This is a genomic window from Pelosinus propionicus DSM 13327 (assembly GCF_900114615.1).
GTDB lineage: Bacteria > Bacillota > Negativicutes > DSM-13327 > DSM-13327 > Pelosinus > Pelosinus propionicus.
The window spans coordinates 1-51,786 of sequence record NZ_FOTS01000038.1 but is presented as its reverse complement, the minus strand read 5'-3'; the positions used below and the strand labels follow the sequence as shown (position 1 = coordinate 51,786).

The following is a 51,786-nucleotide window of genomic DNA, read 5'->3' as shown; positions in this document are numbered from 1 at the left end:
CGGCGTAAGCATCCCTTAGGCTTTTCATATCCTATAAGTTCAAGATTAAATCCATTTTCGATAAAAATTTGATTAGGTGTTTTTCCGGTTAAATACTCTCGAACAGCTTTAACTTTAAAATCAGTATGATAGGATATGGAACGGTCAGATACTTTAATCACATTCGAATTTTTCAGTAATAGGCTTTGCTCTAAATTGTTGTACAAGATCTTGCTCATTATTATCCTCCGAAAGATTTAATACTATTGATTATAAACTCAAAAATACCCCTTGTATTGGACTTTTTCTAAAATGTCCAATACAAGGGGCTCAGTTCACGTTCGGAATGTAGAGCTTTTCTTTATAAATACATCTTACGTATATTCAGGAAGCGCTTTTAAATGAACAACTATTTTATTTATTAACTTAGCACAGCTAATGTGGACCAAAATTCTTTAGTTTGCGTAATATCTACATTTTTATTTTTCTTAACATTTGTTTTTTCTACTCTTGTTTTATCTTTTTCCATAAGATTCATTCCTCCTATAAATTTTTTTTGATATGCCTGTTGATTAATCATAGAAGCATCTCCTCACTCTCTAAATAAGATGTCTTTCTCTCTCTTGTTTCTCTGTCTTCATTTTAAATCTAATCTTCTTATAAGTAAAATATATAATTGTAATCTTTACTATTACCGAAATAGATAGTAAAATATATTTAGAGGTGTTACCTATGGATATACGACATTTAGAATATTTTGTTGAAGTTGCTCGTCAAAAAAGTTTTAGTAAAGCCGCCAATATAACTCACGTATCTCAGTCAGCAATCAGTAAAATGATAAAAGATTTAGAAGCCGAACTGGGAACGTCCTTGTTTAATCGAACTTCGAAATACGTACAGTTGACCGATGCAGGTACGATCTTCTTAGATCAGGCACAACAAGTAGTAGTTATGTTTCATAATCTTACTACAGAATTCGAAAATAAAATCAAAATGGAAAAAGGCAAAATTTTTATCGGTCTGCCTCCAATTACTGGTTCTACCATATTTGCTGAGTTGCTGGGAGAATTTAAAAAGAAGTATCCACAAATCGAAATCAACCTATCAGAATATGGATCAAAAAAAGTGGCACTGGCGATCCAAGACGGCACCTTAGATATTGGTGTAATCTGCATTGTACCCGATAGTGAGCACTTTGACTCCCGTTCTTTTACCAATGACCCCCTTTTCGTCATCGTCTCCTCTCAGAACCCTATAGGTCAATTATCTTCAATTGAACTAGCAGCATTATCAAATGAATCTTTTGTATTATACAGTGAAGATTTCAGTCTGCATGATGAAATTATAAATCAGTGCAAAAAAGCAGGTTTTTCTCCTAACGTTATTTTTGAAACTTCTCAGCGTGAGCTTATGACGCAAATCGTAGCTGCAAATCTGGGCATTGCATTCTTGCCTAGTGAAGTATGTAAAGAGTTAGACGCCGATCGCATCATTTCCGTACCATTAGTACGACCTCAGATTATACACAGCATGTCCATCATATGGAAAAAAGGGCGTTTTATGTCTCACGCCGCACGTTTATGGTTACAGTTTGCTGAGGATTATTTTGCATCAAATGAATAGACTTACTAAAACCTCCTCCGTATTCTAATACTGGAGAAGGTTTTTTTATGTGAATAGCAAATAATATAGTCAATGACTTACTATTTGCTATATTATCATTTTTCACCGGAACTAAGCCTTAAATAATAGAAAGAAGGATTCAGTATGAATAACAAACAATTTGCGCTACAAAATTTATTACTCTATCGTAATATTCTCTCTGACAACATTATAAAAAAATTGCAACTGCTCTGGGAAAGAAATTGCCCTCATTATATATACTATGAATTATATAGTGAACTTTTAATCAAGGCAGAACAATTGCATTTAGAAGGAGATCTAATAAAAAATTATATAATTTATTTAATTTCTAAAGATGAAAATCTTTTTAGCAAAACAGTTGAAAAAAGCAATGGAACACTTGCTACAAATTCCAGTTTATATCAGGCTGCACTGCATGATTGCAAAATTTTTAGAGATTTTCTGTTTCGAGATTTACCTGCCATAACAGGAACAGATTACATTGATTTGATTCAAGATTTTGTGCCAACCGTCTGCTGCAAAGAAGGAAATCTATCAACCCTCTATAATCATTTTGCTGCAGTAATAGAAACCCCAATTGATGTTCTGGTTCAAGAACTAGCGAATCACTATTCTCACTATTCCTGCGGCATTATGTCTGATTATACTGCTTTGCGATGGAACAGCAGTATAGGCCTTGTAGGGATAAAGAATTATGATACCATTCAAATGCAGGATATCACAGGATACGAGCATCAGAAGGAAACTTTGTTACAAAATACTCTTGCCTTTATTAAGGATAAACCCGCAAATAATATTTTACTGATTGGCTCTCCAGGAACAGGAAAGTCTTCTTCTGTTAAAGCACTTTTAAATGAACCTATTTTCAAAAACCTTCGTCTTATAGAAGTTTCTAAATTAGAACTAAAATCTTTAAATCAATTACTGAGAATTCTCAGGGACTATTCTCAGAAGTTCATTATTTTTCTTGATGATTTGTCTTTTGAAGAATTTGAAATTGAATATAAATATTTAAAATCTATCATTGATGGCGGCGTGGAAACAACACCACCTAACGTCCTCATTTATGCCACTTCTAACAGAATGCATTTAATCAAGGAAACTTGGGACGATCGAAAAGGAACTTCAGACGATGTGCATCGTTTTGACACAGTGAATGAAAAATTGTCCTTGTCAGATCGCTTCGGCATCACTCTCACCTACTTGTCTCCAAGTCAGGTAGAATATCTTATGATTGTAGAGCAACTAGCATTTAAAAATAAAATCAATCTGCCAGTAGAAGAATTGCATGCTGCAGCGTTAAGATGGGAACGGCAACATAACGGACGCTCAGGACGAACAGGGCAGCAATTTATTAATCATCTTTTAAGTCAGCAATAAACAAAAAGACCTTAACTTTGAAGTTAAGGTCTTTTTTTATATATTTTTTATAAAAACCTGCAAATCATTATAGATTATCAATTTGCCAATGGATTGGACTTGTTCCACTTGATTCTAAAAGTGCATTCGCTTTCGAAAAAGGCTTACTCTTAAAAAATCCTCTGCATGCAGATAATGGACTGGGATGAACTGATTTAATAATATGGTGGTTCTTATTAGTAATTAAGCTTGTCTTCGATTGAGCATTACTTCCCCATAGAATAAATACAATAGGTTCTTCTCTTTGGTTTAATAAGCTGATAATCTTATCTGTTACCTGTTCCCATCCCATATTCCTATGAGAATTCGCTTGTCCAGCTAGGACAGTGAGAGCAGTATTAAGAAGTAGTACGCCCTGGTCTGCCCACTTTTTAAGATAGCCATTATTCGGTATATAACAGCCCATATCATCTTTAAGTTCTTTATATATATTCATTAGAGATGGAGGAGGCTGAATCCCCGGCTTCACTGAAAAGCTTAATCCATGAGCCTGATTCGGACCATGATATGGATCCTGCCCCAATATAACCACTTTTACATCTTGATAAGCTGTATAATGGAGAGCATTAAAAATATCATATTTATCAGGATAAACAGTCTTAGTTCGATATTCTTGTATTAGAAATTGTCTTAGATTTAAGTAATAGTCTTTTTTAAATTCATCTTCAAGCAACTCTTGCCAATCATTTTTAAATATTATCATATTTCATCACCGTTTTTCATTATAACATACATAAAAAGTTAATCAAATACCTTTAGCCTATCACAGACATATAGCCGACTGATTATTGATGAAAAAAGTCTTTAGAAAAAATTCTAAAGACTTTTCAAGAGCAATTTAGCAAAATCTTCCTACAAACTCTTATTATTTTTTTAGATATTCTTCACTTTCAAAGCCATCAAAAGAAATATCAGGTGCTCCACAAGTGAAAGGAGTATTACAGAACGGACAGTTTGTTGGCAATTCTCCCTTTTCAGTTGAAATGATAAAGGGATAATGGCAATTATCACATAGATATTTCTTACTTTTTATAACATTTTTATACATTTAAATTCCCTCCTATTATCATTATAATATTGTCGGATAATTCTTACTTCTTTCCTTGTTATTATTTTAACATACTTACTTTGTTAAAACAATAACTTTCTTTTTATGAATACAATATACACTTTTAATTATTATAATAACAATTAACCTTATATCCTCAGAAAATTCTCTAATTGTATTAAAAAAAGTTGAAATAAATTAAAAAGGCTTATAAGCAAGAGCTTATAAGCCATTAGTTAAGAATTGGTGCGGTAGAATGGATTTGAACCATCACGAGGTTGCCCCCGCCAGCCCCTCAAGCTGGTGCGTCTGCCGTTCCGCCACTACCGCAAATAAAATATGCAAGCACATTTGTTTGGTAAAATAAACATAATAATGTTGGTGCGGTCGAGAGGACTTGAACCTCCACGAAGTTTCCCTCACTAGAACCTGAATCTAGCGCGTCTGCCGTTCCGCCACGACCGCATTATAAGCTACTTCAGCACAACTTTATAGTGATTTGTTTTGCCGACATATACTATTATACCTTTTCATAACAAAATGTCAACAAGATTTTCAATTATCTTTGCCAATTGGTATTCTCTTACTATTACTTTGACGTAAAACCCCATTGCCAAGCATTCCACAAATTACCCGAAGGCGTTGGATTAGCCTGATAATTTATAACCGTCTTTTTTACCACATCGATATTGTGTCTGAAATAAAGAGGTATGATTGGACATTCTTGTATAATCAACTCTTGAATACGAAAGGATATTTGTTTCCGATTTTCAATGTCCACAGTATGGATGCCTTGATCTGTCAAAGCATCAATTTCTGCATTTCTCCAACCAGAATAATTCTGGCCAGCATATTGATTGTTTCTATTTGGTATCTTTTTAGAATTCCACAAATTAAAATTATTCGGGTCAACTCCAGCAACCCAAGCATACATAGCAGTTTCAAACTGACGATTTTTTAAAAGATCATCAAAGAATTTTTTTCCGTCTACTATCTTAACTTCTGCCTGGATTCCAACTTCTTTTAATTGATAAGATATCGCCTGTGCAGCAAGCTCTCGTGCTTTGTTCCCCATCGGCACACTAAGAGAGAAAGATAACTTTCGTCCATCTTTTGCAAAAATCCCATCGGTTCCTTGCTGCCAGCCAGCTTGAGACAAAAGTTCGCGAGCTGCTGCTACATTATGTGCAGCTGGCATTATTGCAGAGTTAAATCCCCAAGATAAAGGGGATTGATCACTTACAGCTGTACTTGCTGAATTTTTTAACACATTTGCAATAAGAGCTTGCCTGTCAATACCTAAAGCAATCGCTTGCCGCACCTTAACATCCTGAAACAAAGTATTATCTAAATTAAAGTCAACATGCTCCCATATCATATTAGGGGTATTGAGCACCTGAACACCTTCAACACCCTTAATTTGATCGATTAGAGATAAAGGTATATTGGTTACAATATCCAATGCCCCAACTTTTAGCTGACTGAGCATAACATTTGTATCAGGTATGACTTTATAAAGAATAGAATCAAGGGTAGGTTTGCCGCGATAATACGCTGTATTGGCTTCTAATAAAAGAGATTCAGACATATGCCATTCCTTAAGCTTAAAAGGGCCTGTACCAATGGGAGCTCGATTGAAAGAAGATTTATTGATGTCTTCTTTTTCTAATATATGCTTTGGCAAAACACTTTTAAATAAAGTTAAATACGATGGATAAAATTCTCTATATTGTATAACCACCGTATAGCTGTCAGGTGTATCGATAGTCCGAATTTTGTCATAACCTTCTCTGGACATTACATTAACGCCTGAATTCATAATCATCTGCCAAGTAAATTTAACATCTTCGGAAGTGAAAGCTTTACCATCATGCCAAGTCACGCCAGGACGAAGTTTATATTTTACAGTTAAACCATCAGGACTTACTCCGCCATTTTGCAAAGTAGGAACTTCAAGGGCAAGATCCGGCAGCCATTCTCCCTTTGCATCATTTATTACCAAGCTGCTAAAGATCAAACTGCTAACCTCTGCAGTTGCTAAAAGATCAGATAAGAATGGGTTTAATGTGTTTGGCTCTTGCAAACTGCCATAAACGAGCTGGCCTCCTGGTTTAATTTCATTCTTCGGGGAGACTGGCAGGCTTTTAGAATTGCAGCCACTCGTTAATGCAAGAAGTATTAGCAAACACAGTATTCTACTGCATTTGCGTCCAATCACCATTACAATTCTTCTCAAAAGCACCAGATTATTCATCTTATATCTTTCATATTGCAAAGCTACCGCTCTCCTATCTACCATATAACTCCTGATAGCGTTTTTTACTTTCTAAAACACGATCTACATATTTTTTAGTTTCTCCAAAAGGGATTTTTTTAGAATCTCGAAATGACATATCCCATGAATATTGTCCCATCCACTGCTTTACATTGCCCCTGCCGCCATTATAAGCAGCTAACATTAGCACTTCATTACCCTTAAATTCTTTTTTTAAAGATGCTAAATACCATGTTCCCATACTAATATTTATTTCAGGATTTTCTAGCTGCATAGTAGCAAAATCATGCTTTTCCATCTGCTCAGCTACCCACTTTGCCGTTTCAGGCATCATCTGCATCAAACCTAGAGCCCCCTTAGGAGATAGAGCTTTTGCATCGAATTTACTTTCTGTTCGTATCACACCTGCAACAAGAAAGGGATCCAACTCTCTTTCCAAGGCATACTGATACACAATATCCTGGTAAGGAAAAGGATAAATATATTTTTTTTGAAACCAATCTGTATTATATATTCCATACGCAATAATAGCCAATATTATGATATTCCTCACCAGGATTTTCATCCGGGTTAAAATCCGCAAAAAAATCACTCCGTCACTATGTTAGTAGGTACTCATCCTACAAAATTCTACTCAAAATACGAGGAAAGTAGAACAACGAGTCCTTCATACTTTAATTTTATTCATTTTTTCACATATACTCTGCCATGCTGTTATAACTTGATGTTTTGTATTTTCAATATCTAACGTATTATCAATTATCAAGTGAGACTGCTTAGCTTTTTCAGTTATATTCAGTTGAGAATTAATTCGATCCATTGCCTCTTTGTTTGTTAACTGATTCCGCGAGATCAACCGTGAAAGTTGTACTGAAGGGTCGACATAAACTACCCAAATCTCATCAACTTTACTTTGCCACCCTGCTTCAAACAGTAATGGTACATCGATAACAACAGCTTTATGCCCCAGCTGCTCCGCTTTTTTAATGCAAGTATTAACTTCTGCTTCAATATAGGGATGAATCATCTTCTCTAAGCAGGAACGTTCCTGGGGATTTTGAAATATGATATTTCCTAACATTTTCCGATCCACATTTCCATCTGGCAGCATAATTGCATTACCAAAGTGAGCTACAATCGAAAGTAAAGCAGGCTGCTTAGGCATTACCACTTCACGAGCTATTTTATCTGTGTCAATAATGTAAGCTCCCAATTTTGCCAACATGGAACTTACCGTACTTTTACCACTTGCAATCCCACCAGTTAGACCAATCACATACATGTAAGCGTTCCTCCCACAATTCGGTGCTTATTTTTGACACTTCGGACAAAAATGAGTTCCACGTCCCGCTACCTCTATTCGATGGATCAGTGTACCGCAAGAAAGGCACGGCTCATCTTTGCGTCCATATACATTAAGGTGATGCTGATGGCTACCGCTTTTCCCATCACCATCACGGTAATCACGGAAGGTCGTTCCACCATGCTCTATACCATCTGCAATTACCTTATTAATCGCATGATACAATTTTTCATTTTCACTTTCACTTAAACTACTAGCGATACGCTCTGGATGAATACCAGCGATGGCCATGCACTCATCCACATAGATATTCCCCAATCCTCCTATATATTTTTGATTCAATAGGATCGCTTTAATCTTCCCATGGTGTTTTTTTAACATTTCCGTTAAGTAAACTAACGAAAATTCAGGAGTTAAAGGCTCTGGTCCCATCGTAAAAAGACCAGCAATTCTCCATAATTCATCAAAGGGCATTAAGTACAAGGTTCCTAATGTACGAGTATCCGCATATACCAATACATCACCATTATCTAATTTAAATATAATACGAGTAAACTTATCTTTTTCTCCATCTCGTGAGATATATTGCAACCGTCCTGTCATGCGAAGGTGTATAACTAAGACTTGTTTATCGTCTAAATGAAATAGTAAATATTTACCTTTTCTAGCTACAGTCTCCACTTTTCTGTTAGTTAATACAGCTTGAAACTCTGCTGCTGACGGCCATTTCACCAATCGCGACAATAAAAATTCAACTGCTACAATCGTACGCCCTGAAACTTTATCGATTAGGCTGCGTCGAATGATTTCTACCTCTGGCATTTCTGGCATACTTGACCTCCTGTCAAATCATTGATATTATTTCGCATCTGCCCAATTTTTTCCGATTTTCACATCCACAACTAGTGGGACTTTTAAAATCAGACTTTTTTCCATTGCTTCTTTAACTATTCTAGAGACTTGCTCTACTTCATCACTCGGTACTTCTAGTACCAATTCATCATGTACTTGCAATAGGATACGACTTTGTAATTTTTCTTTCTTCAATGCTCGATATACATCAACCATCGCTTTTTTTATAATATCAGCAGCCGTTCCCTGAATAGGAGTGTTCATCGCAGTACGCTCAGCAAAGGAGCGTTGATTAAAATTTTTGCTATTTATATCAGGCAAATAGCGGCGACGTCCCAGCAAAGTAGTAACATACCCTTGCTGATGCGCTTCACTAACAGCTCTATCCATAAACGTTTTTACACCATTATATTTAGTAAAATAATTCTCAATATATTGGCTCGCCTCTTTACGGCTGACACCTGTATCACGTGATAAACCATAATCACTGATACCATAAACAATACCAAAATTTACAGCCTTAGCTCTTGAGCGCAATTCTGAGGTAACTTCTTCCATCGGAACTTCAAAAACTTCTGCCGCAGTACGGGTATGCACATCTTGCTCCTTGGCAAAAGATTCAATGAGATTTGCATCACCTGACATATCAGCTAAAACTCTCAGCTCAATTTGAGAATAATCTGCAGACATTAGATAATCATACCCTGCACCAGGTATAAATATCTCTCGAATTTTCTTACCCATTTCAGTACGTATCGGGATATTCTGCAAATTTGGTTCCGAACTGCTGAGTCTGCCTGTAGCCGTCACCATTTGATTAAAAGTGGTATGTATACGGTCTGTTGCACGAGAAACCAGATCCGCCATTCCATCCAAATAGGTTGATTTTAGTTTGGCTAACATTCTATATTCTAGAATCGTATCCACGATAGCATGTTGACCTGCTAATTTTTCCAATACCTCTGCGTCAGTAGAGTATCCAGTTTTTGTTTTTTTCATAGCAGGTAGATGCAGCTTTTCAAACAGAATGACTCCTAACTGCTTTGGAGAGTTCACATTGAAGGTTTCACCCGCATATTGATAGATCTTAGTTAATAGTAACTCAATCTTTGCACCAATTTCCACTGACATAATTTGCAAATATTCACGATCAACTTTAATTCCGTGATTTTCAACTACGGATAATACCTCAATTAAGGGAAGTTCTATTTCGTTAAACAAATGAATCAGTTCATTGTCGATTAGACCTTGTTTTAGTATAGGGTATATTTCATGTATGACTTCAATCGCCCATACAGTAAAAATAGGTTCATGATGTATTTTCTGCCATTGGATCGTACTGAATTTCCCAAGATATTTTTCTCTCAGTATTGCAAGAGAATAGTCATTTGCTGTAGGTTCCAGAAGATATGCTGCCAATATCGTATCAAATACAAGCCCTCCCAATATAGTGCCCATACTTGCGCATGCATGATACATTTTCTTAGCATCATGAGTGACTTTCATAATCGACGCATCTGGAAATAAAGTGAGCAATTCCTGCCATCCTGTTGTTTCACTAGAAATGTATTTGATTTCCCCTTCCAAGATGATTGCTATACCACTCATATGAAGATTAGGTAAATCTCCTATAATGAGTGGATAGAATTCTAATATTCCGATTTTCCGTATCTGTGTAATTAGACCAGCTATCTCAACGGCGTCGGTTATCTCATCAAGTTGAGGCAGCGCTTCTGCCTCAACTTCTTGCTCTTGCTCATATCCAGGAAATATACTATGTACTCGCGCTAGAAGGCTTTTAAATTCAAATTTTGCAAAAAGTTCTTTCATTGTTTCAAGATTAGGATGGATTCTAAAGTCATACTTTGCGAAATCGATGTTCATATCACATTTAATCGTCGCCAATTGTTTTGACAGCAATGCAAGCTCTTTATTATTACGTAAGTTTTCCTGTAATTTCTTTCCTGAAATATTTTCAATATTCTCCAAAACATTTTCAATAGAGCCATATTCGGCGATTAGCTTTATTGCCGTTTTTTCTCCGACCCCTGGAACGCCAGGAATATTATCCGAAGTATCTCCCATTAAACCTTTGAGATCAATTTGTTGCTGTGGAGTCACATTATATTTCGCTAAAAAAGCATCTGTATCGAAAGTATCCATATCAGAAATACCTTTTTTTGTTAGCATTACTTTGGTATGAGAACTAATTAATTGCAAGGCATCTCTATCGCCAGTGACAATGATTACTTCATGCCCTGCTTTTCCTGCTTTAGCCGCTAACGTTCCAATAATATCATCGCCCTCATACCCGGCTTCTTCCAGCTGCGTAATTCCTAATGCTGCCAGCACCTCTTTCGTCAATGGAAATTGTTCCGATAACTCTCTTGGCGTTGGCTTACGCTGTGCCTTATAATCAGCATATACGTCATTACGAAAAGTAATTTTACCTTTATCAAAAGCAACAACCATATAATCTGGTTTTAACTCACCAAGTAATTTTACCAGCATAGTTGTAAAACCATATACTGCATTTGTATATTGTCCATTACCTGTAGTCAATGGGGGTAAAGCGTAAAACGCCCTATGTACCAAGCTACTTCCATCGATGATTATAAATGTTTCAGGCATATGCTTACCACCTTAATTAATAAATTTCAACTTAATATACTTAGCTAAACAGCTGCAAAATACCTTTTTCTTTGCTATTTTTTTATTCAAAAAGGATGCTGGAATAGAAGGAAATCTATCCCGGCATCCTTTTTCTATTTTATGCTAAATAAGCTGCTTTTATCAGTACTCTAATAAATAACATTTATATTGATACTAATATCGCTACACAATGCTGCCTTTAATCACTATTGAGCTCTAATTCATCATTTTCTTGAAAATCAGTCCGCAAATTAAATAGCTTTTCAATATTTTCTATTTTACTATAAATAATATCATTTTTTATCAGACCTTGATATGCAATATTATCTTTCCAAATTAACTCTTTCTTAGCATCCCATATAAAACCACTTTTACAAGCTGCAGCAACAGCCCAAACTGGCAGATAAGCGGAATTGCCAACCAAAATTCCTTTCTGTTCCAATCGAGTATGATTTATTATTATGTTCTGATCCCTGGCAAATTCTACTTGTTTGCCGCTCTCTTCTCTTAGAATCGCCGACAAAAATTCTTCATTCACAAATCCCTCATATCCATATTCAGCTAATTTTGCGTTTACATCAGCTAAAGTAATTGTTTTATAGCCATAAACATCCGGATAGATGCCAATCGATGCTCTCCCACTCTTTTCAAGATCAATTCTAATCCGCTCGTAGAGTATTGTTACAGGCGTACCATTCATAACAATTTCAAACAGTTCTTCTGCTTCCTCTTCTCGCATTCGCACGCAGCCATTCGACACTGCCATGCCAATTGTCCAAGGGGCGTTGGTTCCATGTATTCCATATAAAGGCAAGAACTCCATCCAACGATATCCTAATGGATTATCAGGTCCTGGCATTACAACATAATTACGTCCTGGGGGAATCCAAACGGGATTACGTTCCTTACTGACAATATAAAAACTACCCATAGGGGTTGGTGTAGAGGGCTTACCAATTGCTACATAATATTCTTTGCTCATGATATTACCATGATACAATTGCAAAGTGCGACTAGGCAAATTGATAATAATTTGAGGTACATCATTTTGCTGAGCCGCCACACCAATAGGCAAGAGGATAAAAGACAATAAGAAAAATATGCTACGTATAATCCTTGAAAAACCAAACACAGACATCCCTTCTTTGTCAAAAATTAAAGAACACTAAACATATATGAAGGATGTTCTGTGCATATGACTGGATCTATAATTTCTTGCTCTTAAATATTAAGGATTACGTTATTGTAAATTTAAGATTTGTTGATGCACTACTGCTAAGCGATTGGTACAGTCATCAACAATTGGCAAATAAACATGTACTTTCGTACCACCTTTCTCGCCTACACTAATATTAACAAAACCACCATGTTCTGTAATAATACGATTGGCAATAGGCAACCCCAATCCGACTCGATCCAATTTAGTTGTGTAAAAAGGTTCAAATATGCGTGACAATATTTCTGGTGTTATTCCTGTCCCAGTATCATTGATTGCAAGCACCAGCATACTAAGCTCTGCATTCATCCAAGATTTTATACTCAATATCCCTTCCCCATCCATGGATTCTATTGCATTTTGCATAATATTCATAACCGCTTGCTTTATAAGATTTTTGTCCGCAGTAATAACAGGAAGATTCTTAGCCAATTCTTTATTAATATTAATCTTTTCGCCACCTAAATCTTTAAAACTCAGCAATAGTGCTTCTTCCATCAAACGATTCAAATCAACACCCGGCTCTTTTTGCACAGGAGGTTTTGCAAAAAGAATTAATTCTTTTACTACATCATTGATATAGGAAACTTCACCCAATAAAGTTTCCAATACATCACGACGCACAGTATACTTGTCATCATCAATACGCCCTAACATAACTTGCAGATACCCGCTAATGGTGGTTAAAGGAGTTCGTACATGATGTGCTACACCAGCTGCTAATTCTCCCAATGATACTAGCATTTGTGTAGTCTGTATTTGCTTTATAGCGGCTCTTACAGCAGACACATCCTGTAATATAACAATCATCCCATTGAATTCACCCAGCGAATCAACCAGCCTCAATGCATCGATGTGTAGATAAATGATTTGATCATTACTTTTCAAACTAATATTAGCAGTCTTAATGTCCTCATATTCTGAAATATCAAAGATTTTCAAGAATTGTTCACCGTATTTTCGAAAAACAAATTCCGCCCGTTTTCCGATTACAGCAGAATGAGCCACTCCTCCAATTCGTTCCGCTTCCCGATTCAAACTTTTTATACGCATTTCTCGGTCAAGATGTATGATTCCATTTGTCGTCGACTCAAAATATTCTTTATACTCATCTTCTTTAACTAAATGTACTAATCTATTTTGCGAAGCTGCCGCTAAGTACATATTTTGCCCTCTCCTTACCTTCCTATTTATTAAAGTGATACTTTATATTCTTGTAAATAATTGTAAGTCCTGCTAAATTAGACTAAGTTCTTTTCGTAAAATTGCGACATAATTCTAAGTAAACCAGCCTGTTTTGTCGAATATTCTTATGCAAAGTCTCAATACCCTAGTTTTAACAAGCGTATCCCCACTCACTTTTCTACTTCATTTCGACACAATAAGTTTTATTTGCTATGACATTTTTACGCTCAATTGTATTATTTACCATATTATTACATTTTTAATGTATTTTACCATATTGTTACATATAATCAAGGACAATGCTTTAAGAAAAATAGAGACAGCAAAGATGCTATCTCTATAGATATGAAATTGATTAAAAAGATTACTATTTATTCCCCAAGGTATTTTTGATGAAAATATCCAGGATCAACTGTTTTAGGCACTACCGCATGAAACCGCAGCCATTCATTCCCTTGTTCTTGCTTCGCTAAAAGATAACTTTTCACAGGAAAATCGTTATCGTCAACACTTAATAGAAGACTTTGCTCAGCAGCAGAATTTAAATCACCTTGAGGATTACGGTCTGTATAAAAATACTGATCGACAAATTGCAAATTACCTTCATTATCATACCCTACATCAAAATAAATCGAATCACAATCGATAATAAATTCATATTCACCTTCATCACTAACAGTTTTGCTATTCAATAAAACTTTTTTTACAGGTAAACGCCCCATTTTCGTTGCCATAATGTCATCCTCCTCATCTCCATATATGATAGAATTATTTCCAAAAAATAAATAATTATACAAATCACAGATATTATTCTTGACAAGATAATTCTTACCATGGTATTATATCAATTGTCTGGTGAGCAAAAGCCTAACACCAAACAACTTAGCACGTGCCGAAGTGGCGGAATTGGCAGACGCACCTGACTCAAAATCAGACGTGTACTCCACGTGCCGGTTCGAGTCCGGCCTTCGGCACCAGTATTTTGTAAGACTTTGCATTTATGCTAAGTCTTTTTTTTTATGAAAAACAAAAAATTTTGACCACAAGGACGAATACTAAGCTAAATTTGACTTTCACAGTTCATTATAACTTTTTTATCCAACTTTCCATGACCGCAACTTGACAATAACGATCTATTATGTTATTATAATATTCGTTGAGCTAAGCACTCAATATAAATTATGCCGAAGTGGCGGAATTGGCAGACGCACCTGACTCAAAATCAGACGTGTACTCCACGTGCCGGTTCGAGTCCGGCCTTCGGCACCAGTATTTCACAGCCTCTAATTGATAATTAGAGGCTTTTTTCTTTTCTGCAGGATTTCTGCACTACACTGTCTAATGAGGACTATTATGCATACATTTAAAATTGACAATTATCAATTAACATATACTATCATATATCAAAAAAATCGAAAGTCGGTCCAGTTAAAATTAAATTCATCTAGTCATTTGACTATTACTGCCCCTACCCGCTTTTCCAAAGAAGGCATTGAAGAAATAATACTTGAAAAAAGAAAGTGGATTGTAAAACAAATAACAAAACTGACAGCTGCAGCATCTAACCCCATTAATAAATCAGTTTGCGATAAAGCTGTAATACTTTTTTTAGGACAGCCCCATATCCTTAAATTTATGAGTAAAGATATTCACAAACCTATAGTTCATGTAGAAGAGAATCAAATTATGCTGCATATGTTCCCTTTAACTGAGAAAAATACAAATGAAACAGCAGAAAAGATCCTTAAGCAGTGGTACATTCATCATGCTACTAATACCTTAGTAGCAAGAACAGCATTTTGGGCGTCGATCATAAAAGTAAATCCAAGACGAATTACCATCAAAGAACAAAAAACCCGCTGGGGGAGCTGCTCTTCTAAAGGTAATATTAATTATAATTGGCGAATCATCATGGCACCAATAAATGTCATTGATTACTTGGTCATTCATGAGCTTTGCCACTTGCGTATACCAAATCATTCTAAATCCTTTTGGCAAGAAGTAGGAAAGTATTCACCTCACTTTAAGCAATGTCGTGAATGGCTTCACGCGAATGGAGTATTAATTATGACCCTCCTCAGCTCCACATAACTCTTTTTTAAAAGAAGGATTTCACTTTAGTATGAATTTCCTCCGAATACAATTAAGGTAAGAACGCTGTGAATATTGTATTTGAACTCCAATAAAAGGACGTTTAACATTGTTAATTATAACAACGTTAAACGTCTTTTATCATAGCAGCAAGAATTTAAAATCACAATCTCTGGGTTCACGTAGCAAAACCCTTCTTTATTTATGCCATTTATGACGATTCACTGGTCGATTATTTGAACCACGTGACCGGCCAAACATCATCCATGCCAACAATCCCATAATAAGAACACTACTAACAAGATTACTAATAATCTCTAAATCCGCTAATATAGAAATAACTGTTAGTCCACCAAGAAACGACATGCTCGACTTTAAATCAATAAAAGGATACCGTTTTAAAACAAGATAGACAATTCCAAAAACCGCCAAATCAATACATACCCAAATATAAGGATTAATAAATATATATTTGACAATATTGCCACCAATCATTACCATAAAAATCCGCAACCATATTTGGTTCATTCCATTCCCTCCTTTTAATGATATGCTTTTACTATAAATAATAAATAATACTCTTGTCAACTTTTTACCAAACATATACTGATTAAAAACAACTTTCACTTAACAACTCTTAAATGCACATGCCCTTTTCTGCTTAATGAGATAATGAATCCTATGCCAGCAAAACAGGCACCAATCATTAATGCAAGATGATACGCTGACAAAAAGGCGCCCATATATGCATCCTGGTTTAGAATTAAAGTCTCTGCCAATACTTGCTGTCTTTTACTTTCAAAGACAGATACGGCTACTGCGGTACCACTTACCATCCCAACATTGCGCATCAAAGCACTAATTCCGCTTGCTAACCCAACTTTACTAACAGGCACAGAACTTAATACGCTATTATTATTGGGTGATTGAAACATCCCATTGCCAATGCCCATAATACCTTGACCTACAGCAACATGCCAGATAGTAGAATATGCATCTAAATCAGCCAAATAGAACAAACCTAGCATTAAAATTCCTAAACCACTGCTGGTTAATAGTACAGGGCTAACTCGTTCCGATAAATAACCACTAAGAGGAGCAGCAATTGCCATCAATAATGGAAAAGGTGTTATTGCCAATCCAATCTGAGTTGGTGTCAACGATAATACAGAATGCAAATAAAATGGCATCAACATATTATTAGAGAACATAGCCATGAAAGATAGTAAACCAGATGCATTTCCTGCAAGAAAAGGCCAACGTTTAAATAAAGATAAATCAATCATCGGCTCCTTAATTCTGCCTTCAAACCAGATAAAACTACTCAATAATAGCAAACTTATTACACCAATACCAACTGTAATTAAGGAATTCCACCCCCATTCATGTCCTTCGCTTAATACCACAAGTAAACCTGTCATTCCCAATGCAAATAAAACGGCTCCCTTAAAGTCGAAAGTTCCTGATGCATATTTCTTTTCAAAAGGTAAAATATAGTATCCTAGCAGATATGCAAGTACTCCGATGGGCAAATTAATGTAAAAAATCCATTTCCAATTAAATAGCCCTACCAAAATTCCGCCTAAACTCGGTCCAGCCATAGCTGCCAATGCCACTACAGTACCATTCATTCCCAGAACCCGCCCTCGTTCTGTACCAGGAAATGTTACACTTATAATTGCAGGAGCATTGGACATTAACATCGATGCACCAGCGCCCTGCAACACCCTAGAAACTACTAAATACCAAATTGTACTCGATAAACTGCACAATAGTGAACCCATTGTGAAAATAGCAAATCCTAAGAGATAGATTTTACGCCGCCCATACATATCACCGATCTTACCGAATAAAGGCAGCAAGCTCGAAATAACCAATAAATATGCGGTCACTACCCACTGTACATTTGTTAGCTCGACGCCAAAACTAACAGCTATCAGCGGCAGGGCTACATTTACAATGCTAGAATCTAAAACAGCCATAAATGTCCCCAGTACAGTAACAATAAAAATCAGCCAGCGATAATAAGGCAAATTCTTCAACTTATCCTGCATCGTTTAGCCCCCATAAAAATTAAATGCAAATTCTCTTACTACTATATACAAAAATAGCAAGGTCCATCCCTTGCTATTTATATATATCACATTTGATTAAGTGGGCACTTTAATTCCGTCCACATTCGTCATTAATTAGCTGCGTATATGCATCTTGCAATTTACGAGTAATCGGACCGACAATTCCAGCATTGACCATTTTTCCATCGATAGAAACGACAGGCATAATTTCAGTACTAGTCCCTGTTAAAAATGCTTCTGAAGCACCTTTCACAAAGGATACGTCAAATGCTTTTTCCAAAATAGTCAAATCCAACTCTTTTGCAAGTCTTTCTAATACAATTGTACGAGTTATGCCTTTTAAAATTAAATTAGTTGCTGGATGCGTCCAAATCACTCCATCCTTCACTACAAAAAAGTTGCTGCTCGTCCCTTCTGTTACATAATCGCCTCTTACCATTACCGCTTCATAGCAGCCAGCTTCTTTTGCCTGCTGCTTACCTAGTACATTACTTAATAAGTTTAAGGATTTAATATCACAGCGCAGCCAGCGTTCATCAGGTATCAGTATAATGTTCACACCATTATCTCGTAATTCCTGCTTAACAGGTCCACTAGGTCGAATGGACATTGTCAAGCATGGTACCACTTGTTCAGGAAAAGGATGAACTCGTGGAGCAGCACCTCGTGTAATTTGCAAGTAAATGGCCCCTTCTTTAATACCACTTTCTTTGATTAAAGCCTCATGAAATTGAACTAATTCTTCAAAAGTATATGTTGCAGGAATGCGAATAGCTCGCAAAGACTGGTACAATCGTTCTAAATGCGGCCTTAAAGCAAAACATTTACCATTATATACTTTGGTAACTTCGTATACTCCATCACCAAATTGATGCCCTCGATCTTCCATCGTAACAACATTCTCATTCATATCAACCAATCTACCGTTTATTAATCCTAGTTCCTTCATTACTAAATCCTCCTAGAAATTTTTAATATGCATAAAAAGCTCTTTTCTCCCTTGCCGCTCCTTCACAACAGACAAGCAGGAATATGGTAGCTTCATTGCGAATAAGGTAATTTTACATAAATCTAAACTGAAAGGACTTTTACTATGTCTCAAAAAAAAATAATGGCAATTGAATATATTCGGGGCATATCCATGCTTGGAGTAATTGGCATTCATACTGGAGCCTACTCCTTAAGTAATCCCAAAGTAAACATCCACTTGTTTGCTTTATTAGAGATCTTAACACGTTTTAGTGTTCCGATCTTTTTCTTTGCTTCAGCCTTTGGCTTATTTTTCACACAAAACCTTACGGCAAGATTTAACTACAAAGATTTTCTCTTCAGGCGATTGCGCACCGTTTTAGTGCCCTATCTTGTATGGTCCATTATATATATGATTCATTATACTTTTGTAAGTGGCGATAACAGCATATGGTACCCTCCACTTCTTTATGAGTTTGCTTTCTTTGGACTGGCTTCCTATCAGCTTTATTTTCTGATTATCTTATTATGGTTTTATGCCCTTATGCCTTTATGGCGAATCATCGTATCCTACATCATCCAGCATCCTGTCCGCAATCTGAGCATCATCTTATTATTGCAGATACTCTTTAACTATTATTCCAGCTATATATTGCATGCCGATTTCAGTAACCATTATATAAATAAACTAATCTATCATCGTCTAAGCTACTGGATTTTCCATTATCTATTCATCTTCTTATTAGGAGCTGTATGTGCTGTAAAATATGAACACTTCAAAGAATTGATCAAAAATCATCAAACTACTGTCAAAAACTTTTTTTATTTAACTTTGTCCGGAATCTTGTCTTACTATTATTACTTGCTTTTTAGACTGCACTACACACCAGAAGCCGCAGTAAATACCGCCCATCAACTCAGCCCTATTGGAGTTCTCTATACCTTATCCACTACATTCTTTCTGTTTATGATATTCAGCAAAGAAAAACTTCCTCTTGGAGCCCATAACATCCTTTCCAGGTTTGGTGAGCATTCCTACGTAGTTTATCTTGTCCACCCTTTGGTCATGTACTATCTTATCAACTACATCACTGGACAAAACTTAATGATGACTGCTCTTGTCACCATTGCATTTTATATAACAACAACTTTTCTCAGTCTTGCCTTCTCCCTTGTTGTAAAAAAAGCAAGTATCTTTCTGCCCATTATCAGTCTTTTACTAACAGGAAGTAAATTATCAAAACCAAAATCCGGTGTATAATTATACCCGGATTTTTCTGCTTATTACATCTTAAATCGCAGTCTTTCGCTATCAGTAAATAATATCGGCTCTGTAAGCACATTTGTATAAGGCAGATTCTTTTTTACTTGTCTCTTATCCTTTAACCAAAAAAGCAATAACATCTGACAATATTTTTTTATGGATTTATGATTTGCAGCCATAGCAGGATTTTCTACCCAGCACTTAAAAATATCTACTATTGTTTGCCCCGAAGAGCCAACTAACTCTTGTTTGGCAGCAAAAGAAATAATGATCAGAGATTCTTTAACTACTGCAAATAACATCTTGTGTTTGCATTCATCCATGCACTGAACAAATCTCAGCTCAGACCATAATATCTCTCTTCCTACATCCAGCATAGGATGAAATACTATAAAAGATCCTAAAATTCCATGACGAGAAACAGCTAACTTGATTACTCTTCCCGCAACCGCTACTACCTTTACCCATTGGCAATAATTTTGTCTTAATATAGCAACAGAAAATAAAAATCTTATTATCTTTCCTGCCATCAAATTGTTAGGATTTAAACAAGCAGTAGCTGCAAGATTACCCCATTCTTCATATAATAATACCAATTGGCTATCGAGTATCTTTGACTGAACTAAAGCATCTGTAAATTCTTCTATCAGCACAAACAATCTCATGCTATTGATTCCAACAATGCGATGAAGCCAAGCTGTTATCAAACGCACTAAGTCTTCAGCAAGTTCTTCATTCGGTTGATTTGCAGTAAGCCAAATCGATAAGCGCGTACACATTTCTCTAAACAAAGCAATATCACGCCGCCGCAAGCTTAAAACACCCAAGACCTTAAAGGATGTAATCGCAGCAGTAATTATTTTTTTATCTTTGGCTGCATCTCCCCTGTCCATAATTAAAAAGATACATTCTGTTATTTTTGCAACCAAAAAATTTTGTCTTTGTTTTAACGCGATAACACCAATTAACGTTAATTGTTCGGCTACACTAGGAATCGCTTCAGGTGATAGTTGACGAATCAATGGTCTAAATGCATCCAATATAAAACTTGCCACATCAGGCTGCTTCTGATTCAATGCTGCTACACTTATGGCCATTAGCCGCATTGCTTCATCCTGACGCATTATTCCATAGCCAAAAGCCAATTTCAGTAAATCAATTGCTTGGTAAGCCATAGCAGCATCATTATTAGTGATACTTTTATGTAAAAGTACATACACTTGTTTTAATAATCGACGTGCTACGTTCTTATCCTTTCTGGAGCTGCGAATCAATGTATTTAAACGAAATATCAATATTTTATATTTCCAGTTACATTTTCGATAATAATAACAAATTAATAGTATCGTTAAAACACTGCTTATCGATGCTACCCAGAACAATAGCAACCCCCTCCGCTCATATCAGATTCTTTAGAGCTCCACAAGATCCGACTTCAACAAGAGCCTTACGAATTATAGCACTGACAATATTCAAAAATATCATATCGCTCGCTTTCTATCTAGCGTTAATTTCTCCTTGGTATATAAGACCTCTTGCTCCATCAACAGTAACCACCATTCCATCGTGTAATCGTTCCACTGCACCATCTACCCCGATTATCGTAGGTATTCCAGCGCTAATGCCAACAATAGCAGCATTAGAAGTTAATCCGCCTTCCTCTGCAATAATGGCTGCTGCCTGAGACGCATAAACAGCGGTTTCTTCATCAATGCCAGCTACAACTAAAATATCTCCCGGTCGAAACTTGCTTTTAACTTCCCTAAATGAATGTGCAACGCAAATATTACCGGATACTGATCGTTGACCAATTCCAACCCCTCGCAATAAGATACGTCCTACAACATGAACGCGAATCATATTAGTCGTACCAGACATTCCTGCAGGTACACCAGCAGTTACAATGACTAAATCTCCTTCGCTCACCAAACCTTCTTTCACAGATTTAGCAATAGCATTTTGTACCATGTCATCTGAATTTTTTGTAGTTACGCCTAAAACAGGTTGAACCCCCCAAAATAGCATCATGCGGCGTAGAGTTTTCTCATGGGGCGAAACAGCAATAACATTTGCCTGAGGACGATATTTTGAAACCATACGAGCTGTATGCCCATGCTCTGTCGCTGTAATAATAGCAGCTGCACTTAATTCATAGGCTATCTGCACCGTCGCATGACTAATAGCATCGGTAGTTGTATTTTGCAATGTCATGCCCTTCGACAATAACAGTGTATTATATTTCAAGGACTCCTCTGTTCGAATAGCAATCTTCACCATTGTTTGCAACGTCTCAACAGGATAACATCCAGATGCTGTTTCACCACTGAGCATGATACAATCAGTTCCATCTAAAATAGCATTTGCAATATCACTAGCTTCTGCCCTTGTCGGCCGAGGATTTACTATCATTGATTCTAACATTTGGGTCGCGGTAATAACAGGCTTACCTGCCTTATTACATTTTTCAATTAAGATTTTTTGCACAATTGGGACTTCTTCGGCGGGAATTTCTATACCTAAGTCACCTCTAGCTATCATGACTCCATCAGCGACTTTTATTATTTCATCAATGTTTTTTACGCCTTCAGCGCTTTCAATCTTGGCGATAATCTCCATCTGCCCGTTCACATCTTCTAATAATTTACGAATCTCTATTATATCTGCTGCACGCTGAACAAAGGATGCAGCAATGAAATCCATTTCCTGGCTTACGCCAAATAAAATATCCGATTTATCTTCTTCTGACAAAAAAGGCAACTTAAGACTCACACCAGGTACCGCCACTCTTTTACGATCACTAATTTCACCACTGTTTTGCACCGTGGTAATGATCTCATCCCCAATAACATCCTCCACACGAAGACTGACTAATCCGTCTGATAATAGAATTGAATTACCTACAGATACTTCTTGCGGTAATGACTTGTAATTTACTGATGCCATCTCTACAGTTCCCAATATCTCTTTTGATGTCAAAGTAAATACTTGTCCTATTTTTAATTGAATCTTCCCGTTTTCAAATTTACCAAGCCTTATTTCCGGTCCTTTCGTATCTAGCAGCAATGCAACATTCTTTTTCAATTGTTTACTGGCTGTACGTAACATTCCGATACGTTTCCCCTGCTCTTCGTGAGATCCATGAGAGAAATTAAACCGGCTTATATTCATGCCAGCTTCCAGTAAACTTTCCAAAATACCTGGCTTATCAGTACTTGGCCCTAATGTACAGATAATTTTCGTCTTTTTTATCATATTGTACACCCCTTGTTTTACCATTGCTCATTATCTATGAATCATTACTTTATTGCATGCTGACAAAGAATAGTATGGGCTTCATCGGCTTCTGATTCTAATACTAATATCTCATACAAACCATCACCGACAACAGATGCAACTCCAGCCTGCCTAGTATTCGCCAAAATTCCTTCTGTACAAAGCAGATTCTTTAACTTGTCAGCTTGTGCTTTATTTTTTGCAATATATATTACAGTCCACATATTTCCTCCTGCTACTTTCTTCATTTTTTAGCAATTGTTTATAATTCCTATTTTAAAAATAAAATCTATACAATGCTTTCTCCATATTAGAGCGTATTCCTGCTAATTTTTCTTAAGCATGACAAAAATATAATTTCTTCATCGACTTTAGAGCTAATGCCTATTATTTAAGGAAGCTTTGTAATATCTTGTCTGCCATATTATAATAATAGGAACAATTGTTATCCTAAAGGAGATCACAATGAACTTTTCTAAAAAACTACGCACCTACATGCTGTATATTATTCTCCTACTGATTTTGGTGATTGAAATTCCCATTATTGCTATTGGTTACCTCACTCAGCCAGTAAAGAGTGATACTATCATTGTCCTTGGAGCTAAAATACTTGGTCAAGATCCGAGTCTCATGTTACGTTTACGACTTGATGAAGCTATAAGGCTATACAATGCTGGCTATGCCCCTGCCATTATTGTCAGTGGGGCACAAGGACCAGATGAAAGTATCAGTGAAGCTGCTAGTATGAGATCATATCTTCTTACTCACGGTATTCCAGAAGAACACATCTTTCTCGAAGATCAATCCTTTAATACTTATCAAAACTTAACTAATTCCCATAAAATTATGCAGATAAATAATTTTAAAACCGCTGTTATCGTCTCGAATGCCTCACACATGCGCCGTTCTTTGCTATTAGCACAAAACCTTGGAATACAAGTTACTGGCAGTCCTGCACCAATGGCCAGCAGCCCTTATCTCACAGCAAAACAATATGTACGGGAAGGAGCAGCTATCGCCGTACTATTTTTCACAGGAAACTGAAAGACACTTGGTTTTACAACCAAGTGTCTTTCAGTTATGCAACTGTTACCTGCCCTTTGCCAATGATAGATTCTAATGCTTCTATCGCTTCGGGAGTGGGCCTAATCCAAAATTGCTGCTCTGTTTTTATTACACGCCGACTATCAATCAGATGTAAAAATACAACGCTAGAACCAGGAAATTTCCTAAAGGTTTGCTTTAACTTGTCAAAAATATCTCCACTTTCTTGCACTTTACTAATTTTCAGCCGCACTTCCAGGTTTTGCGGATCACCAAGCAATTGAATATCCTCAGCAATTACTTTCGCCTTATCCTCACTCATGCTCAACCTGCCAGATACCCGAACAGGTGTATCTGGTAATAAAATTTTATTGAATTTATCAAAGGTTCTCGGAAAAATCACAATTTCTATCTGCTCTGTAAAATCCTCCAATGCAATAAAGCACATCATTCCGCCATTCTTGGTCGTAATCCGCTTTGCACTAATAATAAGTCCTGCTACTTTGATACTTTTACCATCACCATACTCACCAGTAATTAACTCAATTAGCGGTGTGAAGCTGTTCATCTTCTCTCGATAAGCATCTAATGGATGCCCCGTTACATAAAACCCCGTGATTTCTTTTTCCAAGACCAGCATTTGTTCTTTTGGTATCTCAGGTATATCCGGCAGATTAATCTCATCTGCAACATTTAAAGTCTCTTCACCAAACAAGCCAATCTGCCCGCTGACCTTATCCCGCTGCCGAACCGCAGCCATATCGATTGCTCGTTCTAATACTGCTAACAGCTGTGAACGCTTTGCACCCAATGAATCAAATGCACCGCATTTAATTAAACTTTCAATTACCCGTTTATTAATTAAGCGCATATCCACTTTTGTGCATAAATCTACCAGCGACTCAAATTTTCCATTGGCATCACGAGTAACCACCATATTCTGGATAGCATTCTCACCAACGTTTTTTACTGCTGCCAAACCGAAACGTATCCCATTTCCATCTACACTAAAACTACTTTGACTAGCATTGATATCAGGCGGCAGTACATCAATCCCCATTTGACGACAAGTCTCAATATAAGAGCCAATTTTCTCATTGGTTCCCATGACGCTTGATAATAAAGCTGCCATAAATTCTTGAGGATAATTCGCTTTTAAATAAGCAGTTTGATAGGCAACCAAAGCATAAGCCGCACTATGGGATTTATTAAAACCATAATCAGCAAAGTGTGCCATCAAATCAAAAATTTCCCCTGCCATTTTCCGTTCAATGCCTCGTTCACTAGCCCCCAGCAAAAAATTCTCCCGTTGAGCATCTAACACATCGTGTTTCTTTTTCCCCATGGCTCGTCTTAGTAAATCCGCTTGCCCCAAAGAAAAACCTGCCATCACCGAAGCAATCTGCATAACTTGTTCCTGATACAAAATAACTCCGAAGGTATCACGTAAAATTGGCTCTAATAAGGGATGTACATACGTAACTGTTTTTTTGCCATGCCGGCCATTGATAAAGTCTTCTACCATGCCGCTTCCTAATGGACCTGGCCGATAAAGCGCCACTAAGGGTATTAAATCAGCAAAACATTCAGGCCTTAAATCCTTCACTAAAGTAGTAATACCACTTGACTCTAGTTGGAAGACACCTGCTGTATCGCCATTGGTCAGCATCGCACTTACTTTAGGATCATCTAAGGGAATATGATCAATATCAATCTTAATGCCCCGGCTTTTCTGTACAAGCTTAATCGTATCACCAATAACAGTTAGTGTTCGAAGCCCCAACAAGTCCATCTTTAATAAGCCAAGCTCTTCTACTTTATCCTTATCATATTGCGTTGTTAAAAAACCTTCGGCAGAATTTTGCAGCGGCACATAATGAGTCAAAGGTTCTTTAGAAATCACTAACCCTGCAGCATGAGTAGAAGCATGCCGTGGCAGTCCTTCAACTGCCATAGCTAAGTCTAACAATTTTCCTACCGCTGGCTCATTTTCATAAGCAGCGCGAAAATCCGAACTGATTTCCAAAGCTCGCCGCAGAGTAATCCCTAATTCATTTGGTACCATTTTCGCAATTCGATCGACTTCTCCATAAGGCATATTTAAAGCTCGCCCTACATCTCGAATAGCTCCTTTAGCAGCCATCGTTCCAAAGGTAATAATCTGGGCTACCCGATCCGCACCATAACGATCTGATACATATTCAATGATCCTGCCACGATTCACATAGCAAAAATCAATATCAATATCAGGCATAGTAACCCGCTCAGGATTCAAAAATCGTTCAAACAACAAGCCGTAAGCAATCGGATCAATATTAGTGATTCCCAATAAGTATGCAACAATACTACCCGCAGCCGATCCACGACCTGGTCCCACGGGGATTTCTTGTTGTCTGGCATAATTAATAAAATCCCAAACAATTAAAAAATACCCTGAATAATCCATTTTCATAATAACGCCTAGCTCAAATGCCAAACGTTCATCAATAGCTGGTGTAACTTCACTATAGCGCTCTTGCAAACGATCCCGGCACAACTTTTCAAGATAGTCATTTGCCGTAAGACCTCCTGGTACAGGAAATTCAGGCAAATATAAATTGCCAAAATCTAAGGTCACATTACAACGTTCTGCAATACGGCAAGTATTAATAAGAGCTTCTGGGTACGCCCCAAATAGCTGCGCCATTTCATCAAAATCTTTCAAATAAAATTCATCACTGAAAAATTTCATTCTAGCAGTATCATCTACGGTTTTTCCCATTTGAATGCATAACAGCACATCATGACATTCTGCATCCTGCTTGTTAATATAATGCAAGTCATTGGTCGCGACTAAACCAACGTCAAATTTACGAGACATTTCGATCAAAAGCTGATTTACCTTTTTCTGTTCTGGTATCCCATGATCTTGGATTTCAAGAAAAAAATGATCTTTTCCAAAGATGTCAATATATTCTTGAACTAAAGCCTCAGCAACAGTGATATTATCCTTTAACAGCCAGGAAGGGATTTCCCCTGCAATGCAGGCACTTAGACAAATGAGTCCCTTACTATAATGGCTAAGCAATTCTTTATCAACTCGAGGTTTATAATAAAAACCTTCAGTATTTCCTCTCGATACTAGCTCAATCAAATTACGATATCCTTCATCGGTTTCAGCCAATAGTACCAAATGATAGTAAGCTTCCCCTTCTACCATATTTCTTTCCCGCCGGGAACGAGGAGCCACATAAACCTCACAGCCAATGATGGGCTTAATACCTTGTTTTTTTGCTTGCTTATAAAAATCAACGATGCCATACATTGTGCCGTGATCGGTAATCGCAATTGCTGGCATATTGAGTTCCTTTGCTCGTTTTACCAAACTTCCAATACGGCTGGCGCCATCAAGTAAGCTATATTCTGTATGTACATGCAAATGCACAAATGACCTAGCAGTAGAATGCTGCGGTTGTTTTTCCATCTATTTCACATCCTTTTGATGACACAATTCTTCTTCCTATTAGAAAAGTTCTTTTTTATTATACTTTATCGTAAGAAATAACGGAACCACTATGTAATTCATTCTTTATGAATGTCAATGCCAGATGTCTTTATGTGTAAGACCAGTATATTTTTTTGTTATGTTTCGCAGGTATTTTTATAAATAAGTTGAATATATAGAGGTTAGAAATGTTTAAAGAGGTGTTGTGAATTGTATACTATAGGCATTCTGCAATTGACGCAAAATTTAGATGATGCCGTCCATGGCTTTAAAGCAGAACTTACAGAACGCGGCATTCATGCCGAGTTTCATTATTTTAATGCCGATGGCAATATAGATCAGCTTGCTAAATTAGCAAATCAATTAGCCGAAAAAAAAGTAGATCTCATCTTTGCTTGCTCGACACCAGCAGCTTCGGCTGCTGTAAAACTTACACAGGATATCCCAGTAGTATTTACACCTGTATTTGATCCTATCGGTGCTAACTTAGTGCTTAGCATGGCAGAGCCCGGCGGTAAAGCAACTGGAGTTGCAGGCATGGTCAAAGCAGACGATAAATTAAACTTCATGGAGCGTATCTTACCTACCATTCAAAAAATCGGTGTGCTTTATCATACTGAGGACTCTAATGCGATTGTCGAAGTAGCAAACTTTCGTAAATTAAATAATCCCAAAGTACAATTTATAGAAATTCCTATAAAAGAGGCAGAAGATTTATCTAATTTACTGGATCTATTACCCAGTGATTTAGAAGCTTTATTTCTGCCAATTGGCAAAGTCATTGAAGATAATTTTGCCACTATCGTTTATTATACGGATACCCTTGAAATTCCTATCATTGCTTCTCATGCCCCTAATGTACCTGACGGTGCCTTAGCTGGCTTAGTAGCTAATCACTATCAGTTAGGTAAAGAATGTGCCGTGAAAGCAATGCAAATTCTAAAGGGCGCTAGTCCTAGCCAAATCCCTGTCGACACTGTAAAAGCACCAGAAATTTGGCTGAATCAGTTTACTGCAGAAAATTTAGGGATATCTTTTTCTGAAGATTTGAAAGAAGAAGCCACTGAAGTCTTTGAATAAAATTCCCTTAACAATTAAATTGCTGGAGATGAAAAAATGTTATTAACACGAGATTCTGTAGAATTACTCGCTCCCGTTGGTACATGGGATGTATTAGAAGCCGCGATTGAAGCCGGAGCAAATGCTGTATATTTAGGCGGTAAGCGCTTTAATATGCGTATGTTTAAAACAACTGCCAATTTCGATGATGCTACCCTTGGCAAAGCAATTGAATACGCTCACCGTCACAATGTCGCCTTACATGTCACTGTCAACAACCTAATCAGTGATCGTGAGCTTGATAATATGCGCTCCTACCTCAAACTTCTTGATGAATTAAAACCAGACGCACTCATTGTACAAGATTTGTCTATTTTACAATTGGCTCGTGAAATTAATCTGAGCGTTCCTTTGCATGCTTCCATTATGATGAATACTCATAACGAGCATGCCGTACGTGCATTACAAGGCTATGGAATCAGCCGCGTCGTCGTCAACCGCGAAATGTCCTTATCTCAGCTTAGTCTACTAAAAGAACGTACTGGTATTGAAGTAGAGTATTTTATTCATGGTGATATGTGCATTTCCCATAGTGGTCAATGTGTACAATCAGGAGTTGTTTTTGGACAAAGTTCCAATCGGGGCCGCTGTCTAAAACCGTGCCGTTGGCCGTATCAATTAGTAGATGCAGCAACGGGTCTTCCTATCGACGATCAGGCCCCTGGCCCTTACAAATTAGCCATGAAAGATATGTGCTTATATATGAAGCTGCCTGAACTGATCCAAGCAGGTGTAACCTCTTTCAAAATTGAAGGGCGCATGCGTACTGCGGATTTTGTGAGTGGCATTGTTAAAACATACCGTAAAGCCATTGATCGTTATATTGCAGATCCAATGGGATACACACCTGATTTACAAGACTGGGAAAACTTACAGAACACTCGCTCCCGAGACTTTTCCACTTGCTATGCCTTAGGCAATCCTGGAGCAACAGCTATTGGTTATAGTGGTAAACGTGAACCACGTTTCTTCAGTCAGGCAGTACGAGAAGCGGATATGGCAACCCTTGCCAAACGATCACATCCAAATCCAACAAACAAGCCCTTTGATCCTACATTAAGTGTTCACGTTGCTGATCTAGCTTCCCTGATTGCCGCTTGCCAAAATGGTGCTAATACGATCTATATCGGTGGCGAAGTCGCAAAACCTGGTATTCCGTGGACGCTCCAGACAATGGTACAAGCTGTAGAAGAAGCTGGCAAATATGATGCAAAAGTTATTATTACGACACCTCGCATTACGATGGAACGAGAATGTGGTGAATTAGAACAATTTTTCAGTTCCCTTCCAAAAATAAATCCCCATGGCTTAATGGTCGGAAATTTAGGTGCCTTGACTTTGGCCCAGCAACATTCTACTCTTCCACTACAAGCTGAGTTTTCTTTTAATGTCTTCAACCATGTAACAGCACAGTTGTTAAAAAATAACAATGTGAAAAAAGCCACGATTTCTCTCGAAGCCACTTATGAACAAATCATGCAATTGGTTGAGAATAGTCCCCTTCCTTTAGAATTCATTGTTCATGGTTCATTGCCAGCAATGATTACCGATCATTCCATACCAGAAGCTGTACTTACTAACCAGTATCAAAGCGACTATGATCCGGCACTGGATACAACTCGATACGCTTTGCTGGATACAGCAGGCCAGCAGCATCCTATTATGGTAGATCAATATGGACGCAGCAACCTTCTCTTTGCTAAAGACTTATGTTTATTACCCCATTTGTACTCCTTAAGGACTGTACAGAATTATCGCATTGAAGGTCAATATTATACTCCGGAACTTGTTGGACTGGTTACAAAAATTTATCGTGAAGAACTTGATAAAATCGTCGCCGAGCAATCAGCCTATCACTTCGATGCAGGCCAGCTAGAAAGAATTGCAGCAGCAAGTCCTAGAGAATTAGGTATTGGCACTTTCCGCTATCGCTTGTCCAAGTAAATTTAATATTTCTTGTTCTATAAAAAACCGAAAGGTGAGATTATTTTGAATCACTACATTGGTCCTGAAGAAATTTTACGTAAAAAGCGGGAATATTTGATTCCCTGCGCATATCACTTTTATAATCAACCCATGCAATTAGTCCGAGGTAAAATGCAATATTTATATGATTCCACCGGCAAAGAATATCTAGATTGTTTCGCTGGTGTATCCGTTGTTAACTGCGGTCACTGCAATCCTGAAATTACCAAAGCGATCTGTGACCAAGTAAACACATTGCAGCATACTTGTACGATTTATTTAACAGAAAACATTGTAAATCTAGCGGAACAATTAGCCCAGCTCACCCCTGGAAGATTACAGAAAACTTTTTTTTGTTCTAGCGGCAGTGAAGCTAATGAAGGCGCTGCTTTGTTAGCCTCTTTATACACAGGAAGTTCTGAATTCATCAGTTTACGGCAAGGGCTGCATGGGCGCACTAAATTAGGGATGAGCCTTACTGGTCTTAGTATGTGGCGCACTGACAACACTCCTGTTGGCGGCATCACCTTCGCCCCTAATGCTTATTGTTACCGCTGTCCTTTCGACAAAAAATATCCTGAATGCGATCTAGCCTGTGCAAATGAGATTGAAACAATAATAAAAACAGCCACTTCTGGAAAAGTGGCTGCCATGTTTGTCGAACCGATTCAAGGCAACGGCGGTATGATTACTCCACCATTGGATTATTTTAAACGCGTCAAATCAATTCTGGATGCCTATGGTATTTTATTAATCGCTGATGAAGTTCAGACTGGTTTTGGTCGTACAGGTACATTCTTTGCCATGGAACAATACGATGTAGAAGCGGATATCATGACAATGGCAAAAGCACTTGCCAATGGTACACCTGTTGGAGCCTTCACTGCCAGAGCCGAAATTGCAGATGTCTATACTCGTCCTGGCGCATCTACTTTAGGCGGAAATCCCGTAACAGCCGCTGCAAGCCTAGCAACGCTGAATTATCTTACCAAGCATGATCTCCCTGGCAAAGCCGCTGTACTCGGCAAGATCTTAAAGGATGGACTTACTGTCCTACAGCAAAAACATCCTATTATCGGAGATGTACGCGGTTTAGGACTTATGATTGGAGTGGAATTAGTATATAGCGATAAAACACCCGCAATTAAAGAAACTGATTTAATTTTGGAAGAAATGAAAAATCGCGGTATTTTAGTCGGTAAGAATGGCCCTAACCGTAATGTCTTGGCATTTCAACCACCGCTGGTGATTACCACTGAAGATCTTCATCGGCTGCTAAATAATTTAGATGATGTTCTCTCCTCTATAAAGATATAATTACAATCCACGCATTAAGCGTTCCGGGCGTATCCGTTTATGGGTATGCTCTTCTTTTTTTAGCATAACTTGTAATTGTGATGGGCGCCGTTTCACTGCTTTTATTGTTCTTGCATGAGCAATAAAAGCTACGATTGCTATCATTGCCCACAAACCGACAAAGACTCGTCCCGCTGCTGATGTTATCAGTTCAGGTATAAAGAGGGAAAATAGCGTCAACATTGTCATTAACGCTAAGATGCTTATTAAAGATCCAAATTTACCAATCTTTTCTTTAAACAAAGTTCTCATAACAGTCACTCCTTACTTAGTTCAATTTGCCTGTAAATAAGTGTGCTAGTTTAATTTATTCTAACTTATCATTAACTATTACCAAAATCTTAGATTTTATGTACAAATATTGAATCAATCCTGCCATAATACAGCTAGTGGCAGGATTGAATTATAGTATGTTGATTTTTCAATTATTTTGAACGAACATCGACCTTTGTATCATAAAACGTACTCGCTGCTCCACGATCCGTAAGCCGCTGAGATGTTAATGCGTTCACTGAACTTTGCCCCGGAGTATTTTTGATCCAGAAGATCCCTTCAGTTACAACAACACCACTTGGAACTTCAGAGGCTATTGTAAGAATAAATACAACTTCGCCTCGCTCATTAAAAGCAATAACTTCCTGTCCATTTTTAAATCCTTTCTTCTTAGCATCATCGGGATTCATCATCAAGTACATCGCTTTTCTTTTTTCCAAAAGATCAGACCGTTCATTAAAAGAGGAATTCAGCGAGTATAAACCTGGGGCATTCATGAGCCAAAAAGGTGCATCATCCCCATGAGATGGTTTATATACAGGAAGAGTCTCTGTTTCACGCGGGTTAAAAATTTCAATTTTTCCTGATGGAGTTTTAAATACCATTTTGTAGTCAGGCGGCAGCTGCAATTCTACGGCCCTTCCTTCCTGCACCTTATTCATATCAATTTGTGCCAGCCATGGCTTAGGGAATTCTAGCAGCAGCTGAATGATTTCATCAGTTGTTTGCTCAAAGAAAGATTCCTCAAATCCCATAGCACTTGCTAATAACCTGAAAACATCCCAATTGGATTTTGCCTCTCCTACTGGTGGAATCACCGGATATGCCCGTTGAACACAATAATGCCCATAAGAGCGATAGATATCAGAGTGTTCCAAAGAACTGGTAGCTGGCAGTACCAGATCTGCAAAGCGAGCTGTATCAGTCATGAAACGTTCATGAACAATCGTAAACAAATCTTCCCGCAAAAGTCCTTTCACTACAGCATTCTGATCCGGCGCAACAATAGCTGGATTAGAGTGATATACATACATACTCATAATAGGAGGATTATCGATTTGCTGCAAAGCATGGCCTAGTTGGTTCATGTTTATAATTCGGGTGGGTTCTTGCATAAAGTCCTCCCGAATTATCGAATCCATTGCAAAAGCACTTCCTGTGCCAATACTTGCTAATAGCCCTCCCCCCACTTTTGCCCAAGCTCCCACAAGAGCTGGAAGACATGTAATGGCACGGACTGTCATCGCGCCATTACCATAACGTGATAGACCGCTGCCCATAACAATAAAAGGAGCCCGTGCCTTTCCATATAGAATCCCTATCTCCTCGACACTATCAGCATCAATTCCGGTAATTTTACTTACTGCATCTAATGAATATTCTGGCAAAGATTCTTTCTCGAAGGCCTCAAAGCCTTGTACATATTGAGCAACAAACTCTTCATCTATTAACTTCTTGTCAACTAAGACACGCATCATACCTAAAGCCAAGGCACCATCGCTGCCAGGTCGCATTATGATTACCTTATCAGCAAATTGAGCCGCTGATGATTGATAGGTCTCAATCAACCAAACCACTGCTCCTGCTTTCTTGGCCTCTCGTATTTGATGCAACAAATGAATATTTGTCGCCAGAATGTTCGTCCCCCAAAGAATAATTAAATCACTTGCTGACACTTCTTTAGGATGAGGCGCTAGACTCGATCCCATAACCGCTGACCAGCCATATCCCTTAGCAGAAGAACAAATTGTCCGTTCTAAACGAGCTGCTCCTAAACGATGAAAAAAAGCCTCACCAATATTACGCTGCACTATGCCCATTGTTCCTGCATAAGAGTAAGGCAATATTGCCTGTGCACCATACTCAGCAATAATCGCTTGCCAGCGTTCTTTAATATGAAAAATTGCCTCTTCCCAGGAAACTTCTTTAAATTCTCCTGCACCTTTTGGACCAGTCCGCAATAATGGTTTCGTTAACCGCTGTGAAGAATGCACCGTTTTCTCATAATGATTCATTTTGGAACACAAAGTTCCTCTCGTATGAGGGTGTTCTGGATCTCCTGTAACTCTTACAGCTTTCCCCTCCAACGTTTCCACCATGAGCCCGCAGGTATCAGGACAGTCATAGGGACAAACTGATCGCTTTACTTCGATTTTAGGATTCACTACGTAACCTCCTATTGAACACTTAATTATCCATTTATCTTACTTACAGTCCGTTTCTGCTCCACACTCACTGCCTATACCTCGAAGAATTTCAAGAGCATGAGGCAATACAGGCAAAATAATTTCCAAACATTCCCGAACTGCTTTAGGACTACCTGGCAAATTTACAATCAAACATTTGCCGCGAATACCTGCTACTGCACGGCTTAGCATTGCTCTTGGAGATATCGCAGCGCTCTCTCGCCTCATGGCTTCTGGCAAACCAGGAACAGCCTTTTCAATAACACGTAACGTAGCTTCTGGGGTTACGTCCCTTGGTGAAAATCCAGTCCCTCCTGTAGTAAGCAAAAGTCCTACACCAAGTTGATCTACCATTTCTGTCATTGCTTCCACTAATACATCCTGGTCATCAGGAAGTATGCGATAGTCAATTACCTGCCCTTTTATATGCGGTACAAGTTTTTCAATTTCTTTGGCACTGGTATCTTCTCTTTCCCCAATTGCTCCTTTGTCACTAGCCGTAATAATACCTACTGGTATACCCTGCCAGATCTCAATCCCATCCCCTGCTTTTACCCTGCCACCAACTAACACGCGGGTGAAAATGCCCTCTTTCGGCATAACGCATTGACCAACCTGCTTAAAAATCTCGCAATGATGATGACAGCTCTTGCCAATTTGAGTTACTTCCAGTATGCTTTCTCCCGTCTTCAAATAAGTTCCAACAGGAAGTTTAAAAAGCTCCAAGCCTTCAGTTGTGAGATTTTCAGCGAAATCTCCCGGAACGAGCTCCAAACCTTTCTTTCTGCCGATGTCTTTCATTTTTTCAATACTATCTACACTAAGCAAGCTGATCTGCCGATGCCATTTTCCTGCGTGAGCATCGCCTTCCATTCCCCAATTTGCTATTAAACAGGCCTCACCTATATTTTCTTTGCGAACGCCTTTTTCCTTGCTGATACAAACAGCAGTTATTTTGGCAGACATAAATCATCCTCCCTCTCAAACAAACCACTCTTACCGCCTTCTTTTTTCATTAAACAAATGTTTGATATCACCATAGAGCGATCAATTGCCTTACACATATCGTACACAGTCAGAGCAGCAACGCTAACGGCTGTCATGGCTTCCATCTCTACGCCTGTTTGCCCGCTTACCCTGACAGCAGCTTCTATCATGATAGATCGCTGCTCTCTGACAAAACATATCTCAACCGAACTAATCAATAGAGGGTGACAAAGAGGTATGAGATGCTGAGTCTGCTTTGCTGCCATGATACCAGCTAAACGTGCTACTTCTAATACATTTCCTTTGGCAATTTGACTTTCGTATATTTTATCTAGTGTTTCTTTTTCCATAAAAATTTGTCCACGAGCGACTGCTTGTCTTTGCGTTATATCTTTAGCACTGACATCAACCATATGGCTTTCGCCTTTGCTATTAAAGTGAGTGAATTCTGCCATAATTATGTACAAGTCCTTCCTTTTGTAAATGAACGATCGAAACATTGAAATTAATTACATCTGTAGATTTGATAATTAAATTCTATTTTCTAAAAAATCAGCAACCTCTTTTACTTCTTCCAGCTTAAAGTAGGGAACACCTGTATAAACCTGCTGTTCTGCTACTAAGGCAATTCGGTTCTTATTTAGACCAATATATTCTATTCCCTGCCGATGTACCTCTATTTGTGGTTTTTCTTCTTGCTTAAAACCCTCTGTCAAAATTAAATCAACATTACTGATCCCTTGGATGATATCATCCAGACCAAGCGGTTGGGCAAGAGTCTGAACGGTTGCGACTTGACGTGCGGATGCAATGCATACAACATCAGCACCTGCTTGGCGGTGTTTCCATGTATCCGTCCCAGTATGATCTATTTCAAAATCATGCCCATCGTGTTTAATCACTGCAATACGATAACCACGATTTTTCAATTCACGAATAACCTTTGTCAAAAGCGTCGTTTTGCCGCTATTGGAATAACCTACAAAGGAGATAATGGGTATCATATCGCTTTCCTTCTTTCCGCTATTACTTTTATTCAGCCTTAATACGATGCATAACTATTTTACCTTTACGCTCTTTTCTTAAGTCATATTCCTTAGGTTTATTCTGAATCACTGCCTTAACATATTCAATAAGTTCTGGTCAGTCATTCCTGCACACAGTCTCTCTCGTAAGGAATATTCCTGATCCGACAACAAGCAGGGTTTAAGATTGCCATCAGGAGTAAGACGAATTCGATTGCAAGAACTACAAAAGTGTTGGGAGATCGGAACAATAAAACCAATTGATCCCTGTGCCTGCGGAAATCGATATATTGATAAGCGAGTGATTACTCATTTCTGGAAGCATTTTACGCCTTTTTGATTCCTATCAACACCGACATAGCCGCAGCTCCTGTATTTTATATGATACATCTTGATATTTATGTAACAGTTCCAGAAAAATTATTCTTTGTGCCCTATCTTTATAAAACCCAATGTTTATTTTCACTTACCAATTTAGCACAGTTTCTATTTAAAAGTAAAGCCTAAGAGCTCTGAAAACTCAGAATCACTATGCTAGAAAGCTCTTTATTGTTAACTATTACTTTTAAAAAGGTTTACATTCTAAAGAAAATTATTTACACTTATATAAAGATTTCATATTACTGGAGGAAAAGACCATGAAATTAACACTTAGAGAAATGATCTTAATTTCTATTTTTGCGTCATTAACTGCCGTAGGTGCATTTATAAAAATTCCGACTCCTCTTGTTCCTTTCACTTTGCAATATTTATTTTGCGCCTATTCCGGTATATTTTTGGGGGGAAGAAAAGGATTCTATTCCCAAATCCTCTATGTTGGACTTGGTCTAATCGGCATCCCCGTCTTTGCCAGCGGCGGCGGCCCAGCTTATGTACTACAGCCAACATTTGGTTATTTATTAGGTTTTATAGGCTGTTCTTATATCGTCGGTCAGCTGGTTCAATCTTGTTCTACAATTACCTTCATCAGAGTCTATAGTGCAGTTCTTTTAGGACTATTCTTTGTTTATACTTGCGGTGTAGGATATTTATATCTCATTGTAAATTTTTACTTGCATAGGCAAATGACACTACAAGCTGCTATTGGAGCAGGTCTTCTTCCTTATATTACTTCTGACTTAATCTTGAGTATTTTAATCACACTTACTTCCATTCGTATTATACCGATCCTTAGGAAAAGCGGTTATTTACTATCAACGTATAAATCAAAATAAAATTTACGATATTTTTTAATTAAATAAAAAAATGGCAGGTTATTTATATTCCCTGCCATTTTTACTCATTTACACCTTGCGGAAATTGGGCATTCAATTAAGGTAGCAAAAACAAAATTATGGCAATGGTCATCATTGATGGTAGTCATACCCTGAACAAAATGAACATGTTTACCAGCACCTACTTCAATAGCCAGTCCGGTTTGTATTTTTCTTAGCTCATGGTGGTGATTTTCAAAAAAGTCCGTGTTGGTCCATATTTCATGGATATGACCTCCTCCAGGCACATACAGGGCTTCACCAGTAACCCCAGCAAAACGATGATTGTGTCTGTCTTCACCTTGCTCTGCAAGTTTTGTACTACCTAAAAATTCATGCACATGCGTCTGCTTCTGTTGATGCTCGCAAGTGCATTCACATGAACAATGATTGGGCATATCTGAAAAACCTGACATAAACATCCTCCTTTTCGATATTTCTAATATATTTTATGTCAAGTATTATTTAAATGTTCCTTACTTTTTATTTCTTATTTATCTAATTCATTTATTGATATAACCAGGCCTAGTTAGCCATTATCTCTAAACAAAGAAAATCCCCTGAATTCAGGGGATTTTATTTGTTTATTAAGCTGTCTATGATTTTTTATTTATTAAGCTTTAATAATTCTTTCACTTTTGCAACCACATGCTCTACAGTAAATCCATACTCTTTAAGTACGATTGATTCCGGCGCAGAGGCACCAAATGTATCAATCCCTAATACACACCCCTGATCACCAACATAACGTTCCCAACCTAATGTTGATCCCATTTCGATTGCTAAACGAACTTTCACATTAGAAGGAAGTACAGTTTCTTTATATTGCTGTGGTTGATGTTCAAATAAATTCCATGAAGGAAAACTGACTACGGAGACAAAAATATTCTCACTTTCAAGCTGCTTCTGAGCTTGTACGGCTAGCTGAACTTCAGATCCTGTTGCCAAGAGTAAAGCACATGGGATTTCTGCACTTGCTCTTGAAATAACGTACGCCCCCTGTCGTACCCCCTTATCTGCAGATTCTTTCGTTCCAGCGATTGTAACAAGGTCCTGCCTTGATAAGACTAAGGCTGTTGGTTTATCAAGAGATTCTAATGCTATTTTCCAGGCTGCTACTGTTTCATTCCCATCTGCTGGGCGAATCAAGTTAAGATTGGGCAAGGCTCTTAATGATGCCAGTTGTTCAATCGGCTCATGGGTAGGACCATCTTCTCCCACTGCAATACTATCATGGGTAAATACATAAGTAACCGGCAGCTTCATTAACGCCGCCAAACGAATCGCCGGACGTAAATAGTCAGAAAAAATAAAGAAAGTTGCACCATATACTTTTAATCCCCCATGTAAGGCCATGCCGTTTAGAGCGGCTCCCATGGCAAACTCCCGCACACCAAACCAAATGTTGCGTCCATTGTAATCAGCCGAAGAAAAAGGGGTTGTATCTTTTATTGTTGTTTTATTAGAGCTGGCTAAGTCAGCTGACCCTCCAAAAAGTACAGGCACTGTTTTGGCAAATGCATTTATCGCTTCACCAGAAGAAGAACGAGAAGCAATTTTTTGGCCGTCTTCATATATGGGCACATTACTATCCCAATGATTTGGCAGCAGTCCATCGATAGCACTCTCAAGGCTTTTTGCTAACTTTGGATATACAATTCGATACTTTTCCAATAAGACATTCCATTCTTCTTCCAAATGGATCCCCTGCTCTACAACTTGCTCAGAAAAATGCGCATACACTTCATCAGGAACATGAAAATCATTTTTGTAAGACCACTTATAAGCAGCTTTGGTTAGTTGTACTTCCTCTTTTCCTAATGGAGATCCATGAGAAGCAGAAGATCCCGCCTTATTGGGTGAGCCAAAGCCAATCGTTGTTTTGACCTCTATTAGCGTAGGGCGATGAATATCCGCTTTTGCTTTTACTAAGGCTTTATCAATGCTAGTCAGATCATTTCCATCTTCTACATAAAGAACTTGCCAGCCATAAGCTTTAAAACGCTTTTGTACATCTTCGGAAAAGGACAAATTCAGTTTTCCGTCTAATGAAATGTCATTAGAATCATATAAAACAATAAGACGTCCCAATTTAAGATGCCCTGCCAGAGAAGCTGCTTCTGCTGAAACGCCTTCCATTAAATCACCATCACCGCAAATACTATACGTGCAGTGATCAACTATATTATATCCGTCTTTATTATAATGAGCTGCTAGATGCCGTTCAGCCATTGCCATACCAACTGCCATTGCGATTCCTTGTCCTAAAGGACCTGTGGTAGCATCTACTCCTGCTGTATGCCCATATTCTGGATGTCCAGGTGTCCTGCTTTGCCATTGACGAAAATTTTTCAAATCTTCGATTGTAAGATCATAACCAGATAAATGTAATAAGCTATACAGCAATATTGAACCATGGCCTGCAGATAACACAAAACGATCTCGATTAAACCATTTTGGATTCTTTGGATTGTGATGCATATGCTTCGTCCAAAGCTGATAAGCCATAGGAGCTGCTCCCATAGGCATGCCAGGATGACCCGAGTTGGCTTTTTCTACAGCATCAATCGACAAATTGCGAATTGTATTGATTGCTAGTTGCTCTAATTTCTTAGTTTTCATAAGCATAGGCTCCCCTTTCTATCAAAATTAAGTAGGAATATAGAAAATTCCTTTAAAACTGCCACTTGAAGAAGCAACAGCTTTAAAGGAATTATTATAATTATATCTTAGGTTTTATATAAGCAGGAACAGAATACGCATATAGCTCTTTCTCTATATCTACATGCCCTGGAACATATATAAATACAGAATCAGCAATTCGCTGTACATTACCAGATACGACATAACATACGCCATTCATAAAATCTTTAATAGCGTGCTGCATATCCAGATCTACACCTGCAAAATTAATTACTACTGCCACATTTTCTTTCAAATGATTTGCGTATATGCATACATCATCATATGTTACTGGCGAAGCTACTACTACTTTTAAAGACTCATTGGTATGAACATGTAAATTCATTGATTTACGAGCACGAGCTGCATCCATTTCCGACACACCACTCCCAACAGTAGCCACTTCCTCCAGTGGCATCAAATAATTTGTCAGCTTATCGATTAAACTAAGCCCCATTATTTTTGCCCTCCAGACATTTTTAAAATAAATTTAACTAATATTTCCATTGTAATTTAATGATTCGACACGTTATTAATAAATCCCTGCATATCAATCCTATTTTTTATACTTTTTACAAAAAAATGCGTAAAAATGCAAAAATCCTAATTTATTGTACCAATACTTTTAAAATTATTTTAGGCACTCTTTACCTCTGCAGTTACGCCATTCCCTCTCTTGGTCTTTATCCTTACTTTACTTATAAAAAAGACGCCCGCAAAGGGCGCCTATATCTTAGCCATTATTCTTACGCTCTCTACCGCGTAATGTACGGCTTAAAATTGCTTTACGCAGACGAATGCTCTTAGGAGTCACTTCTACCAATTCATCCTTGTTAATATACTCTAATGCCTGTTCTAAGCTTAATATTCGAGGTGCCGTTAAACGCAAAGCTTCATCAGAAGCACTTGTGCGCATATTGGTAACATTTTTCTTCTTGCATGGATTTACATCCATATCCATTTCTCTAGTATTTTCACCGATGATACTACCTTCATATACAGTTTGTCCTGGAACGATGAACAAGGTTCCTCTGTCTTGCACACCAAAGATGCCATAGCCAGTTGTTTCACCAGCTTCAAATGCAACTAAAGCACCGCGGCTGCGTCCTGGTATATCGCCTTTATATGGAGCATAACCATGGAATAAGTGATGCATGATGCCATTGCCTTTGGTACTCGTTAAAAATTCAGAACGGAAGCCGATTAACCCGCGAGCAGGGATCACGAATTCCATACGAAGATATCCAGCGATTTCTGTCATATTTACCAAGTCAGCTTTACGGGTACCCAATTTTTCCATAACAGCTCCCATAAATTCTTGAGGAACATCAATAGTTAATGCCTCCATTGGCTCACACCGCTGTCCATTGATGGTCTTGTAAATAACTTCTGGTTTGCCAACCTGAAATTCAAAACCTTCACGACGCATGGTTTCAATTAAAATCGACAGATGTAATTCACCACGGCCAGATACTTCAAATGTATCTGCACTTTCTGTTTCCCGAACTTTTAAACTCACATTGGTTTCCACTTCGCGAAATAGTCGATCACGTAAATGTCTCGTCGTAATGAATTGACCTTCACGCCCAGCAAGAGGACTATTGTTAACGCTAAAGGTCATAGCCAATGTTGGCTCATCAATATCAATGGTTGGCAATGCTTCTGGATTTTCCGTATCGGCAATGGTCTCACCAATATTTACATCATCCAGCCCAGTAATCGCAACGATATCTCCTAACGCTACGTCTTGGACTTCAGTACGTTTTAAACCTTGATAAGTATACAAACGACCTAATTTTGCCTTCCTCTGAACTTCACCATTTAAAACCAAAACTTGTTGCCCATTCGTAGCTTTACCACGAATAACACGACCAATAGCAATCCGTCCTACATAATCATCATAGTCAAGGGTGGTAACCATGATTTGCAGTGGTCCATCAATCTCTCCTTGAGGAGCAGGAATTTCAGCTACCAATAACTCAAATAAAGGCTGCAGATTATCACTGTCGTCTTCCATATTCAATTTAGCAATACCTGCTCTAGCTGCCGCATAGACAATCTTAAACTCTAATTGTTCATCTGTAGCATCTAGTTCCATAAATAATTCGAAAACTTCATCAGCAACATCCTTTACGCGCTGATCTGGGCGGTCAATTTTGTTGATAACAACAATCGGTTTTAATTTTTGTTCTAACGCTTTTTTCAAAACATATTTAGTCTGAGGCATAGGACCTTCAAAAGAGTCTACTAGTAATAGAACCCCATCCACCATATTGAGCACCCGCTCTACTTCACCGCCAAAGTCCGCATGTCCTGGGGTATCCACAATATTGATTTTTACACCATCATGCATAATAGCAGTATTTTTTGACAGAATGGTAATACCCCGTTCACGTTCAAGATCATTCGAATCCATAACCCGCTCAGCCACAGTTTCATTGGCGCGGAATACTCCGCTTTGCTTTAACATTGCATCTACCAGAGTTGTTTTACCATGGTCAACGTGCGCAATAATAGCAACGTTGCGTAAATCAGTACGTTTCATAAATTAAGCCCTCCTACAAAATCAACAAAGAAAGGATGCGTTTTACTGCACCCTTTTATTTTCGCATACAAACCACTATATTATACTGTCGTCTTGATGTCAATTATAAATATTAAAAATTTCCAATATATTTTAAGCTATACAGTAACTTTTTTTCCTATACACCTCTTTTCAATTTATTAATGTAACTTTGCATTTTTTCTAAGTTGCGCATAATATCTCCCATCTTCTTACTATCAGCGCTGCCTAATTGTTCAAGATATCTTCGATATTCGCCATATTCTTTGTCTAGTAATTCTAGATGCTCATGCAACTGTCTTATAGCCGGATCTATCACTTCAGCCTGTTCAACGCTCCACTCTGTTCCATCCAATGTGACTGCATCTCCAAAATTGGGAATGTAAGTAGGTACCTCTAACTTTTCTTTGATTAACTGTGCAAAGGGTTCTGATGCTTCCACCTCTCCATGTACTAAAAAAATATTAGCAGGTTTTCTTTTATAACAAGTTAACCACGTTAATAATTGCTCTTGATCAGCATGCGCCGAGAAGCCATCCAGGCTATAAATAGTCGCTCTCACACTAATTTCTTCTCCCATAATTTTCACCTTGCTTGCACCTTCTACCAAACGCCGTCCTAGGCTGCCCTGTGCCTGATAACCAACAAATAATATACTAGATTCTGGGCGCCACAAATTATGTTTCAGGTGATGAAGAATCCGACCAGCATCAGCCATTCCACTGGCAGAAATTATAATCACTGGCTCATTTAAGCTATTCAGTGCTTTCGACTCATCAGCCGTTTTCGTAAAACGCAGCTGAGGCATTTGCAAAGGATTATCCTCTTTATTTTTCAGCATTTCTTTAGCTTCTGCATCAAAATCCTGAGTATTACGCATGAAAATGTCAGTAGCAGATATGGCGAGTGGACTATCGATGATCACTGGTATATCGGGAATTCTCCCCGATTTTAAAAGATTATGCAAATAATACAGCATGGTTTGTGTACGGCCTACAGCAAATGAAGGAATAATAATGTTTCCTCCGCGGGCCACACTGTCGTTAATAATCGTTGCCAGATGTTCTTCTCTATCATACTCTTCGTGCAAACGATTACCATAGGTAGACTCTACAATTACATAATCAGCCTCATCAATAAAGGTGGGATCTTTTAAGATGGGCTGATTCGGTTGCCCCAAATCGCCAGAGAATACCAATTTAGTTGTTTTGCCTTCTTCATTGACCATAATCTCCAACATAGCAGATCCTAAAATATGTCCTGCATCCCGAAATCGTACAACAACATTTGGTGATAAGGTTACTTCTTTATCATAATCAACTGGCGAGAAATATTTTAGAGTAGCATAAGCATCCTCAATTGTATATAAGGGCTCTACAGGCTTCCTACCTGCACGCTTCCCTTTGCGATTGGCAATTTCAGCATCAAAGCCTTGAATATGAGCACTATCAGGCAGCATAATTCCACAAAGCTCGTATGTTACTCTGGTAGCATAAATTGGACCTGTAAAGCCAGATTTGCATAATTTAGGCAATAGTCCACTATGGTCAATATGCGCATGAGTTAGCAATACACAATCAATTGCTGTAGGATCATATAGAAAATCACGTCGATTGAAAGCTGTAATCGTTTTTGAACCTTGAAACAATCCACAATCAATTAAAATCTTTAGTGTCCCTACTTCTAATAAATAAGACGAGCCAGTTACAATTTTTGCTGCACCTAAGAAAGTTATTTTCATATGACTCTCTCCTCTCATTATTGCTTTCTGTATATTTCGACAATTTATAGTAAAATCCTTCCCTTTATAGAAAGCCAAAAAGACTTAGTTAAAACTAAGTCTTTTTGGCTTTCTATTCTTCGCCTATAACCCGCACTTCTGGATGCAGCATAATACCTGAATCCTCATATACACGGCGTTGTACTTCTTTAATTAGTAATAATACATCTTCTGCCGTTGCCCCTCCAGCATTAATAACAAAGCCGGCATGCTTCATTGATACTTGAGCTCCTCCCACTTGGAGTCCTTTCAAGCCAGCCTTTTCAATCAATGTACCTGCAAAGTTTCCTGGTGGTCGTTTGAAAGTACTGCCAGCGCTAGGCATTTCTAAGGGCTGTTTGCTCTCTCTCCTGAATGTATACTCATCCATTTTTTGCGAAATTGCCGGTTTTTCTTGCTTATGTAATGTTAATTCTACCTCACAAATAATACAGCCATTGTTCTGGAAAATACTATGACGATAAGCAAATTGAATTTGCTCTGGTAAAAACCGTTGGATATTACCATTACTGCAAACACCAGATACTGCTGTAACCACTTGACACATTTCACCAGAGTATGCGCCTGCATTCATAAATACAGCACCGCCAATACTGCCAGGAATGCCAACTGCAAATTCCATTCCACTTAATCCATGTTTAGCAGCATAACAAGATACATCTGCCAGCATGGCCCCTGCACCAGCACTAATTGAAGCATCAGTATGCCGAATGTATGACATTTCACTGCCAAATTTCAGAACTAAACCTTTAATGCCTTTATCACGTACTAGAATATTTGATCCATTACCTAGTACTGTAACTGGTATACCATACTGCTTTGTAATGATCATAATAGCGGAAATTTCATCCATGGAAGCAGGAAAAACTAGGTAATCAGCTGGACCGCCAATTTTAAAAGTCGTGTGCTTGGATAAGGGCTCATTGATCAAAAGGCGAGACTCAGGGATCACATCCTTTAACTTTAGTAAAAGTTCGTCAGACAGCTTATTTCTTTTCAAAGAAATCCATTCCTTCGGCTACAGAATCACCTAAAATTTTATAAATATCTGCTACTAGGCGTTGAAATTTCATGTATGACTGCATAAATGCAGAAGCTTTCGTATTCCCAACAATCATTTGATACATTTGTTGTATTTGCTCTGTCTTTGCTTTGTCTTCCCCCTTCCCTCCCATCATCTCGTATTCTAATTCCATTTGCTTAGCAATAAAATCTTTTACCATTTTCTTGGCCTGCTCATCTGTATCAATGACTTTTTTAACTTCCATAAATTCTCTGTATTCTGGTGATTCTTTAATAGCCTTCACTAAATCATGAGTTTTATCGTAAATATTCATATTACTCCTCCTCGTTTATAATCTACTAAGATATATCCAATACATTATACAATATTCTGTCTATAATCGTATAGATCTTAAGATTTGTGCATCATTATTTTTGTTTTAGTAAAGATACATAAAAATCTTGCATCGTCTTTGCATCTGCAGCTTGGGTACCAGCAGACTCACAAATCACTCGGGGGGTAAAGCCACGTTTGGAGCAAACAGCAACAAAAGGCTCATAAGGAGGGCCAAATTCATCAGCAAAAGTCCAATGGCGTTTTTCGCCCCCTTTTGTAAACTCAATAGGACTAAAGTGAACATGCAGTTTTTTTGCTACTTCCATTCCTAACGTTTCTCCTACCTTATCAAAAACAGCTTCAAATTCCTTTTCTGTTGTATATTTACCAGCTGTTACAGCATGCAAATGCCCAAAGTCCACAGTAGGTATAAGCCATTCAGATAAAGTACATACAGAAAGAACCTCTTCTAATGAACCTAATTGATTCTGTTTTCCCATGGTCTCTGGACAAAGATAAACACCCGTTAATCCTCGTTGCTCTATTAGCTCCAATACGTTAAAGAGGGCATGTTTCACTTTTTCCAGCGCCGCTTTCCGATCCTGCTTCCCCACTCCTCCCATATGGAAAACAATTCGGTCAGCCCCCATCCAACGAGCGACTTCTAGGGATTTTATAAAATGATTTTGTGTATTCCCAATAACTTTCTCATCATCAGTGGACAAGTTAATATAATATGGAGCATGAATGCTAAGTTTCACTCCATACTTTACTGCCTGCTGCCCAATTTTAATTGCTGTTTCCTCTTTGATATTCACGCCGCGAGTACACTGGTATTCGTAAGCCGTCAGCTTCAGCGTATCCAACCATGCCGGCATCTCTACTGAAGCTTTATACCCAGCTGCATAAAAAGCATCCGGGTTTCCTCCTGGTCCAAATTGTGCAAGCATTATTTCACCATCTTTTCAATAGTTATAGATCTTATTTTAAGCCTACAAATTGCTGCTGGCGAAGAGTCTCATATAACACAATGGCAGCAGAATTTGATAGATTAAGGGATCTAGCATCGCCAATCATGGGAATGCGAATACAACTTTCTTTATGTGCCGCTAATAAAGCTTCTGGCAAACCAGCCGTTTCTTTTCCAAACACCAATAAATCATCTGCCTTAAACTGAATATCACTATAATGCTGGTCAGCTTTTGTTGTGTTAAAGTAAAAATTATGCCCCTTATATAATTCTATCACTTCAGCAAAATTTTCATGACTATGTACTTTTACTAAATTCCAATAATCCAAGCCAGCTCTTTTCAAATATTTATCTTCAATTGAAAAACCCAAAGGCTTTACTAAATGAAGCTCCGTATTTGTTGCAGCGCATAAACGCGCTATATTACCCGTATTTCCAGGAATTTCGGGTTCAACTAATACAATATGCATGATAACACCCCATTTTTATATCATTTCCAAATACTTAATTATTACATATGCTTTCACAATTTTAAATAAAAAAATCTCTAGTCCATTACTCTTTTTTCTTCGCAGGAAATACAATCATCATAAATACCATAATAATAATGGTTAAAACAATCCCTGTAGATTGAGCATTTAATATTCCAATTCCTTTTCCGCCATTGCCAAATTGCAGAACTACGGTAGCCAAAATTCCTCCAATTGCGCATATAAAGGCTGAATTAGTGGAAGGCCGTCTTGAAAACAAACCAAATAATAAAGGAGCTGTTAATGATACGGACATCAACGAATAAAAGATCGATAATGCTGTAATTATATTCGGTAGCACCAACGCAATGCTGATACCAAGAATTCCAGCTATCACAGTCACTAGACGGCTCATTTTCAGCAGTTCCTCATCTGAGATTTCAGGTTTTATAAAGGTTTTATACAGATCTTTCGTAAAAGATGTTGTTATCATATATAGTACTGCGTCTGCCGCGCTAACCTCAGCTGAAAAGATGGCTGCCAAAGCAAATGCAGAAGCCCAAAACGGCATAAATTCTTTCATAACAACGGGCAATGCCAATTCACTCTGCGTCAAGTTTGGAAACGCTGCAAAGGCACACATTCCTAGTATAACAGGGACAATGGCAAACGCAAATTGCACAAAAGCATTCAAGGCTGTACCAATTCTTACTGTAGCTACATCACGAGCTCCATACACCTTTCCAATCAAGCCCGGAGAAATAAAAAAAGATGGCGTTAACATTAAAAAATAACCAATAATCATTGTAATTCCAATACCATCAAAACTCATGTAGGCTTCCGCCTTGCTTGTATCCGCTATATTTTGTCCGATGAGTGCAGTAAAGCCTTCCCAACCGCCTATATAATGCAATGCAAAGGGAACAGCTAGCAAGAATCCTACAAATTTTACCACAATTTGAATACTATTTACAAATGTCGCAGCAAGTAGTCCTCCTGCTCCAAAATACAAAATAACTACTACAGCACCAACTAAAATCCCTACGGTTTTACCAGTACCAGCTACAGCGGTCAGTATCCAGGCAATTCCCATTAACTGTCCAGCAAATATAGCTAGAGTACCAACAGCCATCATTAATGATATTAATCCGCGAAAATTTTGATTATAGCGATAATCAAGATAATCTCCTAATGTATATAAGTTATACTTTTTTGCCACTCGCCAAATTGCAGGGCCAACAATAAATGCTAAGATGACAGAACCTACAGCCGAAGAAGCAATCCACCACCAAGCAGAAATACCAAATTTATAGCCTACGCCAGCTACACCAACTGTGGATCCAGCACCAATGTTAGGTGCAATTAATGTCGTAAATAAAAGAGCAGGTCCTAGCTTTCGTCCAGCAACAAAAAAATCAGATGCACCTTTAACTCCCTTAGTGGCAATAAAACCTACAGCAACTAAAATACATGCATATACGATAATAGCTATTAAATACGGGTTCATCTTTACATTCTCCTTTTCAATAACAAATACCTAAAGCTTTGATCATCAACTTACAATCAATGCTTTAGGCATTATGAACTGCAATAAATATACTATATTATTTCATACAAATCAACATTGTATCCTTAATAATGCTTGTTATTTACTACACATATCGTATCAAAATTAGTTTTACTTACTTCATCTAAAAAAAATCATAAAAACAAGAGAACAGTAGAATAATACCTTTGTAAGTAACGTCTTATCATAAGGAGGAATTAGCATGACTGTACAAAAGGACTTACAAAAGGCTGTCGCTGCAGCTGAATCCGCTAAAGGTACCTATGCAACTTTCGCACAATCTACTGACGATCAAACGGCCAAACAATTATTTACACAAATGTCACAAGACATGGATCAACACATCAGCCAACTTAATAGTCGCCTTAGTGTTACCGAGCAAAATCAACTAAATAGTCAAGCAGAGTAATAAATGATAGGGGGCAGTAAATGACTGTCCCCTATCATTTATTACTTAAATCCGCTCTATGCAAGTGAACCTAAATTCTTCTAGTGACTGCTCTTTTCTATATTGCCCCCACTTAATGCTTTCTCTTCCTCTGGAATTCGAATACCTAAAATTAACCAAGTATTACATAAGGTCGCAAGAGTTGCCGTGATTACAGCCCCAAATAGTAAGGGCACAACTAACAATTCGATGGCTACAGCTACATAATTAGGATGTTTTATATATTGGTATGGTCCTCTAGAAATAAGTTTTCGGTCAGGAATGACTAGAATTCGAGTATTCCAAGCCTTCCCCAAACTGGCAATACACCAATATCTCACTACTTGCGCAATCACAAATAAGCTCAGCCATACATACCATAACTCACTAACGGCAACAGTTTTACCTATGCTGCTCTCTACGATCCAACCGATAAACCAGCAGCCATGTAAAACAAAAAATAAAGAGTAATGCTCCTTACCAAACTCTTGTGCCCCAGCTTTGATTGACCACTTATAGTTATTTTCGGCTATATAAAGTTCTAACAGACGTTGACTAATTAGAAAACATGCCATTGCCAAAACCCATAGATTCACCATTTGAATAACACCTGTTCTGCACTAAATCCAGGTCCTAATGCTAACATAATTCCATACTTATTATTAGCTGGTGTTTCAATCATAAATTTTTCTAATACAAATAAAATGGAAGCACTAGACATATTTCCATACTCAACCAGTACATCATATGCGTGAGACAGCTGGTCTTTACTGACATTCAAGCTGCCCGAATATGCCTCTAATACCTTAGCTCCACCAGGGTGAACAACATAATGAGCTATTTTTTCTTGCTCGATTCCCCATTTGCCACAAGCCTCTTGTAGCAAATCAGGTAAATAACGTCGTACAATGCTAGGTATATCTCGAGAAAACCGCACCTTAAGACCTGTGTCAATTAACTCCCATCCCATAATGTCTTCTGTATTGGGAAACAAAGTACTATGATTTCCTAGAATGACGGGTCCTCCATTATCCATAGCTATCAATGCCGCGGCTGCGCCATCTGCAAAAATACTGGTACCGACTATATTTGATTTAGAAAAATCATTTCTTTGGAAAGTAAGACTGCAAAGTTCTACAGCCACCAACAATATTGACTTATCGGGCATACTGTAAGCAAGCTCATTTGCCCGTGCTAATCCAGCAGCACCTCCTGCACAGCCAAGTCCCCAGATCGGAAGTCGCCTTGTGTGAGGTGATAGAGCCAGCCGCTCAATCAGTTTCGTGTCTAAAGTAGGTGTTGCAATTCCAGTAGAAGTGACAAATATAACCATACCAATATCTGTGGGTTTTACATTTCCTCTCATCATTGCCTGTAATGCTGCTCTTTCTGCAAGATCAAGAGCCACTTCTTTAAAAATTTGATTCGCTTCTGAAAAAGAATGAGAAGCGGCATACCATTCCAGCGGCCGAGATAAGTATCTAATTTTTACGCAGCTATTTTCAAAAACAGGAAGCAGCTTATCAATATGATCTACATGGGAACGAAACATACTTGCGACAAATTCTTTTATCTCTTTTTGCTCTAAAGCATAATGAGGTACTGCTGTACCGATAGCCTGTATTCTAGGCTTCATCATTTAATCACCACCAATTGGTATTTTAATACTACTACACTATTAAGCAATACATTGAAAAATACCATTTTAGGTAAATTATAAAATTAACCCCTCTGTTTATTGATATGCTACCCCTAGACAGGACAGTGAAATAAAAAACACTGTTCAGTCTGGGGGTAATATTATGCCGAAAAAAGGAAAGCTAGCGGCAGAAGAAAAAATACGTATCGTAGAATCATATCTATTCGGAAAGGTCGGATGTTGTGAAGCGGGACGATTGGCAGGAGTAAATCATAAGACGATTGCAGATTGGGTCAGCCGATATAAGTCGGAAGGGCCGGCAGGATTTCTGCCCCAAAAGCACGATCGGGCATATAGCAAGGAAACGAAGCTATCGGCGGTTTTTGATTATTTGGCTGGAAAAGGTTCTTTG

The 51,786-nt window shown here is 37.9% G+C and carries 47 protein-coding genes, 4 tRNA genes and 1 pseudogene; 13 read left to right on the top strand and 39 right to left on the bottom strand.

Annotation, left to right across the window (positions count from 1 at the left end):
- Together BMZ99_RS18035 and BMZ99_RS26420 are read right to left on the bottom strand one after the other, a co-directional pair.
- Positions 1 to 218 (bottom strand): annotated as a pseudogene (locus BMZ99_RS18035) (IS3-like element ISBsp3 family transposase); the annotation flags it as partial.
- A gap of 182 nt (positions 219 to 400) precedes the next feature.
- Positions 401 to 559 carry a hypothetical protein gene (locus BMZ99_RS26420; RefSeq protein WP_175490606.1) on the bottom strand — a complete coding sequence of 53 codons (159 nt, stop codon included), beginning with the start codon at positions 557 to 559 and terminating at the stop codon, positions 401 to 403.
- 152 nt (positions 560 to 711) lie between these two features.
- Between BMZ99_RS26420 and BMZ99_RS18030 the strand changes: the two genes are divergently transcribed.
- Both BMZ99_RS18030 and BMZ99_RS18025 read left to right on the top strand, forming a co-directional pair.
- A complete protein-coding gene (locus BMZ99_RS18030) occupies positions 712 to 1,602 on the top strand; it encodes a LysR family transcriptional regulator (protein WP_090940573.1) in 891 nt (296 codons plus the stop codon).
- A 144-nt stretch (positions 1,603 to 1,746) separates the two neighbouring features.
- A complete protein-coding gene (locus tag BMZ99_RS18025; RefSeq protein WP_090940570.1) occupies positions 1,747 to 3,003 on the top strand; it encodes an ATP-binding protein in 1,257 nt (418 codons plus the stop codon).
- A gap of 67 nt (positions 3,004 to 3,070) precedes the next feature.
- Here BMZ99_RS18025 and BMZ99_RS18020 read toward each other — a convergent pair whose 3' ends face one another.
- The 12 genes from BMZ99_RS18020 to BMZ99_RS17965 form a co-directional block, all read right to left on the bottom strand.
- Entirely contained in the window at positions 3,071 to 3,745 is a 675-nt protein-coding gene (locus BMZ99_RS18020) for a uracil-DNA glycosylase (RefSeq protein WP_090940567.1), read from the bottom strand.
- A 162-nt stretch (positions 3,746 to 3,907) separates the two neighbouring features.
- Entirely contained in the window at positions 3,908 to 4,090 is a 183-nt protein-coding gene (locus BMZ99_RS18015) for a hypothetical protein (protein WP_090940564.1), read from the bottom strand.
- A gap of 244 nt (positions 4,091 to 4,334) precedes the next feature.
- A tRNA-Leu gene (locus BMZ99_RS18010) sits at positions 4,335 to 4,420 on the bottom strand.
- 49 nt (positions 4,421 to 4,469) lie between these two features.
- Positions 4,470 to 4,555 (bottom strand) — tRNA-Leu (locus BMZ99_RS18005).
- A 124-nt stretch (positions 4,556 to 4,679) separates the two neighbouring features.
- Positions 4,680 to 6,365, bottom strand: coding sequence for a peptide ABC transporter substrate-binding protein (locus BMZ99_RS18000; RefSeq protein WP_245755040.1), 1,686 nt, complete (start codon positions 6,363 to 6,365; stop codon positions 4,680 to 4,682).
- 13 nt (positions 6,366 to 6,378) lie between these two features.
- On the bottom strand, positions 6,379 to 6,948 hold the full coding sequence (locus BMZ99_RS17995) for a lytic transglycosylase domain-containing protein (RefSeq protein ID WP_090940559.1): 570 nt from the start codon (positions 6,946 to 6,948) through the stop codon (positions 6,379 to 6,381).
- 84 nt (positions 6,949 to 7,032) lie between these two features.
- Complete coding sequence (coaE, locus tag BMZ99_RS17990) at positions 7,033 to 7,647, bottom strand: dephospho-CoA kinase (RefSeq protein ID WP_090940556.1); 615 nt, start codon at positions 7,645 to 7,647, stop codon at positions 7,033 to 7,035.
- A 27-nt stretch (positions 7,648 to 7,674) separates the two neighbouring features.
- Positions 7,675 to 8,499 carry a DNA-formamidopyrimidine glycosylase gene (gene mutM, locus BMZ99_RS17985; protein WP_090940553.1) on the bottom strand — a complete coding sequence of 275 codons (825 nt, stop codon included), beginning with the start codon at positions 8,497 to 8,499 and terminating at the stop codon, positions 7,675 to 7,677.
- 27 nt (positions 8,500 to 8,526) lie between these two features.
- Positions 8,527 to 11,151 (bottom strand): DNA polymerase I, encoded by a 2,625-nt coding sequence (gene polA / locus BMZ99_RS17980; protein WP_090940550.1) that lies wholly within the window; start codon positions 11,149 to 11,151, stop codon positions 8,527 to 8,529.
- A 220-nt stretch (positions 11,152 to 11,371) separates the two neighbouring features.
- Positions 11,372 to 12,304 (bottom strand): L,D-transpeptidase, encoded by a 933-nt coding sequence (locus tag BMZ99_RS17975; RefSeq protein ID WP_090940547.1) that lies wholly within the window; start codon positions 12,302 to 12,304, stop codon positions 11,372 to 11,374.
- A 108-nt stretch (positions 12,305 to 12,412) separates the two neighbouring features.
- Positions 12,413 to 13,552 (bottom strand): two-component system sensor histidine kinase NtrB, encoded by a 1,140-nt coding sequence (locus BMZ99_RS17970; RefSeq protein ID WP_090940544.1) that lies wholly within the window; start codon positions 13,550 to 13,552, stop codon positions 12,413 to 12,415.
- Positions 13,553 to 13,944: 392 nt separating this feature from the next.
- A complete protein-coding gene (locus BMZ99_RS17965) occupies positions 13,945 to 14,307 on the bottom strand; it encodes a hypothetical protein (protein WP_090940541.1) in 363 nt (120 codons plus the stop codon).
- 157 nt (positions 14,308 to 14,464) lie between these two features.
- Between BMZ99_RS17965 and BMZ99_RS17960 the strand changes: the two genes are divergently transcribed.
- The 3 genes from BMZ99_RS17960 to BMZ99_RS17950 all read left to right on the top strand — a co-directional run bounded on the left by BMZ99_RS17960 (position 14,465) and on the right by BMZ99_RS17950 (position 15,664).
- Positions 14,465 to 14,550, top strand: a tRNA-Leu gene (locus tag BMZ99_RS17960).
- A 206-nt stretch (positions 14,551 to 14,756) separates the two neighbouring features.
- Positions 14,757 to 14,842, top strand: a tRNA-Leu gene (locus BMZ99_RS17955).
- An 84-nt stretch (positions 14,843 to 14,926) separates the two neighbouring features.
- The gene (locus BMZ99_RS17950) at positions 14,927 to 15,664 is read left to right on the top strand and encodes a M48 family metallopeptidase (RefSeq protein WP_090940539.1); all 738 of its coding nucleotides are present in this window, start codon (positions 14,927 to 14,929) and stop codon (positions 15,662 to 15,664) included.
- 198 nt (positions 15,665 to 15,862) lie between these two features.
- Here the strand turns inward: BMZ99_RS17950 and BMZ99_RS17945 are convergent, their stop codons facing one another.
- The 3 genes from BMZ99_RS17945 to dat all read right to left on the bottom strand — a co-directional run bounded on the left by BMZ99_RS17945 (position 15,863) and on the right by dat (position 18,688).
- Positions 15,863 to 16,192: a hypothetical protein gene (locus BMZ99_RS17945; protein ID WP_090940582.1), complete on the bottom strand. Its 330-nt coding sequence runs from the start codon at positions 16,190 to 16,192 to the stop codon at positions 15,863 to 15,865.
- Positions 16,193 to 16,287: 95 nt separating this feature from the next.
- Positions 16,288 to 17,718, bottom strand: coding sequence for an MFS transporter (locus BMZ99_RS17940; protein WP_090940535.1), 1,431 nt, complete (start codon positions 17,716 to 17,718; stop codon positions 16,288 to 16,290).
- Between the two features lie 109 nt (positions 17,719 to 17,827).
- Entirely contained in the window at positions 17,828 to 18,688 is an 861-nt protein-coding gene (dat, locus tag BMZ99_RS17935; protein ID WP_090940532.1) for a D-amino-acid transaminase, read from the bottom strand.
- Positions 18,689 to 18,850: 162 nt separating this feature from the next.
- On the opposite strand from dat, the gene BMZ99_RS17930 reads away from it, so the two are divergent.
- Entirely contained in the window at positions 18,851 to 19,969 is a 1,119-nt protein-coding gene (locus BMZ99_RS17930) for an acyltransferase (RefSeq protein WP_245755038.1), read from the top strand.
- 23 nt (positions 19,970 to 19,992) lie between these two features.
- Here BMZ99_RS17930 and BMZ99_RS17925 read toward each other — a convergent pair whose 3' ends face one another.
- The 3 genes from BMZ99_RS17925 to BMZ99_RS17915 all read right to left on the bottom strand — a co-directional run bounded on the left by BMZ99_RS17925 (position 19,993) and on the right by BMZ99_RS17915 (position 23,469).
- Complete coding sequence (locus tag BMZ99_RS17925) at positions 19,993 to 21,354, bottom strand: hypothetical protein (RefSeq protein ID WP_090940527.1); 1,362 nt, start codon at positions 21,352 to 21,354, stop codon at positions 19,993 to 19,995.
- 115 nt (positions 21,355 to 21,469) lie between these two features.
- The gene (gene pyk, locus BMZ99_RS17920; RefSeq protein ID WP_175490605.1) at positions 21,470 to 23,224 is read right to left on the bottom strand and encodes a pyruvate kinase; all 1,755 of its coding nucleotides are present in this window, start codon (positions 23,222 to 23,224) and stop codon (positions 21,470 to 21,472) included.
- Positions 23,225 to 23,268: 44 nt separating this feature from the next.
- Positions 23,269 to 23,469, bottom strand: coding sequence for a hypothetical protein (locus BMZ99_RS17915; RefSeq protein WP_090940524.1), 201 nt, complete (start codon positions 23,467 to 23,469; stop codon positions 23,269 to 23,271).
- A 241-nt stretch (positions 23,470 to 23,710) separates the two neighbouring features.
- Here BMZ99_RS17915 and BMZ99_RS17910 point away from each other — a divergent pair, with 241 nt between their 5' ends.
- The gene (locus BMZ99_RS17910; RefSeq protein ID WP_090940521.1) at positions 23,711 to 24,289 is read left to right on the top strand and encodes a YdcF family protein; all 579 of its coding nucleotides are present in this window, start codon (positions 23,711 to 23,713) and stop codon (positions 24,287 to 24,289) included.
- Between the two features lie 34 nt (positions 24,290 to 24,323).
- On the opposite strand, the gene BMZ99_RS17905 is transcribed toward BMZ99_RS17910, so the two are convergent.
- On the bottom strand, positions 24,324 to 27,752 hold the full coding sequence (locus BMZ99_RS17905) for a DNA polymerase III subunit alpha (protein ID WP_090940518.1): 3,429 nt from the start codon (positions 27,750 to 27,752) through the stop codon (positions 24,324 to 24,326).
- 255 nt (positions 27,753 to 28,007) lie between these two features.
- Here BMZ99_RS17905 and BMZ99_RS17900 point away from each other — a divergent pair, with 255 nt between their 5' ends.
- Genes BMZ99_RS17900 through BMZ99_RS17890 form a run of 3 tightly spaced genes read left to right on the top strand, consistent with a single transcriptional unit; the run spans position 28,008 to position 32,174 of the window.
- Complete coding sequence (locus BMZ99_RS17900) at positions 28,008 to 28,853, top strand: ABC transporter substrate-binding protein (protein WP_245755037.1); 846 nt, start codon at positions 28,008 to 28,010, stop codon at positions 28,851 to 28,853.
- A gap of 36 nt (positions 28,854 to 28,889) precedes the next feature.
- Positions 28,890 to 30,836, top strand: coding sequence for a peptidase U32 family protein (locus tag BMZ99_RS17895; protein WP_090940512.1), 1,947 nt, complete (start codon positions 28,890 to 28,892; stop codon positions 30,834 to 30,836).
- A 45-nt stretch (positions 30,837 to 30,881) separates the two neighbouring features.
- Positions 30,882 to 32,174, top strand: a complete 1,293-nt coding sequence (locus tag BMZ99_RS17890) for an aspartate aminotransferase family protein (protein WP_090940509.1) — start codon at positions 30,882 to 30,884, stop codon at positions 32,172 to 32,174.
- Here the strand turns inward: BMZ99_RS17890 and BMZ99_RS17885 are convergent, their stop codons facing one another.
- From BMZ99_RS17885 to BMZ99_RS27105, 6 genes are all read right to left on the bottom strand, one after another.
- Entirely contained in the window at positions 32,175 to 32,465 is a 291-nt protein-coding gene (locus tag BMZ99_RS17885; RefSeq protein WP_090940506.1) for a hypothetical protein, read from the bottom strand. It abuts the gene before it with no gap.
- A 173-nt stretch (positions 32,466 to 32,638) separates the two neighbouring features.
- The gene (locus BMZ99_RS17880; RefSeq protein WP_090940502.1) at positions 32,639 to 34,651 is read right to left on the bottom strand and encodes a molybdopterin-dependent oxidoreductase; all 2,013 of its coding nucleotides are present in this window, start codon (positions 34,649 to 34,651) and stop codon (positions 32,639 to 32,641) included.
- 39 nt (positions 34,652 to 34,690) lie between these two features.
- The gene (locus BMZ99_RS17875; protein ID WP_090940499.1) at positions 34,691 to 35,638 is read right to left on the bottom strand and encodes an MOSC domain-containing protein; all 948 of its coding nucleotides are present in this window, start codon (positions 35,636 to 35,638) and stop codon (positions 34,691 to 34,693) included.
- Complete coding sequence (moaC, locus tag BMZ99_RS17870; protein ID WP_090940495.1) at positions 35,623 to 36,114, bottom strand: cyclic pyranopterin monophosphate synthase MoaC; 492 nt, start codon at positions 36,112 to 36,114, stop codon at positions 35,623 to 35,625. The genes BMZ99_RS17875 and moaC overlap by 16 nt, the downstream gene beginning before the upstream one ends.
- Before the next feature lie 75 nt (positions 36,115 to 36,189).
- Positions 36,190 to 36,663, bottom strand: a complete 474-nt coding sequence (gene mobB, locus BMZ99_RS17865) for a molybdopterin-guanine dinucleotide biosynthesis protein B (protein ID WP_090940493.1) — start codon at positions 36,661 to 36,663, stop codon at positions 36,190 to 36,192.
- 108 nt (positions 36,664 to 36,771) lie between these two features.
- Positions 36,772 to 36,927, bottom strand: a complete 156-nt coding sequence (locus tag BMZ99_RS27105) for a hypothetical protein (RefSeq protein ID WP_245755041.1) — start codon at positions 36,925 to 36,927, stop codon at positions 36,772 to 36,774.
- A 395-nt stretch (positions 36,928 to 37,322) separates the two neighbouring features.
- Between BMZ99_RS27105 and BMZ99_RS17855 the strand changes: the two genes are divergently transcribed.
- A complete protein-coding gene (locus tag BMZ99_RS17855; protein ID WP_090940488.1) occupies positions 37,323 to 37,898 on the top strand; it encodes a biotin transporter BioY in 576 nt (191 codons plus the stop codon).
- Between the two features lie 65 nt (positions 37,899 to 37,963).
- Here BMZ99_RS17855 and BMZ99_RS17850 read toward each other — a convergent pair whose 3' ends face one another.
- The 10 genes from BMZ99_RS17850 to BMZ99_RS17805 form a co-directional block, all read right to left on the bottom strand.
- Complete coding sequence (locus BMZ99_RS17850) at positions 37,964 to 38,353, bottom strand: YmaF family protein (protein ID WP_217645114.1); 390 nt, start codon at positions 38,351 to 38,353, stop codon at positions 37,964 to 37,966.
- Between the two features lie 190 nt (positions 38,354 to 38,543).
- Positions 38,544 to 40,559, bottom strand: coding sequence for a transketolase (gene tkt / locus BMZ99_RS17845; RefSeq protein WP_090940485.1), 2,016 nt, complete (start codon positions 40,557 to 40,559; stop codon positions 38,544 to 38,546).
- Positions 40,560 to 40,659: 100 nt separating this feature from the next.
- Positions 40,660 to 41,076 carry a cell division protein SepF gene (locus tag BMZ99_RS17840; RefSeq protein ID WP_090940483.1) on the bottom strand — a complete coding sequence of 139 codons (417 nt, stop codon included), beginning with the start codon at positions 41,074 to 41,076 and terminating at the stop codon, positions 40,660 to 40,662.
- Positions 41,077 to 41,352: 276 nt separating this feature from the next.
- Complete coding sequence (gene typA / locus BMZ99_RS17835; RefSeq protein WP_090940480.1) at positions 41,353 to 43,164, bottom strand: translational GTPase TypA; 1,812 nt, start codon at positions 43,162 to 43,164, stop codon at positions 41,353 to 41,355.
- Between the two features lie 157 nt (positions 43,165 to 43,321).
- A complete protein-coding gene (locus BMZ99_RS17830; RefSeq protein WP_090940476.1) occupies positions 43,322 to 44,923 on the bottom strand; it encodes an MBL fold metallo-hydrolase RNA specificity domain-containing protein in 1,602 nt (533 codons plus the stop codon).
- 112 nt (positions 44,924 to 45,035) lie between these two features.
- Positions 45,036 to 45,962 carry a UDP-N-acetylmuramate dehydrogenase gene (gene murB / locus BMZ99_RS17825; protein ID WP_090940472.1) on the bottom strand — a complete coding sequence of 309 codons (927 nt, stop codon included), beginning with the start codon at positions 45,960 to 45,962 and terminating at the stop codon, positions 45,036 to 45,038.
- Entirely contained in the window at positions 45,949 to 46,299 is a 351-nt protein-coding gene (locus BMZ99_RS17820; RefSeq protein ID WP_090940469.1) for a YlbF family regulator, read from the bottom strand. The genes murB and BMZ99_RS17820 overlap by 14 nt, the downstream gene beginning before the upstream one ends.
- A 94-nt stretch (positions 46,300 to 46,393) precedes the next feature.
- Positions 46,394 to 47,251, bottom strand: a complete 858-nt coding sequence (locus BMZ99_RS17815) for a TIM barrel protein (RefSeq protein ID WP_090940467.1) — start codon at positions 47,249 to 47,251, stop codon at positions 46,394 to 46,396.
- 31 nt (positions 47,252 to 47,282) lie between these two features.
- Positions 47,283 to 47,741 carry a tRNA (uridine(34)/cytosine(34)/5-carboxymethylaminomethyluridine(34)-2'-O)-methyltransferase TrmL gene (trmL, locus tag BMZ99_RS17810; RefSeq protein ID WP_090940464.1) on the bottom strand — a complete coding sequence of 153 codons (459 nt, stop codon included), beginning with the start codon at positions 47,739 to 47,741 and terminating at the stop codon, positions 47,283 to 47,285.
- Between the two features lie 85 nt (positions 47,742 to 47,826).
- Complete coding sequence (locus BMZ99_RS17805; RefSeq protein ID WP_090940461.1) at positions 47,827 to 49,248, bottom strand: sodium:solute symporter family protein; 1,422 nt, start codon at positions 49,246 to 49,248, stop codon at positions 47,827 to 47,829.
- Between the two features lie 262 nt (positions 49,249 to 49,510).
- Here BMZ99_RS17805 and BMZ99_RS17800 point away from each other — a divergent pair, with 262 nt between their 5' ends.
- The gene (locus BMZ99_RS17800) at positions 49,511 to 49,717 is read left to right on the top strand and encodes a DUF1657 domain-containing protein (protein WP_090940458.1); all 207 of its coding nucleotides are present in this window, start codon (positions 49,511 to 49,513) and stop codon (positions 49,715 to 49,717) included.
- Between the two features lie 80 nt (positions 49,718 to 49,797).
- Here BMZ99_RS17800 and BMZ99_RS17795 read toward each other — a convergent pair whose 3' ends face one another.
- Positions 49,798 to 50,334 (bottom strand): isoprenylcysteine carboxyl methyltransferase family protein, encoded by a 537-nt coding sequence (locus BMZ99_RS17795; protein ID WP_090940455.1) that lies wholly within the window; start codon positions 50,332 to 50,334, stop codon positions 49,798 to 49,800.
- Positions 50,328 to 51,374, bottom strand: coding sequence for a type III polyketide synthase (locus tag BMZ99_RS17790; protein WP_090940452.1), 1,047 nt, complete (start codon positions 51,372 to 51,374; stop codon positions 50,328 to 50,330). Before BMZ99_RS17790 ends, BMZ99_RS17795 begins: the two co-directional genes overlap by 7 nt.
- Positions 51,375 to 51,537: 163 nt before the next feature.
- Here BMZ99_RS17790 and BMZ99_RS17785 point away from each other — a divergent pair.
- Positions 51,538 to 51,786, top strand: a 249-nt coding sequence (locus tag BMZ99_RS17785; protein WP_139214793.1) for a helix-turn-helix domain-containing protein, incomplete at its 3' end; no start/stop codon positions are given.

Coding starts and splice junctions, on each gene's coding strand:
- BMZ99_RS26420 (WP_175490606.1), bottom strand. CDS start 559: ATGATTAATCAACAGGCATATCAAAAAAAATTTATAGGAGGAATGAAT.
- BMZ99_RS18030 (WP_090940573.1), top strand. CDS start 712: ATGGATATACGACATTTAGAATATTTTGTTGAAGTTGCTCGTCAAAAA.
- BMZ99_RS18025 (WP_090940570.1), top strand. CDS start 1,747: ATGAATAACAAACAATTTGCGCTACAAAATTTATTACTCTATCGTAAT.
- BMZ99_RS18020 (WP_090940567.1), bottom strand. CDS start 3,745: ATGATAATATTTAAAAATGATTGGCAAGAGTTGCTTGAAGATGAATTT.
- BMZ99_RS18015 (WP_090940564.1), bottom strand. CDS start 4,090: ATGTATAAAAATGTTATAAAAAGTAAGAAATATCTATGTGATAATTGC.
- coaE (WP_090940556.1), bottom strand. CDS start 7,647: ATGTATGTGATTGGTCTAACTGGTGGGATTGCAAGTGGTAAAAGTACG.
- mutM (WP_090940553.1), bottom strand. CDS start 8,499: ATGCCAGAAATGCCAGAGGTAGAAATCATTCGACGCAGCCTAATCGAT.
- polA (WP_090940550.1), bottom strand. CDS start 11,151: ATGCCTGAAACATTTATAATCATCGATGGAAGTAGCTTGGTACATAGG.
- BMZ99_RS17970 (WP_090940544.1), bottom strand. CDS start 13,552: ATGTACTTAGCGGCAGCTTCGCAAAATAGATTAGTACATTTAGTTAAA.
- BMZ99_RS17965 (WP_090940541.1), bottom strand. CDS start 14,307: ATGGCAACGAAAATGGGGCGTTTACCTGTAAAAAAAGTTTTATTGAAT.
- BMZ99_RS17950 (WP_090940539.1), top strand. CDS start 14,927: ATGCATACATTTAAAATTGACAATTATCAATTAACATATACTATCATA.
- BMZ99_RS17945 (WP_090940582.1), bottom strand. CDS start 16,192: ATGAACCAAATATGGTTGCGGATTTTTATGGTAATGATTGGTGGCAAT.
- BMZ99_RS17940 (WP_090940535.1), bottom strand. CDS start 17,718: ATGCAGGATAAGTTGAAGAATTTGCCTTATTATCGCTGGCTGATTTTT.
- dat (WP_090940532.1), bottom strand. CDS start 18,688: ATGAAGGAACTAGGATTAATAAACGGTAGATTGGTTGATATGAATGAG.
- BMZ99_RS17930 (WP_245755038.1), top strand. CDS start 18,851: ATGGCAATTGAATATATTCGGGGCATATCCATGCTTGGAGTAATTGGC.
- pyk (WP_175490605.1), bottom strand. CDS start 23,224: ATGATAAAAAAGACGAAAATTATCTGTACATTAGGGCCAAGTACTGAT.
- BMZ99_RS17915 (WP_090940524.1), bottom strand. CDS start 23,469: ATGTGGACTGTAATATATATTGCAAAAAATAAAGCACAAGCTGACAAG.
- BMZ99_RS17910 (WP_090940521.1), top strand. CDS start 23,711: ATGAACTTTTCTAAAAAACTACGCACCTACATGCTGTATATTATTCTC.
- BMZ99_RS17905 (WP_090940518.1), bottom strand. CDS start 27,752: ATGGAAAAACAACCGCAGCATTCTACTGCTAGGTCATTTGTGCATTTG.
- BMZ99_RS17895 (WP_090940512.1), top strand. CDS start 28,890: ATGTTATTAACACGAGATTCTGTAGAATTACTCGCTCCCGTTGGTACA.
- BMZ99_RS17885 (WP_090940506.1), bottom strand. CDS start 32,465: ATGAGAACTTTGTTTAAAGAAAAGATTGGTAAATTTGGATCTTTAATA.
- BMZ99_RS17875 (WP_090940499.1), bottom strand. CDS start 35,638: ATGTCTGCCAAAATAACTGCTGTTTGTATCAGCAAGGAAAAAGGCGTT.
- moaC (WP_090940495.1), bottom strand. CDS start 36,114: ATGGCAGAATTCACTCACTTTAATAGCAAAGGCGAAAGCCATATGGTT.
- mobB (WP_090940493.1), bottom strand. CDS start 36,663: ATGATACCCATTATCTCCTTTGTAGGTTATTCCAATAGCGGCAAAACG.
- BMZ99_RS17855 (WP_090940488.1), top strand. CDS start 37,323: ATGAAATTAACACTTAGAGAAATGATCTTAATTTCTATTTTTGCGTCA.
- BMZ99_RS17850 (WP_217645114.1), bottom strand. CDS start 38,353: ATGTCAGGTTTTTCAGATATGCCCAATCATTGTTCATGTGAATGCACT.
- tkt (WP_090940485.1), bottom strand. CDS start 40,559: ATGAAAACTAAGAAATTAGAGCAACTAGCAATCAATACAATTCGCAAT.
- BMZ99_RS17840 (WP_090940483.1), bottom strand. CDS start 41,076: ATGGGGCTTAGTTTAATCGATAAGCTGACAAATTATTTGATGCCACTG.
- typA (WP_090940480.1), bottom strand. CDS start 43,164: ATGAAACGTACTGATTTACGCAACGTTGCTATTATTGCGCACGTTGAC.
- BMZ99_RS17830 (WP_090940476.1), bottom strand. CDS start 44,923: ATGAAAATAACTTTCTTAGGTGCAGCAAAAATTGTAACTGGCTCGTCT.
- BMZ99_RS17820 (WP_090940469.1), bottom strand. CDS start 46,299: ATGAATATTTACGATAAAACTCATGATTTAGTGAAGGCTATTAAAGAA.
- BMZ99_RS17815 (WP_090940467.1), bottom strand. CDS start 47,251: ATGCTTGCACAATTTGGACCAGGAGGAAACCCGGATGCTTTTTATGCA.
- trmL (WP_090940464.1), bottom strand. CDS start 47,741: ATGCATATTGTATTAGTTGAACCCGAAATTCCTGGAAATACGGGTAAT.
- BMZ99_RS17805 (WP_090940461.1), bottom strand. CDS start 49,248: ATGAACCCGTATTTAATAGCTATTATCGTATATGCATGTATTTTAGTT.
- BMZ99_RS17800 (WP_090940458.1), top strand. CDS start 49,511: ATGACTGTACAAAAGGACTTACAAAAGGCTGTCGCTGCAGCTGAATCC.
- BMZ99_RS17795 (WP_090940455.1), bottom strand. CDS start 50,334: ATGGTGAATCTATGGGTTTTGGCAATGGCATGTTTTCTAATTAGTCAA.
- BMZ99_RS17790 (WP_090940452.1), bottom strand. CDS start 51,374: ATGATGAAGCCTAGAATACAGGCTATCGGTACAGCAGTACCTCATTAT.